54 protein-coding genes, 1 tRNA gene and 1 riboswitch (2 of these 56 only partly in view) are annotated in these 56724 nt (G+C 61.4%); of the genes, 28 read left to right on the top strand and 27 right to left on the bottom strand.

Annotation, left to right across the window (positions count from 1 at the left end; translation table 11 throughout):
- Positions 1-1573 carry the 5' portion of a sensor histidine kinase gene (locus OIU37_RS30830; protein WP_240604405.1) on the bottom strand. It extends 230 nt beyond the left edge of the window, so only the first 1573 of its 1803 coding nucleotides appear in the window; its start codon is at positions 1571-1573; its stop codon lies off the left edge, out of view.
- 184 nt (positions 1574-1757) lie between these two features.
- Between OIU37_RS30830 and OIU37_RS30825 the strand changes: the two genes are divergently transcribed.
- Positions 1758-2420, top strand: a complete 663-nt coding sequence (locus OIU37_RS30825) for a sulfite oxidase-like oxidoreductase (protein WP_264259701.1) — start codon at positions 1758-1760, stop codon at positions 2418-2420.
- Here the strand turns inward: OIU37_RS30825 and OIU37_RS30820 are convergent.
- From OIU37_RS30820 to OIU37_RS30810, 3 genes are read right to left on the bottom strand one after another with little or no spacing between them, the layout of a single operon-like run.
- Positions 2405-3037: a hypothetical protein gene (locus OIU37_RS30820; RefSeq protein WP_240604407.1), complete on the bottom strand. Its 633-nt coding sequence runs from the start codon at positions 3035-3037 to the stop codon at positions 2405-2407. The two genes, OIU37_RS30825 and OIU37_RS30820, sit on opposite strands and share 16 nt — an antisense overlap.
- A gap of 50 nt (positions 3038-3087) precedes the next feature.
- Complete coding sequence (locus OIU37_RS30815) at positions 3088-3834, bottom strand: CbtA family protein (RefSeq protein WP_171605650.1); 747 nt, start codon at positions 3832-3834, stop codon at positions 3088-3090.
- Between the two features lie 28 nt (positions 3835-3862).
- A complete protein-coding gene (locus tag OIU37_RS30810; protein ID WP_003542661.1) occupies positions 3863-4072 on the bottom strand; it encodes a CbtB domain-containing protein in 210 nt (69 codons plus the stop codon).
- Positions 4073-4100: 28 nt separating this feature from the next.
- A riboswitch (cobalamin riboswitch) is annotated at positions 4101-4221 on the bottom strand.
- Positions 4222-4304: 83 nt separating this feature from the next.
- On the opposite strand from OIU37_RS30810, the gene OIU37_RS30805 reads away from it, so the two are divergent.
- Positions 4305-4859 (top strand): histidine phosphatase family protein, encoded by a 555-nt coding sequence (locus tag OIU37_RS30805; protein ID WP_264259700.1) that lies wholly within the window; start codon positions 4305-4307, stop codon positions 4857-4859.
- A 451-nt stretch (positions 4860-5310) separates the two neighbouring features.
- On the top strand, positions 5311-6882 hold the full coding sequence (locus tag OIU37_RS30800; RefSeq protein ID WP_264259699.1) for a bifunctional diguanylate cyclase/phosphodiesterase: 1572 nt from the start codon (positions 5311-5313) through the stop codon (positions 6880-6882).
- A gap of 9 nt (positions 6883-6891) precedes the next feature.
- Here OIU37_RS30800 and OIU37_RS30795 read toward each other — a convergent pair whose 3' ends face one another.
- Positions 6892-8493, bottom strand: coding sequence for an inorganic phosphate transporter (locus tag OIU37_RS30795; RefSeq protein ID WP_264259698.1), 1602 nt, complete (start codon positions 8491-8493; stop codon positions 6892-6894).
- Positions 8494-8787: 294 nt separating this feature from the next.
- On the opposite strand from OIU37_RS30795, the gene OIU37_RS30790 reads away from it, so the two are divergent.
- From OIU37_RS30790 to OIU37_RS30780, 3 genes are all read left to right on the top strand, one after another.
- Complete coding sequence (locus tag OIU37_RS30790) at positions 8788-9966, top strand: acetate/propionate family kinase (RefSeq protein ID WP_264259697.1); 1179 nt, start codon at positions 8788-8790, stop codon at positions 9964-9966.
- 71 nt (positions 9967-10037) lie between these two features.
- Positions 10038-12422 carry a phosphoketolase gene (locus OIU37_RS30785; protein WP_264259696.1) on the top strand — a complete coding sequence of 795 codons (2385 nt, stop codon included), beginning with the start codon at positions 10038-10040 and terminating at the stop codon, positions 12420-12422.
- A 79-nt stretch (positions 12423-12501) separates the two neighbouring features.
- Complete coding sequence (locus tag OIU37_RS30780) at positions 12502-12780, top strand: hypothetical protein (RefSeq protein ID WP_264259695.1); 279 nt, start codon at positions 12502-12504, stop codon at positions 12778-12780.
- Positions 12781-12812: 32 nt separating this feature from the next.
- Here OIU37_RS30780 and OIU37_RS30775 read toward each other — a convergent pair whose 3' ends face one another.
- Positions 12813-13703 (bottom strand): helix-turn-helix domain-containing protein, encoded by an 891-nt coding sequence (locus OIU37_RS30775; protein WP_264259694.1) that lies wholly within the window; start codon positions 13701-13703, stop codon positions 12813-12815.
- Positions 13704-13820: 117 nt separating this feature from the next.
- Between OIU37_RS30775 and pobA the strand changes: the two genes are divergently transcribed.
- From pobA to OIU37_RS30740, 7 genes are all read left to right on the top strand, one after another.
- Complete coding sequence (gene pobA, locus OIU37_RS30770; RefSeq protein ID WP_264259693.1) at positions 13821-14993, top strand: 4-hydroxybenzoate 3-monooxygenase; 1173 nt, start codon at positions 13821-13823, stop codon at positions 14991-14993.
- Positions 14994-15202: 209 nt separating this feature from the next.
- On the top strand, positions 15203-16375 hold the full coding sequence (locus OIU37_RS30765) for an ABC transporter substrate-binding protein (RefSeq protein ID WP_264259692.1): 1173 nt from the start codon (positions 15203-15205) through the stop codon (positions 16373-16375).
- A 75-nt stretch (positions 16376-16450) separates the two neighbouring features.
- Entirely contained in the window at positions 16451-17314 is an 864-nt protein-coding gene (locus OIU37_RS30760) for a branched-chain amino acid ABC transporter permease (protein WP_264259691.1), read from the top strand.
- Position 17315: 1 nt separating this feature from the next.
- Positions 17316-18320: a branched-chain amino acid ABC transporter permease gene (locus OIU37_RS30755; protein ID WP_180696370.1), complete on the top strand. Its 1005-nt coding sequence runs from the start codon at positions 17316-17318 to the stop codon at positions 18318-18320.
- Positions 18317-19081 carry an ABC transporter ATP-binding protein gene (locus OIU37_RS30750; RefSeq protein ID WP_171605662.1) on the top strand — a complete coding sequence of 255 codons (765 nt, stop codon included), beginning with the start codon at positions 18317-18319 and terminating at the stop codon, positions 19079-19081. The genes OIU37_RS30755 and OIU37_RS30750 overlap by 4 nt, the downstream gene beginning before the upstream one ends.
- Positions 19062-19778, top strand: coding sequence for an ABC transporter ATP-binding protein (locus OIU37_RS30745; protein WP_180696369.1), 717 nt, complete (start codon positions 19062-19064; stop codon positions 19776-19778). The genes OIU37_RS30750 and OIU37_RS30745 overlap by 20 nt, the downstream gene beginning before the upstream one ends.
- Positions 19779-20185: 407 nt before the next feature.
- Positions 20186-21019, top strand: coding sequence for a VCBS domain-containing protein (locus OIU37_RS30740; protein WP_372353395.1), 834 nt, complete (start codon positions 20186-20188; stop codon positions 21017-21019).
- Between the two features lie 435 nt (positions 21020-21454).
- Here the strand turns inward: OIU37_RS30740 and OIU37_RS30735 are convergent.
- From OIU37_RS30735 to OIU37_RS30725, 3 genes are all read right to left on the bottom strand, one after another.
- Positions 21455-21531, bottom strand: a tRNA-Met gene (locus OIU37_RS30735).
- A 135-nt stretch (positions 21532-21666) separates the two neighbouring features.
- Entirely contained in the window at positions 21667-22866 is a 1200-nt protein-coding gene (gene mnmA, locus OIU37_RS30730) for a tRNA 2-thiouridine(34) synthase MnmA (protein WP_264259688.1), read from the bottom strand.
- A gap of 449 nt (positions 22867-23315) precedes the next feature.
- Positions 23316-25400, bottom strand: coding sequence for a bifunctional diguanylate cyclase/phosphodiesterase (locus OIU37_RS30725; RefSeq protein WP_264259686.1), 2085 nt, complete (start codon positions 25398-25400; stop codon positions 23316-23318).
- A 220-nt stretch (positions 25401-25620) separates the two neighbouring features.
- On the opposite strand from OIU37_RS30725, the gene OIU37_RS30720 reads away from it, so the two are divergent.
- On the top strand, positions 25621-25884 hold the full coding sequence (locus OIU37_RS30720) for a hypothetical protein (RefSeq protein WP_171605619.1): 264 nt from the start codon (positions 25621-25623) through the stop codon (positions 25882-25884).
- Between the two features lie 126 nt (positions 25885-26010).
- Here OIU37_RS30720 and serA read toward each other — a convergent pair whose 3' ends face one another.
- The 15 genes from serA to ybgC form a co-directional block, all read right to left on the bottom strand.
- Positions 26011-27606, bottom strand: coding sequence for a phosphoglycerate dehydrogenase (gene serA / locus OIU37_RS30715; RefSeq protein WP_264259683.1), 1596 nt, complete (start codon positions 27604-27606; stop codon positions 26011-26013).
- 82 nt (positions 27607-27688) lie between these two features.
- Positions 27689-28867, bottom strand: a complete 1179-nt coding sequence (locus OIU37_RS30710) for a phosphoserine transaminase (protein ID WP_077979585.1) — start codon at positions 28865-28867, stop codon at positions 27689-27691.
- Between the two features lie 188 nt (positions 28868-29055).
- On the bottom strand, positions 29056-29892 hold the full coding sequence (locus tag OIU37_RS30705; protein ID WP_171605616.1) for an outer membrane protein: 837 nt from the start codon (positions 29890-29892) through the stop codon (positions 29056-29058).
- Between the two features lie 229 nt (positions 29893-30121).
- Positions 30122-30361 (bottom strand): hypothetical protein, encoded by a 240-nt coding sequence (locus tag OIU37_RS30700; protein ID WP_182209312.1) that lies wholly within the window; start codon positions 30359-30361, stop codon positions 30122-30124.
- 269 nt (positions 30362-30630) lie between these two features.
- Entirely contained in the window at positions 30631-31983 is a 1353-nt protein-coding gene (gene glmM / locus OIU37_RS30695; RefSeq protein WP_168308464.1) for a phosphoglucosamine mutase, read from the bottom strand.
- Between the two features lie 241 nt (positions 31984-32224).
- Entirely contained in the window at positions 32225-34156 is a 1932-nt protein-coding gene (gene ftsH, locus OIU37_RS30690; protein WP_017989342.1) for an ATP-dependent zinc metalloprotease FtsH, read from the bottom strand.
- 96 nt (positions 34157-34252) lie between these two features.
- On the bottom strand, positions 34253-35746 hold the full coding sequence (gene tilS, locus OIU37_RS30685) for a tRNA lysidine(34) synthetase TilS (protein WP_264259679.1): 1494 nt from the start codon (positions 35744-35746) through the stop codon (positions 34253-34255).
- Positions 35747-35757: 11 nt separating this feature from the next.
- Positions 35758-36747 (bottom strand): tol-pal system protein YbgF, encoded by a 990-nt coding sequence (ybgF, locus tag OIU37_RS30680; RefSeq protein ID WP_171605613.1) that lies wholly within the window; start codon positions 36745-36747, stop codon positions 35758-35760.
- 163 nt (positions 36748-36910) lie between these two features.
- On the bottom strand, positions 36911-37444 hold the full coding sequence (pal, locus tag OIU37_RS30675) for a peptidoglycan-associated lipoprotein Pal (protein ID WP_168315335.1): 534 nt from the start codon (positions 37442-37444) through the stop codon (positions 36911-36913).
- Between the two features lie 151 nt (positions 37445-37595).
- Positions 37596-38906 (bottom strand): Tol-Pal system beta propeller repeat protein TolB, encoded by a 1311-nt coding sequence (tolB, locus tag OIU37_RS30670; protein WP_264259675.1) that lies wholly within the window; start codon positions 38904-38906, stop codon positions 37596-37598.
- A gap of 22 nt (positions 38907-38928) precedes the next feature.
- Positions 38929-39375 (bottom strand): cell envelope integrity protein TolA, encoded by a 447-nt coding sequence (locus OIU37_RS30665; protein WP_264259673.1) that lies wholly within the window; start codon positions 39373-39375, stop codon positions 38929-38931.
- Complete coding sequence (locus tag OIU37_RS30660) at positions 39376-40512, bottom strand: hypothetical protein (RefSeq protein ID WP_171605609.1); 1137 nt, start codon at positions 40510-40512, stop codon at positions 39376-39378. It abuts the gene before it with no gap.
- 8 nt (positions 40513-40520) lie between these two features.
- The gene (gene tolR, locus OIU37_RS30655) at positions 40521-40976 is read right to left on the bottom strand and encodes a protein TolR (protein WP_003542730.1); all 456 of its coding nucleotides are present in this window, start codon (positions 40974-40976) and stop codon (positions 40521-40523) included.
- A gap of 18 nt (positions 40977-40994) precedes the next feature.
- The gene (gene tolQ, locus OIU37_RS30650; protein ID WP_003542733.1) at positions 40995-41714 is read right to left on the bottom strand and encodes a protein TolQ; all 720 of its coding nucleotides are present in this window, start codon (positions 41712-41714) and stop codon (positions 40995-40997) included.
- A 375-nt stretch (positions 41715-42089) separates the two neighbouring features.
- The gene (ybgC, locus tag OIU37_RS30645) at positions 42090-42545 is read right to left on the bottom strand and encodes a tol-pal system-associated acyl-CoA thioesterase (RefSeq protein WP_171605607.1); all 456 of its coding nucleotides are present in this window, start codon (positions 42543-42545) and stop codon (positions 42090-42092) included.
- 141 nt (positions 42546-42686) lie between these two features.
- On the opposite strand from ybgC, the gene OIU37_RS30640 reads away from it, so the two are divergent.
- From OIU37_RS30640 to OIU37_RS30610, 7 genes are all read left to right on the top strand, one after another.
- Positions 42687-43907: an NAD-dependent epimerase/dehydratase family protein gene (locus OIU37_RS30640; RefSeq protein ID WP_062941471.1), complete on the top strand. Its 1221-nt coding sequence runs from the start codon at positions 42687-42689 to the stop codon at positions 43905-43907.
- A gap of 267 nt (positions 43908-44174) precedes the next feature.
- A complete protein-coding gene (locus OIU37_RS30635; protein WP_264259665.1) occupies positions 44175-44999 on the top strand; it encodes a glycosyltransferase in 825 nt (274 codons plus the stop codon).
- Positions 44996-45913, top strand: coding sequence for an NAD(P)-dependent oxidoreductase (locus OIU37_RS30630; protein WP_264259663.1), 918 nt, complete (start codon positions 44996-44998; stop codon positions 45911-45913). Before OIU37_RS30635 ends, OIU37_RS30630 begins: the two co-directional genes overlap by 4 nt.
- Before the next feature lie 60 nt (positions 45914-45973).
- Entirely contained in the window at positions 45974-46660 is a 687-nt protein-coding gene (locus tag OIU37_RS30625) for a hypothetical protein (protein WP_180696347.1), read from the top strand.
- 117 nt (positions 46661-46777) lie between these two features.
- The gene (locus tag OIU37_RS30620; protein WP_182209275.1) at positions 46778-47365 is read left to right on the top strand and encodes a 5-formyltetrahydrofolate cyclo-ligase; all 588 of its coding nucleotides are present in this window, start codon (positions 46778-46780) and stop codon (positions 47363-47365) included.
- Between the two features lie 3 nt (positions 47366-47368).
- A complete protein-coding gene (locus OIU37_RS30615) occupies positions 47369-48193 on the top strand; it encodes a TIGR00282 family metallophosphoesterase (RefSeq protein WP_180696345.1) in 825 nt (274 codons plus the stop codon).
- Between the two features lie 168 nt (positions 48194-48361).
- On the top strand, positions 48362-49207 hold the full coding sequence (locus OIU37_RS30610) for an MBL fold metallo-hydrolase (protein ID WP_182209274.1): 846 nt from the start codon (positions 48362-48364) through the stop codon (positions 49205-49207).
- A gap of 83 nt (positions 49208-49290) precedes the next feature.
- Here OIU37_RS30610 and OIU37_RS30605 read toward each other — a convergent pair whose 3' ends face one another.
- Positions 49291-49794 carry a pyridoxamine 5'-phosphate oxidase family protein gene (locus tag OIU37_RS30605; protein WP_182209273.1) on the bottom strand — a complete coding sequence of 168 codons (504 nt, stop codon included), beginning with the start codon at positions 49792-49794 and terminating at the stop codon, positions 49291-49293.
- Between the two features lie 141 nt (positions 49795-49935).
- On the opposite strand from OIU37_RS30605, the gene OIU37_RS30600 reads away from it, so the two are divergent.
- Complete coding sequence (locus tag OIU37_RS30600) at positions 49936-50682, top strand: YebC/PmpR family DNA-binding transcriptional regulator (protein ID WP_065281176.1); 747 nt, start codon at positions 49936-49938, stop codon at positions 50680-50682.
- Between the two features lie 95 nt (positions 50683-50777).
- Here the strand turns inward: OIU37_RS30600 and OIU37_RS30595 are convergent, their stop codons facing one another.
- Together OIU37_RS30595 and OIU37_RS30590 are read right to left on the bottom strand one after the other, a co-directional pair.
- Positions 50778-51779 carry an LLM class flavin-dependent oxidoreductase gene (locus tag OIU37_RS30595; protein ID WP_182209271.1) on the bottom strand — a complete coding sequence of 334 codons (1002 nt, stop codon included), beginning with the start codon at positions 51777-51779 and terminating at the stop codon, positions 50778-50780.
- A gap of 125 nt (positions 51780-51904) precedes the next feature.
- Entirely contained in the window at positions 51905-54220 is a 2316-nt protein-coding gene (locus OIU37_RS30590; protein ID WP_182209270.1) for a methyl-accepting chemotaxis protein, read from the bottom strand.
- A gap of 241 nt (positions 54221-54461) precedes the next feature.
- Between OIU37_RS30590 and ruvC the strand changes: the two genes are divergently transcribed.
- From ruvC to OIU37_RS30560, 6 genes are all read left to right on the top strand, one after another.
- Positions 54462-54971 (top strand): crossover junction endodeoxyribonuclease RuvC, encoded by a 510-nt coding sequence (gene ruvC / locus OIU37_RS30585; RefSeq protein WP_129419534.1) that lies wholly within the window; start codon positions 54462-54464, stop codon positions 54969-54971.
- Positions 54972-55028: 57 nt separating this feature from the next.
- On the top strand, positions 55029-55280 hold the full coding sequence (locus tag OIU37_RS30580) for an AbrB/MazE/SpoVT family DNA-binding domain-containing protein (RefSeq protein WP_017961997.1): 252 nt from the start codon (positions 55029-55031) through the stop codon (positions 55278-55280).
- Positions 55280-55693, top strand: a complete 414-nt coding sequence (locus OIU37_RS30575) for a type II toxin-antitoxin system VapC family toxin (protein WP_129419535.1) — start codon at positions 55280-55282, stop codon at positions 55691-55693. Before OIU37_RS30580 ends, OIU37_RS30575 begins: the two co-directional genes overlap by 1 nt.
- Positions 55694-55706: 13 nt before the next feature.
- Positions 55707-56321: a Holliday junction branch migration protein RuvA gene (gene ruvA, locus OIU37_RS30570; protein WP_129419536.1), complete on the top strand. Its 615-nt coding sequence runs from the start codon at positions 55707-55709 to the stop codon at positions 56319-56321.
- 74 nt (positions 56322-56395) lie between these two features.
- Positions 56396-56680, top strand: a complete 285-nt coding sequence (locus tag OIU37_RS30565; RefSeq protein ID WP_064651256.1) for an AbrB/MazE/SpoVT family DNA-binding domain-containing protein — start codon at positions 56396-56398, stop codon at positions 56678-56680.
- Positions 56677-56724, top strand: the start of a protein-coding gene (locus OIU37_RS30560; protein WP_171605597.1) for a PIN domain-containing protein. It continues 357 nt past the right edge of the window; the window shows 48 of its 405 coding nt (coding positions 1-48); the start codon lies at positions 56677-56679; its stop codon lies off the right edge, out of view. The genes OIU37_RS30565 and OIU37_RS30560 overlap by 4 nt, the downstream gene beginning before the upstream one ends.

Genomic DNA, 56724 nt, shown 5'->3' with positions numbered 1-56724 from the left:
CCGTCAGCACCACTTTGCCGGCCTCCTCGAAGGCCGAAACCTCGATACGCCTGTCGTCCAGCCCTTCCACCGCATCGGCCGCATTCGAGATCACGTTCACCAGCACCTGCTGCAGACGCACCGAACCGGCGCGCACGACCGGCGGACGCGGTCCCAGATCGAGCAGGAATTCGGCATCCGCCGCCTTCAGCCGCCAGGCTATGATCTCGAGCGTATCGCGCATCGCCTCGTCGAGGGAAACGGGACCGAGCTTCTCGTTCGGCTTGCGGGCGAAGTTGCGCAGGTGCCGGCTGATCGCGGCCATGCGGTCGATGAGCCCACCGATACGCCGGATATTGTCCCGCGCCTCCTCCGTCCGCCCACGCTCGATGAGAACGGAGGCGCTGTCCGTATAGGTCTTGGCGGCGGCGAGCGGCTGGTTGAACTCGTGCGAAAGGGCAGCCGACATCTGCCCCAGCCCGGCAAGCTTGCCCGCCTGGATCAGATCGGCCTGTGTTTGTCTAAGCTGTTGCTCGGTCAGCCGCCGTTCGGCGATTTCTTCTTCGATGCGGCTGTTGACGCGGGCAAGATCGGCCGTGCGCTCCTCGACGCGCCGCTCCAGCTCGTTGCGGGCTTCGGCTTGCATCTGCATGCGCTCGGCAAGCCGCGCCCGCCTCTGACGCAGAACCGCAACCGCGAGCCCGGCGATGCAGAGAAAGAGAAAGACTGCCGCAAGCGCCGTGCGTGCCTGGGCACGGATGGAACTCGTCTCCATCAGCACGTTCACCGTCCAGTCCTCGGCCGGCATGTAATGCGAAAGCACCAGATATTCGCTCGAACCGCGCTCGCCGGCCAGCGTCATCAGCTCATGCTGCTCGAAGTGGTGACGCGTCACCGGCAGCGCCGCCAGCCTGGCATTGGCATAACGCCGCGACGCCTCGGTGCGGGCGACGCGATCGGCCGTCAGCGGCAGGATCGCGCCATAGAGCCATTCCGGGCTACCGGACATAAAGATGATACCCTCCGGATCGGAGACGAAAATCTTGTATTCGCCGCCGCCCCAGGAGGATTCGATCATGTCGATATCGACCTTGAAGACGATGACGCCGCGAATATCCGTGCCCGTCCGGATCGGTGCGGCAAAATAATAGCCGCGCTTCAGCGAGGTGGTGCCGAGCGCGTAAAATCGTGCCTGCCGGCCTTCGATCGCATCCTGGAAATAGGGCCTGTAGCTGAAATTCTGTCCGACGAAGCTTGCTGGCCCATCGTAATTGCTGGCCGCGATCGTCTCTCCGTCTGGCTTGACCACATAGATATCGGAGGATTTCAGCAGCCCGTTGATCTCCTTGAGATAGAGATTGGCCGCATCGCGCAGCGCCGCATCTTCAGGCGCGCTCACCAGTTCCTTGATGTCGTCATGATCGGCGATCAGCGCCGGCAGCGCCTCGTAGCGGTTGAGATGGCCGCTGAGTGCCGAAACGGCAAGGCGTAGCGCCGTTCCTGCCTGCGCCGAGGCTTCCTCCATATAGGCGCGCGTCGCAATCGCGCTCCCATACGTGAAGAAGGCGAAGATGATCAGCGGCACCACCAGCAACGCAGCTATCGCACGATATTTCGAAGACAGAACCGGCTCCTCCCCTTTTCTGCCTCCACTCCCCAGCGAGGCATACCCAACGCACCGAGTTTAGAGGGGTGGATAGGGATTTCCAAGGGGCCGCCGAAACTTGACACCCGGCAGGGGCAGTGTCCTATTGCTACACCGCAAGGAGGCCCCGCCCATGAGCGACGACCAGACGCCCGCCGACAGCAAACTCACCACATCCAAGCGTCGCTGGGCGGCAGAGGGCAAGTTCCTGACCGGCCGTATCAGCCGTCCCGAAGCCGAGCGCCTGCCGCCCGGCCAGCACCTTGTCAAGAACTGGCCTGTACTCGACCTCGGCCAGCAGCCTGTCATCTCGACCGAGACCTGGCGGCTCGAGGTGCGCGGCCTCGTCGAAACGACGCGCACCCTCACCTGGGCCGACTTCCAGGCGATCGAACAGAGCACGGGGGTGAGCGATATCCACTGCGTCACCACCTGGTCGCGCTACGACAACAAATGGAAGGGCGTTTCGACGCGCGATCTGCTTGACCTCGCCATGCCGAAGCCGGAAGCAGCTTACGTCATGCTGACGAGCTACGACGGCTATACCACGAACCTGCCGCTCTCCGATTTCGCCGCCGAGGATGCAATCCTCGCCACCGCCTGGGAAGGCCTGCCGCTGACGGCGGAGCACGGCGGCCCGATGCGTCTCGTCGTACCGCATCTCTATTTCTGGAAAAGCGCCAAATGGCTGCGCCGCATAGAGCTGATGCCTGCTGACCAGGCGGGCTTCTGGGAAAAGAACGGCTACCACATCTATGGCGATCCGTGGCGCGAGCAACGCTATTCCGACGATTGAGCTTTCGGCCGCGTGAAACGGCGAAGCGCAAACACGCTAAGGCCGAACAAAGAGGCGAGCCCCGTCAGCGATGCCATGCTGGCGGCATGAAACGGGACTCCGCTCCAGCGCGGCTCGACGATATCGGCCGTGTTGAAGGCTGCGCCGCTGAACCGGCAACTGATCAGCGCAAGCCCGCGCCGCGCCATGTCGGCGTCGACCGCGGAAATGATTTCACCCGCCGCAGCGGCCTCCCGCGGCATCTCGCGCATCGAAAGCAAGACCGCCTTGGTCGCGGCGAGATAGGCATGGGCGCATTCGTTGAACGGGCTCTCCTCGTCCGTCACGCTGCCCGGCACCCGGCCCCACAGACAGTAGGCGTACTGGATTTCAGCATAGTTCAACACACGACGGAACGGCTCGTTTGTCTCGACGGCGCGGGATGCAAGATCGATGATCCGACCGCGATAGTCAGACATGACAGCCATCTCGCCATGGGAGATTTGCGGGATATTCAGCCCGGCATAGCTGCCGCCGCCGCCGCGGCTATGGGCAAAAGCGCTTCCGGCGACCACACAAAAAAACGCGGCGGCAGAAAACGCCGCCAGCAGCAATGGTCTGGCTCTGTCGTTTTTCATAATCGCCCGAAAAGTTTAGGGCGCCGGCAAAGCGGTGCCCTTCGATGCGTTCAGTGAAATGCCGTTGCCGGTCGGCCGCGTTGCCCGCCCTTAACGGCAAGCCGCTTTTCCGCCAGCGCCCCGAAGACGAGGCCGAGCGTTGCCCAGAGGATCGCATGCATGCCGAGCGAGGTCGTGCGGAAGCCCCAGAGCACCATCGCCGAAAAGTTCTCCGGCACCTCGTTGATCGGCGGCAGCAGAGAGAGCACGAGACCGATGAAGACGAGATAGGCGATGCCGGCGATGATCGCGCCGTTCCAGGGACCGAAGCGCTCGGAGAGACGACGTGACAGCGCCACCGCGGCGATGAGTGCGGCAAGCGAAACGACGATCATCAGGAAGAATAGTTCGGTCCTGACGCCGATCGTGTCGGGATTGCCGACCGCCGGCGGAGTGGCGGGATATTTGATGCTGGGAACAAGCACGACCGCCACGAAGGCGGCAATGGCGATGGCGGCCGAGGTGCCGCGCGCCGAAAGGCGGCTGAAGCGACCGTGCACGAAGGCGAAAGCGAGCGCGAAGAGCCCGCCGACGGCGACGCTGTAGGCCATGACGCCGGTGAAAAGGCCGAGACCGGCCTGCGTGGCGCGGCTGACAATTTCAGGTTCGGCAGCTTCGCCGGCCGCCTGGGCGCTCGCCTCCTCGAAGGCGATCGCCGCATCGACCAGCGGCTCGCCGAAGGTATGGGCGAAAGCAAAAACGAGGATGCCGGCAATCAGGCCCGCGAGCATGCCGCGAAGCAGAAGGTTTCCAACCATGTCAGGAACTCCGATCGCGAAGCGCGCTTTAGTGGCAGGGAAAGCCGAGGAGATGGCGGCCGTCATGCACGAATTCGTGCACATACATGCCGTTGAACAGCGCCATCGCGCCTTCCTCGGTACCGACGAAATAGAGGACGATCAGCATCAGCAGGCCGCCGAAGATCGCCCAGGGCAGGATCTCTCCTACTGGGATCGGCGCCGGTACAGCAACGGGCGCGAAAGTGGTGTCAGACATGTATTCCTCCGGGAATGACGCGTTCAGTCGAAAGAGTGCTTATGCAGGTGGGTCTGACTTCCAGCGCGAAGAGTTTCGACACGCTGGTCACAGTGGCGCGACCGCGCCGGACTTACACCGGCTTCCAAACCCGCAACAGCACGGTTATATCTGCACGCCGAAGAGACTGTCAACGAAACTTCACAAGCCGGCGAAGGACGCTGTCGCTGCATTCCGGGAGACAAGAACGACCGTGAACACGCGCCTCACCTGGATCTGCCATGGCGCGACGGCAGCAAGCCGCAAGGCCCTGTTCCCGCTCGACGAACCGCTGGAGGACAAGGCAGTGGAGGAAGCCGGCAGGATGATCGCCCCGCCCCGCGCCGACCGTATTGCCACGAGCCCCGCCTTGCGCGCCCGCCAGACTGCTGACGCGCTCCGCCTCGAAGCCCAAATAGATCAGGCGCTTTGCGACTGCGACCATGGCCGCTGGGCCGGCAGGTCGATCGCGGCGATCGGAACCGAAGAGCCGGAGAACCTCATGGGCTGGATGAGCGATCCGGAAGCGGCTCCGCATGGCGGCGAGAGCCTTCTTGATCTGCGCAAGCGCATCGCCGGCTGGATGGATGGCCAGACCGTCCTCGGCGGCCACATCATTGCAATCAGCCATGCGGCCGTCATCCGGGCAGCGATCGTCCATGTGCTGCAGGCGCCGCTCTCCTCCTTCTGGCTGAGCGACGTCGAGCCGCTTTCCGTCATCAGCATGACCAGCAACGGACAGCGCTGGTCTCTGCGCTTCCAGCATTAGAGACTGCTGATCTTATCCAGCTTTGCACAAGCAAATCGCGTCATCTCTGTTGAACCCGGCTTTGCGGGGACTACTTCCTTGTCCCAAGGAGATGGAAGAATGACATATGATTGGAGTGGCGAGCGCACACGGCGCCTACGTTTGATGCGTGTCGCCACAGTCACGGTTCTGGTCGGTCTCATCGTCAGCGTCCCGCTGCTGATCGTCACCGCCTGAAGCACGAGAAAGGGCGAGCGATGCAATAGCACGCTCGCCTTCGTTTTTTCCCGCATCAGCCGGTCTCCCAACCAAGAATCGCGCTGCCAACGACGCCCTGGTTCCCCACAAGCCCTGTCGGGTCTCTCTGCGGCACAGCAACAGGCTGCCGCCTCCGATAATTCGCCTTCTGGTTTCAACAAACATTTCAGACTTTCGTGATAATTCGGCGAAGGGTGGAGATGGAGAAGGCATAATGCCGGTGTTTTTCCAAAGCAGGGCCGGACGGCAATGCGTGTCGATTGTCGGATTTGGGGTAACCCTCTGGCTCCTCGGCACGCTGTTACAGCTCGACGACAGCCTGGTCTCCTTCATGACCGGCTTCGGCGAATACGGCGCCGACAAGCTCGTTTTGGCGCTCGGCATCGCCGGCGCCATGAGCTTCGTCTATTCAGTGCTGCGCATCGCCGACCTGCGCAAGGAAATGGACCTGCGCGCCGCCGCCCAGGCCAAGGCCGATTGGACCGCAACCCACGACCATCTGACCAAGCTACCGAACCGCTACGCCTTCGAGCGCAAGATCCTCTCACGGCCGATCAAGGACGATGAGGCCGAGATCGAGGAGTGGGACCGCAACGTCACCATCTTCTCCGTCGACCTCGACGGCTTCAAGAAGGTCAACGATCTCGTCGGCCACAAGGGCGGCGATGTCCTGCTGATCGAGGTTGCCAGACGCATCTGCGCGCTCGGCAATGCCGATTGCGTCTATCGCTTCGGCGGCGACGAATTCATCATCGTCGCCTTCGCCCTGACCGCGCAGCGCGAGGAGCGTTTTGCCAAGCTGCTGATCCAGGCCGTCACCCGGCCGATCCATATCGATGGCTTTGCCGTCGAAGTCGGCGCCAGCGTCGGCTATGACCGCTGGGCCGAGGGGGCCGAGCCGCTGGAAGATGCCGCCCACCGTGCCGACCTCGCCATGTACGAGGCGAAATCACGCGGGCCCAACCACTATTTCGTCTTCGAAGCTTCGATGCAGGACAAGGTAACGGAGCGTGCCGCGCTGGAAACCAGGCTGCGCGTCGCAATCTCCAACAAGGCGATCAAGCCCTTCTATCAGCCGCTGATCGACCTGAAGACCGGCCAGCTCTGCGGCTTCGAGGCCTTAGCGCGTTGGATCGGTGACGACGGCGTCAATATTCCGCCGCCGGTCTTCATCGATATCGCCGAGGAAACCGGCATGATCACCGCATTGTTCGAGGACCTTCTCACCCAGGCCTGTAGCGACGCCCTCACCTGGCCGGAGCATGTGATGTTGTCCTTCAACGTCTCGCCGGTGCAGATGGAAGACAGATTATTGACGTCGCGCATTCTCAAGGTCCTTTCGGCAAGCCGGCTGCCGCCGCAGCGCCTGGAAGTGGAGATCACCGAAAACGCGCTGATCCAGGATCCCACCATTGCCGCGCTTATTCTCGATGAGCTGCATGCCGCCGGCATCCAGATCGCCCTCGACGATTTCGGCACGGGCTATTCGAGCCTCGCACAGCTCGCCCGCTACCGTTTCGACAAGATCAAGATCGACAAAAGCTTCATCGCCACCTATCGCGACGACGAGCGTCAGGAGAAGATCGTCCGCGCCATGCTCGGCCTCGGCAGGAGCCTCAACATCAAGACGACGGCCGAAGGTATCGAGGAGCACGGCCAGCTTGCCTTCCTGCTGCAGCTTGGCTGCGACATCGGCCAGGGCTATCTCTTCGGCAAGGCCATGCCCGCCGCCGAGGCGGACATCTTCATCAGCGATCGCAATGCCAGCCTGGCCTCCACGGCCTGACGGGACGCCTTAAAAAACCTGACGCATGATCACGAAGAGCACGAAGGCGATCGCGATCGAGGCCGGCAGCGTCAGCACCCAGGCCATCAGCATGTTGCGCACGGTCGACCATTGCAGGCCGGAACCGTTCGCCGCCATGGTGCCGGCAACGCCGGATGACAGCACGTGCGTGGTCGAGACCGGCAGGCCGAGATGGTCGGCCGAGGCGATGGTGACCATCGCCACGACTTCGGCTGCCGCGCCCTGACCATAGGTCAGATGCGTCTTGCCGATCTTTTCGCCGACGGTGACGACGATGCGCTTCCAGCCCACCATCGTGCCGAGGCCGAGCGCGATCGCGACCGCCACTTTCACCCAGAGCGGGATGAACTTCGTCGCGTTGTCGACCGCCTTGTGGTAGTTCGTCACCGCGCTGAGGTCGCCGGCATCCATCGGCAGCAGCTTCTGCTTGTCGATCAACTTCAGCGCCTCGCCGATCAGGTAGATGTCGTTGCGGACGTTGCCGACGAGATTGGTCGGCACTGCTTCGAGCGTCGGGAAGCCGGCGACTTCAGCACTGGTCTGGTGGATATATTGCTGCAGGGCCGGCGTCGTCGCATCCGTCCAGGTCTTGTTCTTGACGGCGTTGCTGACCTCGGCCTTGTAGTCCGCAACCGTCACGCCAGGCTTCACATATTTGCCGAGCGCGGTTTCCACCTGGGCCGATGCCGACTTGTAGGCTTCGAGATAGTTGACATCGGGCGTGCGGTTCAGCGCGAAAGCCGTCGGCACCAGGCCGATCAGGATGAGCATGATGAGACCCATGCCCTTCTGGCCGTCGTTGGAGCCGTGGGCGAAGCTGACGCCGGTGCAGGTGAAGATCAGGATGGCGCGGATCCAGAGAGGCGGCGGCTGGTTGCCCTTCGGCTCTGCATAGAGCGCCTTGTTGCGCACCAGAAGCTTCATGACCAGCAGAAGAACAGCGGACAGGCCGAAGCCGATCAGCGGAGAGATCAAAAGCGACAGGCCGATATTGGTCGCCTGCGACCAGTCGACGCCGCTGGTCGCAGTGCCCGCCGGTGCCAGGAACTGATTGGCGAGGCCGACGCCGATGATCGAGCCGACCAGCGTGTGCGAACTCGACGACGGCAGGCCGAGATACCAGGTGCCGAGGTTCCAGACGATCGCGGCAATCAGCAGCGCGAAGACCATGGCAAGGCCGGAGCCGGAACCGACCTGCAGGATCAGTTCCACCGGCAGCAGCGCCAGAATACCGAAGGCGACGGCGCCGCTCGAGGTCAGCACGCCAAGGAAGTTGAAGAAGCCGGACCAGATGACGGCGAATTCCGCCGGCATGGAACGGGTGTAGATCACGGTGGCGACGGCATTGGCCGTATCATGAAAACCGTTGACGAACTCGAAGCCGAGCGCGATGAGCAGCGCAAGGCCTAGGAGAATCCAGGGAACGGCAACTGCGGTTGTCAGGTCGCGGGCGAGTGCATAGGCGACATATCCAAGGCCGCAAACCAGAACGAGCGCGAACAGCGGCAAGAACCACTTGCTGGCCGAATTCGAACTGTGGAGCGGGTGGGACTCGTCGCTATGAACCTGGCTGGGGGCAATATCGGCCATGTCATAGTTCCTTGTTCCGTTTTGCAAATTTGCCTTTTGTTAATAATTCTGCAGCGTGAACCTCTCATGACGCCTTACCCGGCCCACCCGTAAGGTACTGACATCGGCCAATATTCACTGTCACATGCCTCCATCCCGGCACATTCATGCAGGATGCCGCGGCACGATCCCGCCGGCACAAGAGGATAGGCCGGGCAGCGACAAAAATGCGGGAATGGCGATGAGATACCTTTCCGTCCAGGGCCCCGGCACTAAGTTCGGCCATCGTCACCTCCACACGGAGTCTGAGAGGACATGTCATCGACCGACCTCCTGCTGACCTTCAACGCCGGCTCCTCCACGATCAAGATCGGCATCTTCGCGATAGATGGCGCCGAGACGCGGTACATCGGCAAGGGCGTCATCGATTTCCACGCCGAACCGCTCTCGCTCGGCCTGACAAAAGGGCAGCAGATAGTCGAGATCCAGTTGAAAGCCGAGGTGACGGAAGACCTGCACGGCGTCATCGATGAGACTTTTGCGCGTCTCGCCGATCACTTCGACATGACAGCCACGCGTGCTGCCGGCCACCGTGTCGTCCATGGCGGCGACCGCTTCACCAGGCCGATCGCCCTCGACACCGCCGCAATCGATGCCGTCGATGCGCTGACCCCGCTTGCGCCCCTGCACCAGCCGCAGGCGCTGCGTTTCATCCGCGCCCTCCGGCATCTGAAACCGGATCTTGCCCAGACGGCCTCCTTCGACACGGCTTTTCACGCCACGCAGGACGATCTCGTTCGCCGCTTCGCCATTCCCCGCGCGCTGCATGACGAGGGCATCAAGCGCTATGGCTTCCACGGCCTTTCCTATAAATTCATCGCCGGAGAGCTTCGCCGCAAGGCGCCACGTGCGGCAAAGGTGGTTGTCGCCCATCTCGGCAGCGGCGCCAGCCTCTGTGCGCTGGATGACGGCGTCAGCCGCGATTGCAGCATGGGCTTTTCGACGCTCGACGGCATCCCGATGGCGACGCGCCCGGGCTCGCTCGATCCCGGCGTCATCCTGCACCTGGCCGGTCAGAGGAAACAATCCTTCGAGGAGATAGAGGACCTGCTCTATCACCGCTCAGGCCTGCTCGGCGTCTCCGGCATCAGCGCCGATACGCGCGACCTGGTGAAGGACGGACGGCCGGAGGCGCGCCAGGCAATCGACCTCTTCACGCTGCGCATTGCCGGCGAAATCGGCCGCATGGCGGCAACGCTGAACGGCCTTGACGCCATCGTCTTCACCGCCGGCATCGGCGAGCATCGGCCGGAGATCCGCGCAGGCGTGGCCAAGCGGCTGTCCTGGCTTGGTCTTGCGATCGACGAAAAGACCAATGCCGCCAATGATTTCACCATCAGCACCAGGGAAAGCCGCATCGCCGCCCATGTCATCGCCACCGATGAGGAGCAGATCATCGCCGAGGAGGCACTGTCCGTTCTTCGCGGTGGCTGATCCAGATCAACAGCTTGCCGGCATCAGCCGGTAGAATTGACGTTGAAGACGTTTTCGAACGGGAGAAACCCATGGAAAAGCATGTCTCGACCGCCGCCCTGACCGACACCGAACTCACGCTCATCGACCGCTACTGGCGCGCCGCCAACTATCTCTCGGTCGGCCAGATCTATCTGCTTTCCAATCCGCTGCTGCGTGAGCCGCTGAAAGCCGAGCACATCAAGCCCCGCCTGCTCGGCCATTGGGGCACGACGCCCGGCCTCAACTTCATCTATGCGCATCTGAACCGCCTGATCCGCGCCCGCGACCTCGACATCATCTATATATGCGGCCCCGGCCATGGCGGACCGGGCATGGTCGCCAACACCTACCTCGAAGGCATCTACAGCGAGATCTATCCCGATATCTCCGAGGATACGGAGGGCATGCGCAAGCTCTTTCGGCAATTCTCCTTCCCCGGCGGCATTCCGAGCCACGCAGCACCCGAGACACCGGGCTCGATCCACGAGGGCGGCGAACTCGGTTACGCCCTCGTCCATGCCTATGGCGCCGCCTTCGACAATCCCAATCTGATCGTTGCCTGCGTCGTCGGCGACGGCGAGGCCGAAACCGGGCCGCTGGCTGCGAGCTGGCATTCCAACAAGTTTCTGAACCCTGCCCGCGATGGCGCCGTGCTGCCGATCCTGCATCTGAACGGCTACAAGATCGCCAATCCGACCATTCTTGGCCGCGCCAGTCACGAGGATTTGCAGAGCCTCTTTGAAGGCTACGGCTATGAGCCCTTCTTCGTCCAGGGTCACGAGCCGCGCGACATGCACCAGCAGATGGCCGCAACCTTCGACAAGGTCTTCGACCGCATTCGCGAAATCCAGGAGGAAGCCCGCAATGGCAAGGCGCCCGATACCTGCCCGCGCTGGCCGATGATCGTGCTGCGCAGCCCGAAGGGCTGGACGGGACCTAAGGAAGTCGACGGCAAGAAGGTCGAAGGCTTCTGGCGCGCCCACCAGGTGCCGGTCTCCAATTGCCGCGAGAATGAAGGGCATCGCAAGATCCTCGAGGACTGGATGCGGGGCTATGATCCCGAGGACCTGTTCAGTGCCGACGGCCGGCTGAAACCCGAGTTGCGCGCACTCGCCCCTGTCGGCGAACGCCGCATGGGCGCCAATCCGCATGCCAATGGCGGCTTGCTGCGCAAGGAGCTCGACGTTCCCGATATTCGCGACTATGCGGTCGATATCGGCAAGCGCGGCAGCGCCATGGTGCAGTCGACCGAGATCCTCGGCCATTATCTGCGCGACACGATGAAGCGCAACGCGGAGGCCGCCAATTTCCGTATCTTCGGTCCCGACGAGACTGAATCGAACCGTCTCGGCAGCGTCTTCGAAGTCACCGACCGTGTCTGGATGGAGGGTATCGAACCCTACGACGTCCACTTGTCCCGGGATGGACGTGTCATGGAGGTGCTGAGCGAACATCTCTGCCAGGGCTGGCTGGAAGGTTATTTGCTGACCGGCCGGCACGGCCTGTTCTCCTGCTACGAAGCCTTCATCCACATCATCGATTCCATGTTCAACCAGCACGCCAAATGGCTGAAGGTGACGCGCGAACTCGAGTGGAGAAAGCCGATCTCGTCGCTGAATTACCTGCTGACCTCGCATGTCTGGCGTCAGGACCACAACGGCTTCAGCCACCAGGACCCCGGTTTCGTCGACCTCGTCGCCAATAAGAAGGCCGATATCGTCCGCATCTACCTGCCGCCGGACGCCAACACCCTGCTTTGGGTCGGCGACCATTGCCTGCGCACCTATGACCGCATCAATGTCATCGTCGCCGGCAAGCAACCGGAGCCGCAATGGCTATCGATGGACGAGGCGGTGAAACATTGCGAGGCCGGCATCGGCATCTGGCACTGGGCGAGCAACGAGGACGACACCATCCTGCCTGATCTCGTCATGGCCTGCGCCGGCGACGTGCCGACCATGGAGACGCTTGCAGCGGTCGATCTTCTGCGTAAAGCCATTCCCGAGCTGAAGATCCGCACCCTCAACGTCGTCGATCTCCTGGCACTGCAATCCAGGGATCAGCATCCGCACGGCCTGACCGACGAGGCATTCGATGCGATCTTCACCGCCGATAAGCCTGTCATTTTCGCCTATCACGGCTATCCCTATCTCATTCACCGCCTGACCTATAAACGCACCAACCACCGCAACATCCACGTCCGCGGTTTCATTGAGGAAGGCACGATGACGACCCCCTTCGACATGACCGTCCTCAACGAACTCGACCGCTTCCACCTCGCCATCGAAGCGATCGAGCGTGTGCCGGGCCTGAAGGAAAAAGCAGGCAAAGCGCTCGCCGCCTTCCACGGCAAGCTTGCGGAGCATCACGACTATGTCCGTGAATATGGCGAGGACATGCCGGAGGTGCGAAACTGGACGTGGCCGGAGGCGTGAAGCGCAAACCAAACGGAATCGCACGGAACTGGTCGGCGGAGATCATCCGGCGGAAACAATCATCAAGCAAAGTCTAAAGTTGGTGAAAACCATCGGCGCACTGTTCCTGGAAGACCGCATCGTAGGCTATGTGTCTCGGGCAAGCTTCAAGGCCGTCGACCGAGGAAACGACATGAAAAGTTTCGCTGCCACTCTTACCGCCGCCCGGCTGGAAAAAGCGCTCGCCTTCTACATGACGCCCGAAGGCCAGCGCGATGGCTCAGACGATACCGTCAAGTCAGCTGATCAACGAGACGCATACGAGACGCGCACCGGCGAACGCGCCCGCAACACGGAAGAGGGTGTCGAAGCCTGGTAAGGCCGTTGCACCGGGCAACCCCTGCGCCCGGCCTATAAACCTTCAAGTCGAACCTTCTCCTTCATGCGCCAGACCCGCGGCGTTTCTCCGGTGTACTTGACGAAGAAGCGCGAAAAATAGGCGGGGTCGGCAAAGCCGAGCCGAAATCCGATCTCCTGAACGCTGCCCAGTGTAAAAACCAGCTGGCGTTTCGCCTCTTCGACGAGTTTGCCGGCGATCAATTCATGCGGCGTGTTGCCGGTCATCGACCGGACGATGCGGGTGAGATGCGTCGGCGAAAGCCCAAGCTCCCTGGCATAGAAGGACGCGGGCTTGTGTGATCGGAAATGTTGCTGGATAAGCTCGCTCAGCATTTCCATCCGCCGCTCGTTCTCGTTTGCCGGAAGCTCGTGCGCATTCCCCTCATCGGAAATCCTCGCCGTCAGCCGCAGCGCCAGGGCGACATAGGCGGCCAACGCCTCGTTGCGGCCGCTGCGGCGGTTTTCGAATTCGTCGCCCAGCCGCTTCAACGTCTGCATGACATAGGCTGCCTCGGCATGATCGGGATCGAGCGACGTCAGATGCGCCGCCGCCAGCCATTCGCCGAGCTGGCTTCGGTCGCCGGGCGGATGGCTGAGATGGGATTTCAACAGGGTGATCACCAAGCCATCGATATCGCGTGAAAAACGAAAGCCGTGATTGAGGCCAGGCGGCACGGTGATGATGGCCGGCGGACGGATGGCATGGCTCCTTTCGCCGAAGATCGCATCGCCCGAACCGCCTTCGATGTACAATATCTGAAAGAAACTCTCGTGACGGTGCGGGCGAATCTCCCATTGATGCAAGCTGCTGCGGGAGCGAATTGTTTCGCAATGCAACCAAAAATCGGGCTTTCGCCCGGTATTTTCGCCGTAGAGTTCGTAGGTAGGAACGTGTCTGCTCATGGGGATCGTCCGACACCAATGTTCGATTAGTGCAATTTTTCGGCGGGAATGTCCATTGCTGCAGCAGGGACAACACGGCAGAATCTGGCAAAACGCAAAATTGCAGGGAGGCAGCCGTTGCGAACGCAGGTCGCTATCATCGGTTCTGGACCATCCGGCCTGCTGCTCGGCCAGCTCCTGACCGAAGCTGGTATCGACAATGTCATTCTCGATCGTGTGAACAAGGATTACATCCTCGGCCGGGTTCGCGCCGGCGTTCTGGAGGAAGGCACCGTCGAGCTGCTGGATCAGGCAAAAGCCGGGACGCGGCTGCACGCCGAAGGCCTGCCGCATGACGGTTTCTCATTGGCCTTCGACGGACGCGACCATCGCATCGACCTCCACGACTTGACCGGCGGCAGACGCGTGACGGTTTATGGACAGACCGAGGTGACGCGCGACCTCATGGAGCGGCGTGAAGCGAGCGGCTCCCTGTCGATCTACGATGCCGTCGATGTCGCGCCGCATGATTTCGACGGCCATTCTCCCTTCGTCACCTATGCGAAAGACGGTGTTGCCAAGCGCATCGATTGCGATTTCATCGCCGGCTGCGACGGGTTTCACGGCGCCAGCCGCAAGGCCGTCCCTGAACGGGCGATCAGGAGTTTCGAGAAGGTCTATCCCTTTGGCTGGCTGGGGGTCCTTGCCGACTTGGCGCCTGTCAGCCATGAGCTGATCTACGCCAACCATCCAAGGGGCTTTGCGCTCTGTTCGATGCGCTCAGCCACCCGCAGCCGCTACTACATCCAATGCGCGCTCGACGAGAAGATCGAAGACTGGAGCGACGATCGCTTCTGGGACGAGTTGAGACGGCGGCTGCCGGCGCATCATGCCGAGGCATTGGCGACCGCGCCGTCCTTCGAGAAATCGATCGCGCCGTTGCGCTCCTTCGTCACTGAACCGATGCGTTTCGGCCGGCTTTTCCTGGTCGGCGACGCCGCCCATATCGTCCCGCCGACCGGCGCCAAGGGACTGAACCTTGCCGCCAGCGACGTTCATTATCTTTTCTCCGGGCTGATCGAGCATTACCGCGAGGGATCGGATGGCGGCATCGACGCCTATTCGCAAAAGGCGCTCGCCCGCGTGTGGAAAGCCGTGCGGTTTTCCTGGTGGATGACGACGATGATGCATCGTTTTCCGGATACCGGGGATTTTGACCAGAAGATCCAGGAGGCGGAGCTCGACTATCTCACCCACTCCCGCGCCGCCTCGACGGCGCTTGCGGAGAACTATGTGGGACTGCCATTCTGATAGGGTTGTCTGAGGTGGGCCATAGACCAGAATTCGACCGTAGAATCGGCCGCCGATAGTTCCGCTCTTCGACACACAATCATAATTGTACAGTTATGGATTGCAGTACTTATTTCATTTTACATCACCATTTCGCATGACAGGTTAGCGCTAAATTTCTAGCGGCTAGCGAATACGGCGCTGGAGTGCGCCAAAAAGGGAGAGAGAGAATGAAGAAACTATTTCTGGCCGCCATTGCGGCAGTCGCCATGGGCACGAGCGCCTATGCCGACACCATCAAAGTCGGGGTCATCGGGCCGTTCTCCGGTCCGTTCGCGCTCCAAGGCAAGAACTTCAAGGCCGGCATCGATGCCTATATGGCAGTCAACGGCAACAAGGTCGGCAACGATACGGTCGAGATCGTCTATCGCGATGTGCCGCAGGCAGATCCCGCCCAATCCAAGGCGCTTGCGCAGGAACTCATTGTCAAGGAGAAGGTCCAGTATCTCGCCGGCTTTTATTTCACGCCCGATGCCATGGCTGTGACGCCGATCCTGAAACAGGGCAATGTGCCGATGGTCATCATGAACGCCGCCACCTCGGCGATCGTCACCAAGAGCCCGCTTGTCGTCCGCACCTCGTTTACCACCTGGCAGACCTCGACGCCGATCGCCAAGGTGGCCTTCGACGCCGGCGTCAAGAAGGTGATTTCCGTCGTCAGCGATTACGGCCCCGGCATCGACGCCGAGAACGCCTTCAAGGCCGGCTTCGAAAAGGCCGGCGGCCAGGTGGTCGAGGCGATCCGCATGCCGCTTGCGACCAACGACTTCAGCCCGATCATGCAGCGCATCAAGGATTCCGGCGCTGAGGGCGTGTTCGCCTTCCTGCCGTCCGGTCCGACGACGCTCGGCTTCGTCAAGGCTTACAACGACAATGGCCTGAAGGCTGCCGGCATCAAGTTCTTCGCGCCGGGTGATCTGACGCAGGAATCCGATCTGCCGGCGCTCGGCGATGCTGCCCTCGGCATCCAGACGACCTTCCACTATGCCGTGTCGCACGATTCTCCCGAGAACAAGGCTTTTGTCGAGGCGGCAACCAAGGCGATCGGCAACAAGGCCGAACTCTCCTTCCCCTCAGTCAGCGCCTATGACGGCATGTATGTCATCTACAAGATGATCGAGGCGACGGGCGGCAAGCAGGATGCTGAAAAGGCCGTCGATGCGGTCAAGGGCCTTGCCTGGACGAGCCCGCGCGGCCCGGTTTCGATCGATCCGGAAAGCCGTCACATCACGCAGAACATCTATCTGCGCGAAGTCACCAAGGCCGATGACGGGACCTACATCAACAAGGAGGTCCAGACTTTCGAGAAGCAGGGCGATCCGGGCCTGGCGGCCGTCAAGTAACATCGAGCGTCAAGACAGGTGACGGGCTTGGCCTGCGATCAGGCCGAGCCCGTCGCTTGGAAGCAAGGTATTTCCATGCAGACAGTCTTCAGCATAGCCGTCGACGCCCTTGCCTATGGCATGGTGCTGTTCGTGATCTCGATCGGCCTTTCGGTGACCATGGGGCTGATGCGTGTCGTCAACCTCGCCCATGGCGCCTTCGCAATGATCGGCGGCTATATCGCCTCCTATGTCGCACGTGATCTTGGCCTCGGTTATGCCGCGGCGGTCGTTGCCGCCGTTGCCATCACGATCATCGTCGCCATTCCGATCGAGCGTTTTCTCTACCGCCGGATCTATGGCGCGCCGGAACTGACCCAGGTGCTGATGACCATCGGCATCACCTTCTGCGTCATCGGCATCGCCAATTATGTCATGGGGCCGACGCTGAAGACCATTCCGCTTGCCGATGCGCTGCAGGGGTCAGCCGATCTCGGCTTCCGCACCATTCCCATTCACCGGCTTTTCGTCATCCTCTGCGGCCTCGCCGTGGCGCTCGCCCTCTGGTTTGCGATCGACAGGACAAGCTTCGGCGTCAAGCTGCGCGCCTCCGTCGATGATGCGGCAATGGCCGCGGCACTCGGTGTGCGCACCGAGATCATCTATGCCGTGAGCTTTGCCGTTGCCGTCGGGCTCGCCGCCTTCGGCGGCGTGGTCGGGGCCGAACTCCTGCCCGTCGAACCCTATTACGCGCTACGCTACATGGTGACCTTCCTGGTCGTCGTCTCCGTCGGCGGCGCGGGCTCCATTCCGGGTGCGCTGATCGCCTGCCTGCTGCTAGGCGCGATCGATACGACAGGGCGGTATCTGATGCCGGAATTCGGCGAATTCTTCTTCTATCTCGCCGTGATCGCAATCATCTGCGTCTTCCCGCGCGGCCTTGCCGGAAGGGCGAAATAAGATGGCGCTTGTGATGAACAACGAAAACGAAGGTCTACAGCATCGTCGCGGATCTATCGGCCGCGATCTTATCGGAATAGCGGTCATCATAGTCATTGGCGCGGTTGGCTATTTCGCCTTCCCCGATAATCTCGCCCTTCTGACCCGGATGATCACGATCGCCCTGCTCGTCCTGTCTCTCGATCTCGTGACCGGTTATTGCGGCGTCGCAACGCTCGGCCATGCCGCACTTTTCGGCTCCGGCGCCTATGCCGCCGGGATCCTGTCGGCGCATTACGGCATCAATGATCCGCTGCTGATGATGCTGGCCGGCATTGTCGGCGGCGCGCTTGCCGGGCTGCTCTGCGGCGCCATCATCCTGCGTGCGCATGGGCTGCCGCAGCTGGTGCTGTCGATTGCGCTGATCAACCTCTTCCATGAATTCGCTAACAAGGCCTCGTCCTGGACAGGCGGCAGCGACGGACTTTCCGGCATTGCGCCGGATCCGGTCTTCGGCCTCTTCGAGTTCGATCTCTACGGTCACACCGCCTTCTTCTTCGGAATGGCGCTGCTGCTGATCGTCTTCGTGCTGCTGAGGGTTCTGGTTCGCTCACCCTTCGGCATGCTGTGCCGCGCCATCAAGCAGGACCCGCTGCGCATCCGCGCCATGGGCGCTTCGCCGAAGGCAGCTCTGATCAGGATGTACGCGATCTCCGGCGCCGTTGCCGGTGTCGGCGGCGCCTTGAACGCGATTTCGACGCAGGTCGTCGGCCTCGACAGCCTGTCTTTCACGCAGTCGGCCGAAGCGCTTGTGATGCTGGTGCTCGGCGGCACCGGTTCTCTCTTCGGGGCACTTTCCGGCACCGTCATCTTCATGCTCTTCGAGGACTATGTCTCCGCCGCCAATCCCTTCCATTGGCTGACCATGGTCGGCGCGCTGCTGATTGCCGTCGTGCTCTTTGCGCCGAAAGGTCTCTACGGCACGGCCGCAGCCTTCGTTAGCCGCCGCAGGGAGCAGCGCTCATGAGCCCGGTCTTCGAAGTCGCCAATCTCAAGAAAGCCTTCGGCGGCCTTGCCGTGACCAATAATGTCTCGCTCACGATGTCGCCTGGCGATCGTATCGCGCTGATCGGCCCGAACGGCGCCGGCAAGACCACCTTCGTCAACCTCGTGACCGGTAATCTCTCTCCCGATTCCGGCGAGGTTCGCCTCGGCGGCGAGGTGGTGACGAAGGTCGATGCGATCGGCAGGGTCAGACGCGGCCTTGTCCGCTCCTTTCAGGTAACCCGGCTCTTCCAGGACATGACGCCGGCCGAACATGTGGGACTTGCCGTCCTCCAGCGCGACGGAAAGACCGGGCACATGTTCGGCAATTTCCTGCGTATGCCCGGCGTCATGGCGGAGGTCGATGATCTCCTCGGCAAGCTCGGGCTGGCTTTCCTGATGCATCGCAAGGTCAGCGAAATCGCCTATGGCCAGCAGCGGCTTCTCGAGATCGCCGTGGCGCTGGCATTGAAGCCGAAAGTCCTGCTGCTCGACGAGCCGGCAGCCGGCGTGCCGCAGAGCGATACCGGCCGCATCGAGCAGGCGCTGGCCGATCTGCCCGCCGATCTCGCCGTGCTGATGATCGAACACGACATGGACCTCGTCTTCCGTTTTGCGAAACGCGTCATCGTGCTGGCATCAGGCGCGATCATCTTCGACGGCCTGCCTGAAGACGTCACCAAGGACGCGCGCGTGCGCGAGGCCTATCTCGGGAGCTATGCCAATGCCAGCCATATCACTTGAGGTCGAGAATCTGTCGGCCGGATATGGGCCGACAAAAGTGCTCGAAGGCATTTCCTTCGCCGTGCCGGCAGGTGCACGGCTTGCCGTGCTCGGCCGCAACGGCATGGGCAAGACCACGCTGCTCGCGACGCTTGCCGGGCAGACCAGGCGATACGAGGGCAGCATCCGCCTCGGCGATTCGGATGTCACGTCGGCACCGAGTGCTGCACGCGCGCACAAGGGCCTCGGATATGTGCCGCAGGCACGCTGCGTCTTCCCGACGCTGACGGTCGAAGAGAACCTCTTCGTCGGCTTGAAGGCGCGACCGAAAACGGCGCTGGAGGAAGCCTATGCGATGTTCCCGCGCCTGAAGGAGCGCCGCCGCAACCTCGGCAGCCAGCTTTCCGGCGGCGAGCAGCAGATGCTCTCCACGGCCCGCACCATCCTCGGCCGCCCGTCCGTCCTGCTGCTCGACGAACCGCTGGAGGGCTTGGCACCCGTTATCTGCGAGGAACTGATGGCGGCCTTCGCCGACCTTGCCAAGACGGGAGACATGACCATCGTGCTGGTCGAGCAGCGCATCCAGAGCGCGCTCGATTTCGCCGATCAGGTCGTCATTCTCGAACGCGGCAGACTGGCCTGGACCGGAACGCCGGAGAACCTCACCAGGGATCACGAGGCTGTCGAGAGCCTGCTCGGGGTCGGCGGCCTGCATTGATGGGATGGTCGGCAGAAGCTCCGGCTCTGCTGATTGCTCCCCTTTCGCCTTCAAGATTGCTCTTGGCGCGCCGAGCAATTCATGCAGTATATCGTCATGACGACGTCATGATTGATCCGCCATTATTATCCTGCCTGAAAGTTTTCCGCTGGCCGAATTGATGGATCGCCTGAAAAGGCGAGCAACACCATGATCGATGAAGCGGCAGCAACGTAAGACAAGACGTAAATCCTGGTTCATAAACAGGATCGACGTTTATGCCGCTCCCTTTACCTGAACAGTTGAGCTGTAATCGACCGGAATGTGTGGCGTTGACGGGCGGAATTGCTTTGACGCTCCCTCAATTTCGGTTGCCAGATACCCTATAGGGTTGCATAGTCGAACAGAAAATCACATGGGAGGTAGAAATGGCAAATCACAAGCCGGTCGCAGGTGATGTATACCAGCCTATTTTCAACATCGACAACCCGATCGACGGCAACATCCTGGACAATACCAGTTCGGTGGATGCCGACGGAGATCAGGTGCGTCTCAACTTCGTCAATGGACAGCGAATTCCGCAACCAGCCGATCCGAACGGGCCTGCCACGACCACCACAGTCGAGGGAAAGTACGGCACTCTGACCGTCTATTCCAACGGCAACTACACCTATGAGCGCGATCCCACCAACCCGGTGGTATCAGCGCTCGGCCCGGGAGACCAACTCGTCGACCAGTTCAATTTTAAGATCTCGGATGGCAAAGGCGCCACCGACTTCGGCTTGCTCAACATCGCGGTCGACCTGCCGGAACGCGGCGACGTCTTCGTGAATTTCGAAGATGTCGGCAACCACGACTTCCCGACGGGCTACAAAGGCTTCGATTGGGGCGCTTGGTACGATGGTGACGACGCGACTGTGCGGGAGGAAGCGGATGGCAACCACTATCTGGGAGGAGGCGTGTTCTGGACACCCATCCAAGCCGCCGATGGCGGCAACTTTCAGATCGAGCAATTCAGTGTCGCAAACGGCACATCGGACTATGACAACGTTCTGACGATCGAAGGTAAGCTGGACGGCGATACCGTATTCTTGGTCACGGTCAACGTCACCGCCGACAGCATTCACGACCCGCAAGTGATCGATCTCAGCGCCTACGGCGAAATCGACTCTCTCGTGCTCGACACCGAACCCGTCATCAACGAAACGAGCGGCCCGGATTATTACGGCGCGCAATACGACAACTTTCATTTCATCGTTTGACGGAGGGCGAAAGGGCGCCGCATCACCGAAATCTGTGCACCTTCACCGACTGCGCTCTGCGGCGCCTATCTGGGTACCAATTTCTTGCGATAGCTGACGGGCCTGCATCTTGCTAGCATTGGATCGTTCGAGGGGGGAACGATTATGCTGGGATGGAGGAAGTGATGCAGCCAGTCGGGATCAGGTTAGCGGCGGTCATGTTCTCGCTTGCCGTATGGGCTATTATTATCGCTGTCGCATCCCACTTTTGGGCGACGAAGATGCCTCTGTTGCTTTTGACGCTTTACAGATAGGCCCGTCCCGCGAAAATCCTGCATCAGGGCCGGACTGGTTTTCCCCTCGCCGCCACGTTTGGCGATGCGACCAATGAGTTGCCAAGGCCGCCACCCGGCTCAAAATCGAGCCGCAAAAATCGCTAATTCTGCAATGAGAAGATGGTAGCGGAGGAGGGATTTGAACCCCCGACACAAGGATTATGATTCCTCTGCTCTGACCTACTGAGCTACTCCGCCACTGGTCAACGATACCTGCTCGCGAAGCGATGCCGGTTCGTGGGATGAGCGGCTTATAAGGTGCGCTTCGGCTTTGTGTCAAGCGCATGATCGAGAAAAACGGTGAGCTTTGCCGGCCGTCGTTTCCCACGGGTTTCAGGCGGCGACGGGGCTGGCCAAAAGGGCCTTCAGGCAGGCTTCCGCCGAAGGTTCACGCTCGGAGCGTTCGATGAAACCGCCGCCGAAGACGCGGGCGTTGTCGCTGGGCGCGGAATAAAGCGCGCAGGCCTGGCCGGGCGCGATACCCGCCTCGCCGACCGTCAGGTCGACATAAGTGCCGGTTGCATCGACATGCAATACCGCGGGCGCGGGCGCCCGCGTCGAGCGGACCTTGGCGTAGCAGGCAAAGCCCTTGCCGGCGGCGGCTTCCGCAAGCGTCTCGTCGCCCAGCCAGTTGACGTCGCGCAGGTAGACGCGGTGCGTTTCCAGCGCCTCCTTCGGCCCGACGATGACGCGGCGCGAACGGGCGTCGAGAAAGACGACGTAGAGCGGCTCGCCGGTGGCGATGCCGATGCCGCGGCGCTGGCCGATCGTGAAGTGCAGGATGCCCTCATGGGTGCCGAGCACGCGACCGTCGAGATGGACGATCTCGCCGGCAAGCGCCGCATTCGGCTTCAGCTTGGTGATGACGTCGGAATATTTGCCCTGCGGCACGAAGCAGATGTCCTGGCTGTCGGCCTTCTTGGCAACGACGAGGCCCATCTCTTCGGCGAGCCTGCGGGTCTCGGCCTTCGGCAGGCCGCCCAGGGGAAAGCGCAGATAATCGATCTGTTCCTGCGTCGTGGCGAAGAGGAAATAGCTCTGGTCGCGGTCGGCATCGGCCGGCCGGAAAAGCGCGCGGCGGCCGGGATTGTCCGGCGAAGGGTTCGGGCCTGAGCGGATGTAGTGGCCGGTCGCCAGCGCATCGGCGCCGAGCTCTTTGGCGGTCGCCAGCAGATCGGCGAATTTGACGGTCTGGTTGCAGGAAACGCAAGGGATCGGCGTTTCGCCCGCTACATAACTTTCGGCAAAGGGGTTGATCACCGTCTCGCGGAAGCGCTTTTCGTAATCCAGCACGTAATGCGGAATGCCGAGCGTTTCGCAGACGCGGCGCGCATCGTCGATATCCTGGCCGGCGCAGCAGGAGCCGGCGCGGTGAACGGCGGCGCCATGATCGTAAAGCTGCAGCGTGATGCCGAGCACATCGTAACCCTGCTGTTTGAGAAGGCCGGCGACGACGGATGAATCGACGCCGCCCGACATGGCGACGACGACACGGGTCTCTTCCGGCTTCTTATCAAAATCCAGTGTGTTCAACGATGATGCCAATTCTGCTTGGGTCACGATCCGCCCTTGCGCTGCAGTTGCGGCGGATTGCTGACCTCCGGCGGGATCGGCCGCCGTCTCTCGATGAGGCACCGATATAGAAAGGATTGTCCTTGGGCGCAAGGGGCAGCCTTCTGGCGCCGATATTTCGCATTCCCGCCTGAAGAGAAGGCGCAGCCGAAGCCGCGCCTTGGAGCGGGGGGTGCGGCTCAAGTGCCGATCAGCTTGTTGCAGGCGAATGCGATGCCCGGATTGGCGATGATGGCGGTTACGAGCGCCAGTCCGATCATCGAGAATGAATAGCGTTTCATAGACATCCTCCTTTCCAGCCCGCGACGATTATGCCGCTTCTGCCACCGTTCTCAAAATGACGAATGCTTGATGGCATCGGGCTGCACGCCTCTGCCGGACGGCTGATCCCAGCTGCCGCGCAAGCGCTTCTATCTGCGAGACGAAGCAGCCTTCAGCGCGCGGCCGTGGATCAGCGCCTCCGCCTCGTGCTGTGGCATCGGCCGGCCGAGCAGATACCCCTGCACTTCGCTGAAGCCTTCTGCGCGCAGCTTCTGCAACTGCTCTTCCGTCTCGATCCCTTCGGCCAGCGTCGTCGCGTTGAAGCCGGAGCCGATGCCGACGACGGCGCGCACGATGGCGAGATTGCCGGCATCCGTCTCGATGCCCGAAACGAAGCTGCGGTCGAGCTTGATCTTGTCGAAGGGGAAGGACCTGAGATAGCTTAGCGACGAATAACCGGTGCCGAAATCGTCGATGGCGATGCGGAGGCCGAGCTCCTTCAATGCACGCAGCCGCGGCAGGCTTTGGTCGGCGTCGGTCAGGAATACGGATTCGGTGATTTCGATTTCAAGCCGGTCGGCATTGAGGCCCGTCTCGTCGAGCGCCGCGACCACGGTCGAGAGCAGGCTTGCATGCCGAAACTGGCTGACGGAGAGATTGACGGCGATCCTCAGATGGGCGGGCCAGCCGACGGCCGCGCGGCAGGCTTCCCGGATCACCCAGTCGCCGATCGGCACGATAAGGCCGGTTTCCTCAGCGAGCGGAATGAATTCCATCGGCGCCACCAGCCCGCGCTTGGGATGGCGCCAGCGGATCAGCGCTTCGAAGCCGCCGATGCCGTCATTGTCGAGCTGCACGATCGGCTGGTAATGCAGCTCGAACTGGCGCTTCTCCAGCGCTTCCCACAGCTCGGCGGTCATCACGTGGCGGCGTTCAGCGGCAAGCCGCATCTCCGTCTCGTAGAAGCGATAGGTCGAGCGCCCGTTCTCCTTGGCGGCATAGAGGGCCAGATCCGCGTGCCGCATCAGCACATCCGCGTCACCGGCATGATCCGGCGCCAAGGCGATACCTATGCTGCAGGTGACATGCTCCCGGGCGCCGTCGAGATCGAAAGCACGGCTCAGGGCCTTGAGCAGCCGCTGCGCAAAACGGTCGGCCCGCTCCAGCTCGTCGAGTTCCAGCACGACGGCGAACTCGTCGCCGCCGAGGCGGGCGACGAGATCGCCCTCCTCCGCCAGCTGCAGCAGCCGCTCCGACACTTGGCAAAGCAGCGCGTCGCCGGCGGCATGTCCCTTGCTGTCGTTGATATGCTTGAAATGATCGACGTCGACATAGAGCAGCGCGATCGGGCTGTCGGCGGTCGCCTCGACCGCCCGCTGGCCGATATGTTTGGAAAATGCCGCCCTGTTCGGCAGGCCGGTGAGCGAATCATGCATGGCGAGATGGGCAAGCTTTGCCTCGACGGCGCGCTCCTCCGTGACGTCCTGAGAGATGCCGAGCAGATAACGCGGCGCATGACCCTCGGGCGTCGGCAGGGCGCGCTTGACGGTGCGCAGGAGGCGCCGCGCCCCATCGGCGCGCAGCATCGTCTCCTCGAAGCTGATCGTCGCATTGGCTTCGAAGGCCCGGCGATCCTGCTCGCGGAAGGCGTCTGTCTGGCCGGCTGGAAACAGCGCCCGGTCGGTTTGGCCGACCACGTCCTCCGCCCTCATGCCGACGATGTCGCCGCAGGCCTCGTTGAAGAGAACGTAAAGCCCGTCCGCTTCCATGTCCTTGACGAAGACGCCGACCGGCAGGTTGTCGACGATGCTGTCGAGAAGCGAGCGCGTATCGCTGATCTGGCGTCTGGCGGCATTGACCTCGCTGCGATCCTGCACGATCGCCAGGATGGCGGCCCGGCCCTCGAAACGCACTTCTCGGCCATAGGTCAGCACTTCGAAGGTCTCGCCGCTCGCCTTGAGGTGAACCCAGCGTTCTGCCTTTTCCATGTCAGTACGGCCGCTGACGGCGTCGATCATCCGCTCCCGCTCATGCTCGGGACGGATATCCAGAACGGTCATGCGCCGATATTCGTCCGCGCCATAGCCGTAAAGTGCTACCGCCGCCTCGTTGACGATGAGAAAATGCAGCGATACTGGGTCATAGACCCACATCGGCGACGGATGTGTTGCAAACAATGACCGGAAGTCGTCGTTTAATGCTTCGGTCTGCTCGGTCTTCTGCAAGGGGGCCATGGAAATTCGCGTGCGGTTGATGCCGATGTCAGGGTATACCGAGAAAAGTTAAATAAAATCAGAATCATAATTAAGGTTAAACTTTGGGCTTCCGCCTTCAGAATGTGCAAAGCTGTCACGATCTCGCCCTCGATAAAATAATTTGAGCGTCATGGAACAATCCCGTCGATCGTGCGTTGCGGGTGATCGATGTCGCATTCGAATTGCTGAGGAGGGTTTCATGGGCAGGTTCGGCACGACGACGGATTACAGCAGGATCAGACATTGGATCGAGGCGCGCGGCGGCCATCCCGCCCGCATCAAGAACGCGCCGGACAGCGAAACCGTCCGCGTCGATTTTTCCTCTGAAACGCAGGAAGAGATTTCCTGGGACGAATTCTTCCAGGGTCTCGACGGCAGCAGGCTCGCCTTCCTTCACCGCACGAAGGCGCAGGACGATGCCGCCCGTCTCGGCAGGATTGTCCGCCGACGCCGGCATCACTAAATTCATCGGTTCCTGATACCGGAAAAACCCCGCGCCGTTTCTGAACTACCCCCGAGGTTGGATGTCCAACTTTCGGGGGTCAGTTCATTGCAGCACCGGGTTTTTCGTGTCCTCGGGAGGAAAAACTCAGTCGATATTGAAGGTCAGCGGCTTTGCCTGGCGAACCGCCTGGTGGGCAGTCAACTCAGCAAGCACGGCGTCATCAACCTTGCCGTCGACATAGAGCAGTGCGATGGCGTCGCCGCCCTGTTTGTCACGGCCGAGCTGGAAGTTGGCGATATTGACGCCGGCAGCACCAAGCGTCGTGCCGATGAAGCCGATCATGCCGGGGACGTCGGTATTGGTGATGTAGATCATGTGTGAGCCGACATCGGCATCGAGGTTGATGCCCTTGATCTGGATGAAGCGCGGCTTGCCGTCCGAAAACACCGTGCCGGCGACCGAGCGCGTCATGCTTTCCGTCGTCACCGTCAGCTTGATATAGCCGTCGAAGACGCCTGTCTTGTCGCGCTTGACCTCGGAAAGCACGATGCCCTTTTCCTTGATCATGATCGGCGCCGAAACCATGTTGACGTCGGCAACCTGCGGGCGGATGAGACCGGCGAGCACAGCGCTGGTCAGCGCTCGCGTATTCATGTTGGCGGTGATGCCGTCATAGAGGATTTCGATTTCCTTGATCGGCTCTTCGGTGACCTGGCCGACGAAGGCGCCGAGAACGTCGGCAAGACGGATGAAGGGCTTCAGGATCGGCGCTTCCTCAGCCGTGATCGACGGCATGTTGATGGCGTTGGAGACCGCACCATTGACAAGGTAATCCGCCATCTGTTCGGCGACCTGCAAAGCGACGTTTTCCTGAGCCTCGGTCGTCGAGGCGCCAAGATGCGGCGTGCAGACGACGTTCGGCAAGCCGAAGAGCGGGCTTTCCTTGGCGGGCTCGACCTCGAACACGTCGAAGGCGGCACCCGCGACATGCCCCGTCTTGATGGCCTCGGCAAGCGCTGCCTCATCGACCAGGCCGCCGCGTGCGCAATTGATGATGCGCACGCCGGGCTTGGTCTTTGCCAGTGCTTCCTTGTTGAGGATGCCGCGCGTCTTGTCGGTCATCGGCACATGCAGCGTGATGAAATCGGCGCGGGCGAAAAGCTCTTCCAGCTCGACCTTGGTGACGCCCATCTCTTCGGCGCGCTCCTTGGAGAGGAACGGATCGTAGGCGACGACGTGCATCTTCAGGCCGATGGCCCGGGCGCAGACGATCGAGCCGATATTGCCGGCGCCGATGACGCCGAGCGTCTTGCCGGTGATCTCGACGCCCATGAACTTTGACTTCTCCCACTTGCCGGCCTGCGTCGAGGTATCGGCTGCCGGAAGCTGGCGGGCAACGGCGAACATCAGCGCGATCGCATGTTCGGCCGTCGTGATCGAGTTGCCGAAGGGCGTGTTCATGACGATGATGCCGCGGCGCGAGGCGGCCGGGATATCGACATTGTCGACACCGATACCGGCGCGGCCGACGACCTTGAGGTTCGTCGCCCGCTCGATGATCTTTTCCGTCACCTTGGTGGCGGAGCGGATGGCCAGGCCATCATACTTGCCGATGACTTCGAGCAGACGGTCCTTGTCCTTGCCGAGCTGCGGTTCGAAATCGACTTCGACGCCGCGGTCGCGAAAAATCTGGACGGCGGTTTCCGACAATTCGTCGGATACGAGAACGCGAGGTGCCATTGTGGCCTCCTTCAAAAGTGTTCAGCGATGAATGAATGGAGATGCTAGGCTCCGCCCGATGGCGGAGCCGAATGCGATCAGGTCAGGCTGCCGCCTGAGCGAGCTGCGCCTTCTGGGTTTCGAAAGCCCAGGAAAGCCAAGGCATCAGCTTCTGCATATCGGATGCCTCGATCGTGGCGCCGGCCCAGATACGCAGGCCGGACGGCGCGTCACGGTAGTGGCCGACGTCATAGGCGACGCCTTCCTTTTCCAGGAGGCCGACCAGACCCTTGGCGAAATTGGCCTGGCCGTCGTCGTCAAGGGCTGCGATGTCCTTATCGACGATCTTCAGGCAGACGGAGGTGTTGGAGGCGGTTTCCGCCTTGACGGCGAGATTGGCGATCCAGTCGTTAGCCGCGACGAAATCGTGGATGACCTTGGCATTTGCATCGGCACGCGCGATCAGCCCCTTGAGGCCGCCGAGGCCCTTGGCCCAGACAAGCGCATCGATATAGTCCTCGACGCAGAGCATCGACGGTGTGTTGATCGTCTCGCCCTGGAAGATGCCTTCCGTCAGCTTGCCGCCCGAGGTCATACGGAAGATTTTCGGCAACGGCCAGGCCGGGGTATAGGTGACCAGACGCTCGACGGCACGCGGCGAAAGAATGATGACGCCATGGGCGCCCTCGCCGCCTAGAACCTTCTGCCAGGAGAAGGTGACGACGTCGAGCTTGGCGAAATCGAGTGCCTGCGCGAAAGCGGCCGAGGTGGCGTCGCAGATCGTCAGGCCCTTGCGGTCGGCCGGGATGAAATCGGCGTTCGGCACGCGCACGCCTGAGGTGGTACCGTTCCAGGTGAAGACGACGTCGCGGTCGAAATCGACGGCGGAGAGATCGGGAAGCTCGCCGTAACCGGCTTCGAGCTTGCGCACATCCTTGAGCTTCAGCTGCTTGACGACATCGGTGACCCAGCCGGCGCCGAAGCTTTCCCAGGCGAGCATATCGACGCCGCGTTCGCCGAGCAGCGACCAGAGCGCCATTTCGACGGCACCCGTGTCGGACGCCGGAACGATGCCGATGCGGTAATCCGCCGGGACTTCGAGAATTTCACGGGTAAGGTCGATGGCCTGCTTGAGCTTGGCCTTGCCGACCTTCGCGCGGTGCGAACGGCCAAGGGCCGCGTCGGAAAGGGCTTCGAGCGACCAACCGGGGCGCTTCGAGCAGGGGCCAGAAGAAAAATGGGTATTGTGCGGACGGATGTCCGGCTTTGCGGTCTTCGCCATGATGCTATCCTCTCAGATAGAAAGCCCTTCGTTGGGGAAGGGTGTCCCGCCGCCGTGTGTATGGATCCGGCGCGTCATAGTCAAGATCGAAGTGTCGCGGGCGGAACATATTTTGACGCAGGGCGGTAGGGCCGCAATACGAAAAGCCGCCCGGTTGGGGGCGGCTTTCAGATGTCTGGGAATTGGACTTACTTGTAGACAGGCTGCTGCAGCGGGATTTCCGGCGGCGGTTCATAGCTCGCCTGGGCGCAACCGCCGAAGAGATAACGGGCGCCGACGCGGGCTTCGTGGACGCTGAGGCCCTTGTCGCGGCCCGGGCCGCCATTATCGGCATAACCGAACATGTTGCCGCCGTCGATATGCAGGTAACGGTAACCGACATCGGCCTTGACGTTGCAGGTCACGTCGATCGAGGCTCCGGCCATGAGCGCGTAGGTGAAGCGCCAGTTGCCCTTGCCACCATGGGTGACCTGGTCGTCGCAGAAGCTGCCGTCATCGGCGCAGGCAACGTTGCGCAGGTTCTTCCACTTCACGTAAGAACCACCGATACCGGCGCCGACATAAGGCGTGACGTAGCCGTAGGTGCCGAGATCGACATAGGCGTTGGCGAGCAGCGTATAGGCTGTCAGCGAAGAGCGGTCGCTCGAGGTGCAGTCCACCAGCGGAAAGCCGCACTGCCCAACCGTCGAGCCCTTGAAATCCGCCTGGGTGAGATAGTCGAAGGTCAGATCGGTGCGCAGATAGCTGTTGATCTGATAGCCGACACCGCCGCCGATCGTCCATGCGTCGTCGAGGTCGGCGTCGTCGAAATCGACTTCCGTGGCGTTACTGCCCTGGAAGTAGCGCGCGCCGCGCAAATCGGTGAAGGCATAACCGACGTCGCCGCGCAGATACCACCCGGTCGCTTCGGTGACCGTCACTTCAGGCGGCTGCTCAGGAATAGGCTCGGCAGGAGCGAAGTCCGCGGAATAAGCGTTTGTCGCGATCAACAATGCGGCGAAAACGCCGGACAAGCTTCTTTTCATGGATCCCACTCCAAAATCCCGTTACGTCGGCAGGCTCGATCGCCGCCAATCTGGTACGCTTCGTATGGATAATGAATTGGAAACGTTAAAAGCTGCTTAACTATAAATAGGAAGAAACGTTAAGAGAGAGATTGGCGGCAAATTCCTCGATATGGTCGTGGAGTAGGCTGAGGCTGCCAGCCGCCGGGCAGTCAGATCCATCGGCTGCTTCAATCGGCAAATCCTGCCGTTATTTCCATTGCGTCGCGTTTTCGGCGGCGCAGCCATATGGGGGCAAGGAGCTGCCAAAGGTCGTTTTGAGCTTGGCACAACCCCAGGCATTGATCGGGCCTGGCATGGCATTGTTGAGCGTGATGCCGATTTCATCATAGGGGCTGTCGGTGTTGGTAATGTAGCGGTACCAGCGGAAACCGGTAAAGACGACGAATGCGAGAGCGATCGTCAGCAGCAGGCTCACTAATTTTTTCATGATATTTCCTTTGAATGCAAACGCCGCCGTGTAACATCCGCGTGTGGTGGTTGACAGCGCTGTCACCGAAGGCATCGGCAATTTCCGTGGGAGCCGTGTCGGTGCTCACCGCGCCCGACATGGTGCGGCTGCCGACGCCCTACCGGAAGCCAAGCTGGCAAGTCACTGATATGTGGTCGTCCATCCGGCGTGGATCTTCGAACCGAAGGCGCCAATGACGAAAAAGCCGGCACTTGCGTACCGGCTTTTGACATTTCGTCCCGAAAAAATCAGGCGGCGGTCCGGACGTTCGAGATCGTGCCGATCAGCTCGTTGACGATGCGTTCAATCTGGGCGCGGTCGTCACCCTCGGCCATAACGCGGATCAGCGGCTCGGTGCCTGAGGGGCGGATGACGAGGCGGCCATTCCTGGCAAGCTCGGCTTCGGCATCGGCGATCGCCTTCTGTACCTGCATATCCTCCAGCGGCTTGCCGCCGCTGATGCGGACATTGCGCAGGAGCTGCGGCACCGGCTCGAAGCGGCGGCAGACCTCGCTGACGGTCCGGCCCGTACGCTTGACCGCGGCCAGGATCTGCAAGGCCGCAACGAGACCGTCGCCGGTCGTGCCGTAATCCGAAAGCACGATGTGGCCGGACTGCTCGCCGCCGACATTGTAATTGTGCTGGCGCATATGCTCGACGACATAACGGTCACCAACCTTCGTCCGGGCAAGGCCGAGGCCCTTGTCCTCGAGGAAACGCTCGAGGCCGAGATTGGACATGACGGTCGCAACGATACCATTGCCGCGCAGCTGCTGGCTCTCGGCCCAGCTCTCGGCAATGACGGCCATCAGCTGGTCGCCATCGACGATCGAACCGTTCTCGTCGACGATGATGACGCGGTCCGCGTCGCCGTCGAGCGCGATGCCGATATCGGCGCGTACCTCGTCGACCTTCTTCTGCAGCGCGACGGGGCTGGTGGAGCCGCAATTGAGATTGATGTTGGTGCCGTTCGGCTCATTGCCGATGGTGACGACATCGGCGCCGAGCTCCCAGAGCACGGCGGGCGCCACCTTGTAGGCGGCGCCATTGGCGCAGTCGATCGCGATCCTAAGACCCTGTAGCGTCACATCGCGCGGTAGGGTGCGCTTGGCATGTTCGATATAACGGTCATGCACGCCGTCGACGCGCTTGGCGCGGCCGATATCGTCGGATTTCGCGAGCTGCGCATTCAGGTCCTTTTCGAGCAGATCCTCGATCTCTGCCTCAATGTCGTCTGAAAGCTTGTAACCGTCGGGGCCGAAAAGCTTGATGCCGTTATCCTCGTAAGGATTGTGCGACGCAGAGATCATCACGCCAATATCGGCGCGCAGCGAGCGCGTCAGCATGGCGACAGCAGGTGTCGGGATCGGGCCGAGAATAAATGCGTCGAGGCCCGCGGCCGTGAAGCCCGCGACCATGGCGTTCTCCAGCATATAGCCGGAAAGGCGCGTATCCTTGCCGATGACGACGCGATGGCGGTGATTGCCGCGGCGGAAGATCGTGCCGGCGGCAATGCCGACCCGCATGGCGAGATCCGGCGTCATCGGGAAGACGTTGGATTGGCCGCGAATGCCGTCCGTACCGAAATAGCGTCTTTTCATCTGCACTCCTACGCTTTCCGCGCGCCATTCAAGGCAGCGCACCGTTCCAAGCGAATCCGGCTTCGGTGGATTGTCGTCAATCCAGGAGCGTGATTCATGCTTGCCTCAATTCAGCGGAATGCCACAAAATGCGGCGAACGGCACGTAAATTAGCAAGAAAAATGATTATATCCCGTTACCAATAGAAAAGGCCGAATCTCCCACTTCGGAAATCCGGCCTTGTTCAGGGTAGTGCCGCTGTTCAATGCGGCTGCGGTTCGAGGCCGCCTTCGGGCTCGTCGCCCTTAGTGGCAGGCCGTGCGCCGGCCTTCGGAACGGCCGAGCCGCGGCTCGGCGGCGAATCATCGCCGAGATCGCGGGAAGGCTTTTCGCCGCGGATCAGCGCCTTGATCTCTTCACCGGTCAGCGTCTCGTATTCGAGCAGACCTTCGGCAAGGGCGACGAACTCGTCGTGCTTTTCCGTCAGGATCGTGCGGGCCTGGGTATAGGCTTCGTCGATCAGGCGGCGCACTTCATTGTCGATCTTCTGCGCGGTTGCTTCCGAAACATTCTTCGATTGCGAAACCGAGTGGCCGAGGAAGACTTCCTGCTGGTTCTCGCCATAGGCGACCTGACCAAGCTGATCGGAGAAGCCCCACTGCGTGACCATGGCGCGGGCAAGCTTGGTGGCCTGTTCGATGTCGGAAGAAGCACCCGAAGTGATGTTCTCCTTGCCGAAGGTCAGCTCTTCGGCGACGCGGCCGCCCATCATGATGCAGAGGCGCGAGACCATCCACTTGTAGCTCATCGAGTAGCGGTCGCCCTCGGGAAGCTGCATGACCATGCCGAGCGCACGGCCGCGCGGAATGATCGTCGCCTTGTGCAGCGGATCGGCGACGGCGACATTGAGCGCGGTGATAGCGTGTCCGGCTTCATGGTATGCGGTGAGCTTCTTTTCCGCCTCGGTCATTGCCGAGGAACGGCGCTCGGCGCCCATCATGATCTTGTCTTTGGCGTCCTCGAATTCCTGCATGGTGACGACGCGCTTGTTGCGGCGGGCGGCCATGAGGGCGGCTTCGTTGACGAGGTTCATCAGGTCGGCGCCGGAAAAACCGGGCGTACCGCGGGCGAGGATCTTGAGATCGACATTCGGCGCCAGCGGGACGTTGCGGGCATGCACCTTGAGAATGCGCTCGCGGCCGACGATGTCTGGGTTCGGCACGACGACCTGACGGTCGAAACGGCCGGGACGCAGCAGCGCCGGATCGAGAACGTCGGGACGGTTGGTGGCGGCGATCAGGATCACGCCTTCATTCGCCTCAAAGCCGTCCATTTCGACCAGCAGCTGGTTCAGCGTCTGCTCGCGTTCGTCATTACCGCCGCCGAGACCGGCACCGCGATGACGGCCGACGGCATCGATTTCGTCGATGAAGATGATGCAGGGCGCATTCTTCTTCGCCTGCTCGAACATATCGCGCACACGGCTTGCACCGACGCCGACGAACATTTCGACGAAGTCGGAACCTGAAATGGTGAAGAAGGGCACATTGGCTTCGCCGGCAACCGAGCGGGCGAGCAGCGTCTTGCCGGTGCCCGGAGGGCCGACGAGCAGCACGCCGCGCGGGATCTTGCCGCCGAGACGCTGGAACTTCTGCGGATCACGCAGGAATTCGACGATTTCTTCGAGATCCTGCTTGGCCTCGTCGACACCGGCAACGTCTTCAAACGTCACGCGGCCATGCGCTTCGGTGAGCAGCTTGGCCTTGGACTTGCCGAAGCCCATCGCCCCGCGCGAGCCGCCCTGCATCTGCCGCATGAAGAACAGCCAGACGCCAAGGATCAGAAGCATCGGCAAAAGCGTGCCGAGATAGCTGAGGAAACCCGAAGAGCCGTCCGTTTCAGGACGGGCGGAAACCAGGACATTCTTCGACTGCAGGCGATCGAGCAGACTGTCGTCGATCACAGGCGAATAGGTCTGGAAGGTGGTGCCATTTTCAACATAGCTTCCAGAGAGACGGTTGCCCGTGACCACGACGTCCTTCACACGGCCCGCATCGACCTCACGCAGAAACTGCGAATAAGGGATTTCGCGGGAGCCCGTCTGCGCCGGCGCCGTCTGAAACATACTGAAAAGGGCGATCAGCAGAAGCGCTATGATCGCCCACAAGGCGAAATTGCGTAAGTTAGGGTTCATTGAACTCCCCAGCATGGAACAGCCGCCTCATGGCGACCGTCTTATTCGTTTCTAACATAGGGTTGCGCCGTGCGATTGCCAAGGCGATCCCCCAAGTCAGATGGTTTTTCCGTCAATACTTCTTAAAGGCAGCCTCGCATAGGGCGCCGTCGCGAAAACCGCCGAAAGCCTGTTGGCAAAGATGAAGTCAAATCGTGTCAAAAAGCGGTCGAAGGGTGCGAAATAGGGCATGAGGCGCACATAGCCTTCCGATTTCGCCGTCGGTACGCTCTCTTCGAAGGGTAAGGCGATCGGCGATGCCGCCATCGCGCGTTTCGCCGCCGCCTTGGGAAGGCCCCTGCCCCACCCTCCCTCATTCCCTTCCTCGGGTTTAACCCGAGGGATGTCACAGGAATCCAGCGCGCCCAAGTCCTTGGGCGCGGAAGACTCTTCACGCATTGTTAAGTCATTCACCGCGCCGACGCGCGGTGGCTGGATTCCTGTGACAAGCACAGGAATGAGGGAGGAGCGAGGTTTCGTCCCTACCCCTACCGCCTCGATCCTGACGCCGGACGCGGAGGCGTTTGCAACCTCGAAACGGCCATCCCAAACCCCAGCCTCTCCCGGCGGCAATACCAGCGGCACCATCCCCCGGCTCTCTCGCGTCAGATAAAGCCCGTCACGCCTGAGATCAAAAACCACCCTGCCAGCGGTCATCCGTCCCGGTTCACTGCCGGTGGCAAATGCAAGGATACGCTCCATATGCGCCCTCCCCGGCGCAAACGGTTGCCCCCCGAAAACGGCCGTCAGGCGCCCAAGCGCATAATCGAGGACGGCCCGATCCTGCCTCAAGCCGTCAAGCATCACCTGTCCGAGCAGACCGCCGTGAAGCGTGAAGTAACGATCCAGCCACTCTGCACCCTTGGTTGAAAGAGCCAGCCGCTCTTCCCAGGCTGCGCGGATATTCCCCTCAGCACCGGTATCGGCCGAAAGCTGCCGGCGCGTCCGCACGCGCTCGTAATTGGTATCCTCGTTGCTGGGATCGTCGATCCACGGCACGCCCCGCTCCTTCAGGAACGCGCGGATATCTACCCGGGTGGAAAAAAGAAGCGGCCGTAAAATCCAGAAACGCCGGTCGAAGAGCACCGCATCGGCAATACCGGTCGAAAGCTGCTCCGTTCGCATCCCACGCATGGCAACCGTTTCGCGCTGGTCGTCGAACGTATGGCCGGTGACGATGAGATCGGCCTCGAAACTTTCGGCGGCAGCCGCAAGCAGGCCGTAGCGTGCCTGGCGGGCAGCCGCCATGATGCCGGTTTTCGGCTTGTCGCCCTGCCAAGTCAGAATGGTGTGGGGAATGCCGAGCGATGCGCAGAGGGCGGCGACTTCACGCGCCTCGTCTGCGGAGCCTGGGCGCAACGCATGATTGACGGTTGCGGCGCAAAGGGAAATCTTGAGATGGGGCGCGGCCTTCAGGGCTTCATCGAGCAGAAGAAGCAGGCCGGTGGAATCGCTGCCGCCCGAGATCGCGACGAGAATGCGCGCGGGGCTTTGAAGCGACGTGAGAAACTGGAGGATCGCCAGTTGAGGCGATGCGGCTTCCGGAGACATTCCGGAAGACCTTAGCAGGAGAGGCGCTTCTGTTCGCTCGCAACCTTGCTTATAACGGCACGCGAAGCCTTTGGATAACGCTTCGACACTTCGCGCAGCGTCGCACAGGCAGTCTCGTTATTGTCGAGGGCCGCAAGCGACATGCCGAGCTTCAGCAGCATTTCCGGCGCCTTTTCCGATGTGCCGTATTTCTGATGCGCATTGAGGAAGGTCTTGGCCGCCTCATTGTACTTGCCCTGCGAATAGAGCGCTTCGCCGAGCCAGAAATTGGCGTCCGCCGCCCGCGCGCTGCTCGGGTAGCGGGTGATATACTGCGTGAATTCCTGTTCGGCCGTGCTGTAGTCGCCGGATAGCACGTGGCCATAGGCGGCCTTGTACTGGTCGGCCTCGCTGCCGAGCGAGGCGGTCTGCTGCGGTGTTTTTGGGCTGGCATCGGGAATCGGCCCGGAACCGATCGTGGCATTTTCGTCGACGCTTCCGCCGATCGGATTGCCGTTCTGATCGAAATCGATCGAGCCGAGTTCCTTCGGTGGTTGGCCGAGACCGCTATTCTCCGGCACGCTGGTGGAGGGAGCCGTTTCGGCTCCCTGCGGTGCTTGGATCACCTTGGCAATATCGTCGCCGCCGGAGGCGGCCGGAGCGGCATCGGTCTCGCTCTTCTTGACAGGGGCCTTGGCGCCGCCGCCGCCGGCACCGGTCTTTTCGAGCTGCTGGAAGCGGAATTCATTGTCTTCCTGCTGCTTGCGGATCGTCTCCTGCATCTGCAGAAGCTGAAAGCTCATCTCCTCGATCCGGCCGTTCAGCTGCCGCAACTGCTCTTCGAGCTGCTGCACGCGGACCTCCGCGTCGCCGCTCTGCACCTTGACGACGGGCGGCGGCGCCTGGTTTTCCGCGGTTCGGCCGCCGAGATGTAGCCCGAAGAACGAGGCCGAATAGGCCGCCCGTTCGCTTCCGGTCACAGCCGCGAGGCACAGCATGCCTGCCACGACAAGTTTCTTCATATGTATCGTCCTGTCCCAGTGATTCTTCGCACCTCGATGGCACGAACAGGAGACTTTTCCAATTGCTTTCAAAAAGCAACGGAGTCTGGCCAAAGTGTGGTCAAAAAGAAAAGGCGGCCCCGGATGGGACCGCCTGCCGAAAAAGCGAATTGTTGCTCGGCAATTACATGCCGGCGCCGCCAAGCACGGTAACCGCGCGACGATTCTGCGACCAGCAGGAAATATCGTCGCAGACGGCGACCGGACGTTCCTTGCCGTAGGAGATCGTCTTCAGGCGCTGCGCCGGGACGCCGCGCGAAGCGAGATAGTCCTTGGCGGCAGCAGCACGGCGGGCGCCGAGCGCGAGGTTATATTCGCGCGTGCCACGTTCGTCGGCATGGCCTTCGACGGTGATCTGGTAGTTCGGGTAACGGGCGAGCCACTGCGCCTGACGGTCAAGCGTCTGCGAGGCATCGGCGCGGATCGAGGAGGAGTCGGTATCGAAGAAGATACGGTCGCCGACATTGACCGTGAAGTCCTGGGCAGAGCCCGGCGTTGCCGCGCCAGCACCGGCGCCAAGGCCGAGATCGCCGGCGCTGTTCGGTACGTTCTTCTTGGCGCAGCTCGCGAGGGCGAGACCGGCGATAAGCGCGATCATGACGGGGTTGCGGGCGAAATTCTGCATGCGGCTCATTGCCGGGGTGTGAATTCGGCTCATGGCCGGGTCTCCTTGCGATTTCAGGGTTTCCGGACAGTAACCGCACTCGGTTAACCGCCCCTCAATGACTATGGTTAACAATTTACTGATTTGTCCCGCAGTCGCCCGGTTTTCATGACTTTGGGGCGACATGAAGGCATTGTGGCAACCGCTACTCCAGAAGCGGCGACCAGGCCGGGTCCGAACCGTAGGTCGGTGTCTTCACAAGCTGTTCGTTGTAACCGGTCAGATCGATCGAATAGAGCTGCGGACCGCCCGATCCTGCCGCCTGGCGGAAGAACATCAGGACGCGACCGTTCGGCGCCCAGGTCGGGCCCTCATTGTGGAAGCCCGTCGTCAGAATGCGCTCGCCCGAACCATCCGGCTTCATCACCCCGATCGAGAACTTGCCGCCGGCCTGTTTGGTGAAGGCGATGAGATCGCCGCGCGGCGACCAGACCGGCGTCGAATAGGAACCGTCGCCGAAGGAAATGCGCGTCTGGCCGGAGCCATCAGCATTCATCACGTAGATCTGCGGCTTTCCGCCGCGGTCGCTTTCGAAGCTGACACGCGCACCATCAGGCGAATAGGAGGGCGAGGTATCGATCGCCGCCGTCGAGGTCAACCGCGTCGTCGTGCGCGAGCGCAGGTCCATCGTATAGATGTTGGAATTGCCTTCCTGCTGCAGGCTCATAATCACCTTCTGACCGTCCGGCGAAAAGCGCGGTGAGAAGGTCATGCCGGGGAAGTTGCCGACGACCTCGCGCTGCCCAGTTTCGAGCTGCAGCAGATAGACCCGCGGCTGCTGGTTGGCAAAGGACATGTAAGTGACTTCCTGCCGGCTCGGCGAGAAGCGCGGCGTCAGCACGAGATCACTGCCATCGGTCAGCATCCGCACGTTGAAGCCATCCTGATCCATGATCGCAAGCTGCCGCTTGCGCTGCTGCTTGGTGCCGGATTCGGAGACGAAGACGACGCGGGTGTCGAAATAACCCTCTTCGCCGGTGATCTGCTTGTAGATCGCATCGGCGATGATGTGAGCCACACGGCGCCAGTTCTCCGGCTGCGTATAGAACTGCTGACCGGTCATCTGCTGTCCGGCAAAAGTATCCCATAGGCGGAATTCGGCGCGAAGGCGGCCATCCGCTTCCTTGGTAACCCGGCCGGTGACCAACGCCTGCGCGTTAATAACCTTCCAGTCCTCGAATCGCGGCGAAGCGTCCGGGTTGGAAATCTTCTCGATGAAGGCGGTTTTGTTGATGGGTGCGAAGAGACCGGACCGCTGCAAGTCGGCGGCGATGACTTGCGAGACCTGCGCGCCCATGTCGCCCTGCAGGAAGTCGGTTACCGCAATCGGCAGTGGCTGAACGTTACCTTTGTTGATGTTGATCTCCACGAGCGCGTTCGCAGGCGATGCAACAAGAGCGGCGGCAGCCATGCCGACGGCGACGACGAGCGCGCGGATGAGGGAACACTTGACCATATCAAACAAGCCTTTCAGCATCTTATTGCGTAAGAGCGCTGGTGTCGAAGTTCAAAATAACTTCCTTCCAGGCATCGTATTTATCTTTTGGAAGCATCGTAAAAGGAGCTGCGCGACGAACTGCGCGAACGCCGGCATTGGTAATGCTTTTTCGCGTGCTCTCACTACCACCACTGGCCTCCACGTCAGGAACGCCTACGATCTGGCCATCTCTATCAAGCTTTACGTGAATCGTCATACGCACGCTGCCGATGTCTTTCAGACTGGTATCGATATTGAACTGCCTCTGGATTGCATCTCGCATCGCGACAGCGGTAGCCGAACTGATAGCGGATACTTCCTTACCGCCATTTCCCCGATCAACCGTCTCCGCATTTGCTTCGAGCGGCAACGCCAAGCCAATCGCGATTCCCACCAGCACCGCGCGTATCCCGAAAGACTTCGCGAAATAATACAGGCTCTTCAGCATTTAAATTCCCAGATCGCTTGGATCGAAGTTGACGACGACTTCGCTCCAGGCATCGTATTTGTCTTTTGGAAGCGACGAGAAAGGAGCCGATTTCATGATGGCGCGATAAGCGCCGCCGGCGAGTGCCCGACGAGTAGATTCGTTATCGCCACCAACCGCCTCGACTTCCGGTTCGCCGACGATATTGCCGTCCTGATCGAGATTCATATGCACCTTGATGCGAACATCGCTCACGCCTTCCATGCCGGGAATGACAGACCAATTGCCGGCGATGGCGCTTTTCAGCGCATCCATCTCGCTCATCGAAAGCTTGGAGCCGCCATTGCTCTTCTTCGCTCCGAGCGATGCCTCCTGCGTCGAGCGCTTAGCACCACCTGCTGAAGGATCGGTCTTGTTCAGCAACGCCGCAACCTCATCGGCATTGAAATCGCTCTTCATCGATGAGGCAGATTTCGCAGTCTCCTGCTTCTGATCGGCCTTCTTCTTTTCGGTCGGCTTCTCGGCAGCCTTCGGCTGGTCGGCTGTCTTTTCCGGCGGCTTTTCGGCGGGCTTTTGCGGCTCAGGCGGCTTTACCTGCGGCTTGGCAACCGGCGTCGGCACATTGTCAGGCAGCGCCTCGGCATCCGGCTTCGGCGGCTCCTCCGGCTTGGCCTGCTCTTCCGGCGGCTTTTCCTCAGGCTTCGGCGGCGTCACTTCGACCGGCTTCGGCGGCGGAATTGAAGCGACCTCCTTCGGCTGCTCGACTTCCGTTTCCTCCTTGACGATCTCCTTGACGTCATTCGGCTTAGGATCGATCTTCGGCATCGGCTTATCGCTCGAATTCGCCGCGGCCGCTTCGCTATTGCTGGGTTTGGCGTTCGGGACCGGCGGCGTTTTCAGGTCGACATTGTTGTCGCCGGCATTCTCGGCCGGCTGTGCGATCGGCGGCCGTGTCGTCGGCACGGGCGCCGAAGTCTCCTTCTTCGGAGCCTTCTTGTCGCCTTGCTGCATCTGGGTAATGGATTCCACCGGTACGAGATCAACCGGCATCGCCTCGAAATCCTCCACCTTGAAGGATTCCGGGGCGCCGAGCGACACCATCGCCCAGGTGAGCACCAGGCCGTGCAAAACAGCAGATGTGATGACACTGGCCTTCATTTTGAGCGCTATTGGTCCTTCTTCTGCTGCGTCACCAGGCCGATATTCTTGAAGCCTGCGCCCTGAATACGGGCCATGACATCGGCGATGACGCCGTAGGGCGCTGTCGCGTCACCGCGCACGAAGATACGTTCGTTGTACCCGGTCGTCGCGATCGCCTCGAGCTTGGCGGCGATTTCCGCGGCCGGGATCGGCGTTTCCTGCAGGAACACTTCGCCGTCATTCTTGACGGAGATGGTGATCGGCTGCGTCTCGGAATTGAGCGCCTTGGCCTGCGTTTCCGGCAGGTCGATCGGCACGCCGACAGTCATCATCGGTGCCGCGACCATGAAGATGATCAAAAGCACCAGCATGACGTCGACGAGCGGCGTCACGTTGATTTCGGAAATCACGGCCCTGTTCCGACCGCCGCGACGGCGGCGTCCGCCGCCCCCGCCGCCATTGCCTCCAACAGCCATACCCATGTCAGAATACTCCGTTGGTTACTGAGCGGCAGCGCGCGGCTGCAGTTTCTCGTCGATCTGGCGCGAAAGTATGGCGGAGAATTCATCCGCGAAACCTTCCATGCGGCCCGAGAGCTTGCCGGCATCGGCAGAGAACTTGTTGTAGGCGATAACTGCGGGGATAGCCGCGACGAGACCGATCGCGGTGGCAAGCAGCGCTTCGGCGATACCGGGCGCGACGACCGCAAGGTTGGTCGATTTCGAACCGGCGATCGCCTGGAACGAAGTCATGATGCCGACGACCGTGCCGAAGAGACCGATGAACGGACCGGCCGAGCCGATGGTCGCCAGCGATCCAAGGCGGGCGCCGAGAAATTCTGTTTCACGGGCGAGTGTCACGTCCATCGCGCGGTCGATACGCATCTGCAGGCCGATCGGCGAGCGGGCGCCGCGTTCGAAGGATTTCTTCCACTCGCGCATCGCGGCCACGAAGATTGCCGCCAGCCCGGTATTGTTGCGTTCCGACAGCGAGCGGTAGAGTTCTTCCAGCGACTGGCCCGACCAGAACACCTGTTCGAACTTGTCGAACTGGCGCCGTGCGCGGCCATAGGCCAGGTATTTGTCGATGACGATCGCCCACGTCCACACCGAGGCCGCGATGAGCCCGAGCATGACGAGCTTGACGACGATGCCGGCCTGCATGAAAAGCGACCAGAGGCTGACGTCCGTCGTTGCTGCTGCCAATCCTACTTGTTCCATTGGTCCAAAATCCCCGAATCCAAACGCCCGGTGCTGGACCGGGCGGCACAAACTGATCTCGCAAGAAGTGTCCGGCGGCCGCCGCCCAAAGCCCTGGTCAAACTTCCAAGCTCATCTTCCGCCTTCTTGCCGTCAAATTTGGTCAAAGGAAGGCGTGCACCGCACAAACTCCGACTTTCCCAGTAAGACACTATTATGGTTAATAGATCGTTAGTGCCGGACTGTGACAGTAAGCCTATGTTTGGAAGATTTCGTTCCATGGATTACTTGACCGGAGCAAGGTCCGGCTGCCGAAAGAGCGCTCATCCTGCGGCGCGGGAATTCCTTCACATAAAACTCAAGTTCTGACAAGAGCTGAATTTCAAGCGATTCTGACTACAATGGCTGACTGCCTTCCAGGAATTTCGCCGCCAGCGTTTCCGGCAGCCGCCTCGGCCGCCCCCGAGCGTTGATGACGGCGATGATCACCCTGGCGGCGATCAGCAGCGTCTCGCCCGAACGGATCTGCTGATTGAGCACCATCTTGGCGCCGCCGGCTTTTTCCGTATGCGTCAGGATCGTCAGCACATCGTCCATGCGCGCCGGGCTCTTGAAGTCGATCTCCATGCGGTGGACGACGAAAACCAGCCCCTCCTCGTCGGCACTGACGAGTTCGCGCTGCTCGACGCCGAGGCAGCGCAGATAATCGGTGCGGCCGCGCTCCAGGAAATGCAGGTAGCGGGCGTGATAAACCAGGCCGGAGAAGTCCGTGTCTTCATAATAGACCCGCTGCACGAGGCGGTGTCCGGCCTCCGTCAGCTCTCCCGAAATGGAAAAAGGGCGTTCCGTCATAATTTTCTCCAAACTCAGGTGCCCTGTTTGGCGCAACGCTTCCGGACAGGCAAGCATTGAATGCCCGGCCGGCAGGCATTGAATGATTGTCACAATTCCTAACTATTCCCGATAATGAGCGACCAATCAGGAGACGATGCGATGAAGATTGCGGTTATGGGTGGAGACGGTTTCATTGGTTGGCCAACGTCGCTGCATCTCTCCGATGCCGGGCACGACATCCATATCCTCGACAATCTCTCGCGCCGCTGGATCGACACCGAACTTGGCGTTCAGTCGCTGACCCCAATGGATTCGATCCAGGAGCGCACCCGCATCTGGCACGCCGAAACCGGGCGCCGCATCCACTTCAATCTGATCGATCTCGCCAAAGATTACGAACTCCTGAAGAACTGGCTTTCCGAACACCGCCCGGATGCCGTCATCCACTTCGCCGAGCAGCGGGCCGCGCCCTATTCGATGAAGAGCGACCGCCACAAGAACTACACTGTCAACAACAATGTCAGCGCCACGCACAATCTGCTGAACGCGCTGACGGAACTTAACCTCGATGCCCATCTCATCCATCTCGGCACCATGGGCGTCTACGGCTATTCGACGGTCGGGGCGGCGATCCCAGAAGGTTACCTGCCGGTCGGCATCGAAACCGCCGGCGGCGAGACGGTCAGCCAGGAGATCCTCTATCCCTCCAATCCCGGCTCGATCTATCACATGACCAAGTGCCTGGATCAGCTGCTCTTCCAGTTCTACGCCAGAAATGATGGCCTGAGGATCACCGATCTGCACCAGGGCATCGTCTGGGGCACACACACCGAGCAGACGCGCCGCCACGCGCAGCTGATCAACCGTTTCGACTATGACGGCGATTATGGCACGGTGCTGAACCGCTTCCTCATCCAGGCGGCGATCGGTTATCCGCTGACGGTGCACGGCACCGGCGGCCAGACCCGCGCCTTCATCCACATCCAGGATTCGGTCCGCTGCATCGAACTGGCGCTGAAAAACCCGCCGGCCCGCGGCGCCCGCGTCGAGATCTTCAACCAGATGACCGAAACCCACCGGGTGCGCGACCTTGCCGAGATGATCGCCAGGATGAGCGGCGCCAAAATTGCCTGGCTGCCCAACCCGCGCAAGGAAGCCGCAGAGAACGAGCTGATCGTCCGGAACGAAAAATTCCGCGATCTCGGCCTTGAACCGATCACGCTGGAAGCGGGCCTGCTCGGCGAGATCGTCGACGTCGCGAAGAAATTCGCCTATCGCGTCGACCGCGCGCGCGTGCCGGCCGTCTCCGCCTGGACCAAGGACATCGCCGCGACGATCAATCACGATCCGGAAGGCAAGCGGCTGAAGTCGGTTTCATGAGTGCTGAGAGATGACGAAGGCTAGGAAGGCCGCGGCTTGCTCCCTCTTCTCCCCAGCGGGGAGAAGGTGGCCCGTAGGGTCGGATGAGGGGGCCACACGGCACGCCCTTCATTGCCCTTCGCTCGCGCTCAGCGCACTCGCTCCTATCGTCGCTCGCCCCCTCATCCGCCTGCCGGCACCTTCTCCCCGCTGGGGAGAAGAGACATGTAGCAACGCCTTGCCGTCTCTCCTTCGCCGTAGCCAGATATACCGAGGCAGCGGAATCCGATGAACCGCTCGTCCGTCTTCGCCTACGTCACACTCGTCACCAATGCCGATTACGCCATGGGCGCGACCGCGCTTGCCCGCTCCCTACGCCGAACCGGCACTGGGGCCGACATCGTCATTCTCCATACCGGCGGTGTCGACAAAACCATTCTCGCACCCATCGAAGCGCTCGACTGCCGCCTGATCGAGGTCGAGCACCTGCCACTGTCTGCGGCCTTCACCGAACGCCATGCGCGTGGGCAGCTCCATTCGACAGCCCCTTTCACTAAGGGTCGCAAACCGGATTTCCATTCGCCGCTCGACAATTTCTGCAAGCTCAGGCTCTGGCAGCTCACCGAATACCAGCGCTGCGTCTTCATCGACGCCGACGCCCTCGTGCTGAAGAATGTCGACAGGCTCTTCCTCTATCCGGAATTTTCCGCCGCCCCGAATGTCTACGAAAACCTCGCCGACTTCCGCCGGATGAATTCCGGCGTCTTCGTCGCCACGCCCTCGCATGACACGTTCCGGCACATGCTCGAAAGGCTCGACAGGCCGGACACGTTCTGGCGGCGCACCGATCAGACCTTTCTCGAGACATTCTTCCCGGATTGGCACGGCCTGCCGGTTTATTTCAACATGCTGCAATATGTATGGTTCACCATGCCGGACCTTTGGGACTGGAAGAGCATTTCGATCCTGCATTACCAGTATGAAAAACCGTGGGAAAAGGATCATCCCAAGGCAGCGCGACTACAACCTTTGATCGATCTGTGGCACCGTTTCCACGATGGCGGCGATATGCCTGAGATCACCGCGCTGAACAATCCGGAAGGGGTAGCATGAAGGTACTGGTGTCGGGTGGAACGGGTCTCGTCGGCCGGTATGTCGTCGAGGAACTGCTGGCCGCCGGATATCAGGTGATCGTCGGCGGGCGTCGCGCGCCGCTGCCCCGCCTCTTCTCCCGCCCGGTCGAGTTCGCAGCACTTTCGCTCGATCCCGACAAGGATCAGATCGACGTCTTCGACGACGCCTATTTCTTCGTCCACGCCGCCTTCAGCCATGTTCCGGGCAAATATCGCGGCGGCGAGGGCGACGATCCGAAGACCTTCCACAGGCTGAACCTCGACGGCACCGTCCGGCTTTTCGAAGCCGCCAAACGCGCCGGCACGCGCCGCTGCGTCTTCCTGTCCAGCCGCGCCGCCTACGGCGAACATCCCGGGGCAACCGAACTGACGGAGACGATGCTGGCCAAGCCCGAAACACTCTACGGTCAGGTGAAGCTCGATGCCGAACGCGCGCTTGCCCACCTCTCCACGCCGGGCTTTGCCGGCGTAAGCCTGAGGGCAACCGGCGTCTATGGCGATCTCTCGCCGAACAAATGGGACGGCCTCATCGCCGATTACCTCGCCGGCCGGCCGGTTGCTGCCCGTCTGGGAACGGAAGTTCACGGCCGCGACCTCGGTCGGGCGGTGAGGCTGATGCTGGAGACGGAAAGCACTCGCATCTCCGGTGAGGTCTTCAACGTCTCAGACATGTCAGTCGACACGCGCGATATCCTTTCACCCATCCGCCGCGAGACGGGCTGTCGGCACGCGTTGCCGGCCCCTGCCGATAGCGCAGCACTCAACCCCATGAGCACGGCGAAAATCCGCGCGCTCGGCTGGGCGCCCGGCGGAGCGCCTCTGTTCGAGGAGACGGTGCAGCGGCTGGCCGCTGCACCTCCCGAATCCCCGAGGCACAGGTCCACGCAAGTCTGACGTTGCAGAATGCGCCCAAATTGCAATCGGGGGCCCGAATCAAAAATCGGGGGATAGTCCATGCAGGTCGCAACCACGTCTGCCTCCATCATCTTGCGCGGCGCGTCTTCGACCGCAGCCATTTCAACCGCCGGAAGCGAGACCGATCAAGGTGTGCTGAAGTTGCAGCGCGCCACCCAGGCGCTGCAGCAGATGCGCCAGACCTTGGCGAACTCGGGAGACGAGGCCAAGGCCAAGGCGCAACGCAAGCTCGAAGAGGCAAAGCAGGAGCTGGAGATGCTGCGCAGCTCGAACATGGCTCCTGAGGTGGTCGCCCGGCTGGCCGCCGAACTGGCGCGTAAGGTTGGCACCGCCGCCTCCGAATTCGCATCATCAGTCGCGACCGGCAGCCCGGCAATGGCTGTTCCGGTGGATGCAACCACGGGCGCTGCGGCCGTCGCAACGAGCGGGGCCGCGGCTGCGCCGACGGATACTTCAGGAGAAATTGCGGCCGGCGAGACCGGCTCGCAGGAACCGGATGCCGCCGCCAACGCCCGCAACGCCTATGCGAGCGTCGCCGAAGATGCCCCGAAATTCTCAGGCATTTCGGCCGATGATCGCGAAAAGATGGAAGAGTTCAAGGCGGTCGCGCGTGAACTCAAGCAAGTGCTCGAAAAGGCGATGCGCGAGTTGCGGCAGCAGGCCGGGGCCAATATGGCCGGCTTCTCCATCGCCACGGCGACAATACCGACAAGCATCGTCGTCTGACGACCACTGCCGCAGGCGGGCGAGGCGTGAAACGAGCGTGATGCCGTCGCATCCTGCATTTGCATCCGACATCCAGCCGTCTATGCTCGGGTAAATCTCTCAGAACCGGCAGATCGAATGACCGCGAAAGAATTGAAAGCGCAGTTGCGCAACGAACGGCTGTCCGCGCGAGACGCCATCCCCGCCGAGAAACGCGCTTCCAAAAGCCTCGCAATGGCCGACCATGCCGGCGAGGCCGTCGGTTTTGCGCTGGATACGATCGTCTCCGGCTTTCTGCCGATCCGTTCGGAAGCCGATCTGCGGCCGCTGATGGCGCGCTTTGCCGTGCGTGGTGCGCGGCTCTGCGTGCCGGCGATCCTCGATCGGCAGACCATCGTCTTTCGCGAGCTGGCGGAGGGTGCGCCCCTCGTCGATACCGGTTTCGGCACGGTCGGCCCCAGCGCGGATGCCGCCATTCTTGATCCCGAGATCATGCTGGTGCCGCTTTCGGCCTTCGATGCCCGCGGCCACCGCATCGGCTACGGCGCCGGCCACTACGATCGAGCCATCAGCCGGCTAAGGCAAAAAGGCCTGCATCCGAAGCTGATCGGCATTGCATTCGACTGCCAGGAAGTGGCACATGTGCCCGACGAGCCGCATGACATAAGCCTGGATGCCATCCTGACAGAAAGCGGCCTTCGCTTTTTTGCCTCTTGGATTGGATAGGGAATGCGGCTGCTTTTTCTGGGTGACATGGTCGGCAAGACGGGACGCACGGCGGTGTGGGACCGCCTCCCCGGCCTCGTTTCCGACCTCAAGCTCGATTTCGTCATCGTCAACGGCGAGAATGCCGCCGGCGGCTTCGGCATCACCGAGGACATCTTTCTGGAAACAATCAATGCCGGCGCCGATGTGGTGACGACCGGCAATCACGTCTGGGACCAGAAGGAAGCCGTCGCTTTTGCCGGCCGCCACGATCAATTCCTGCGGCCGGCCAACTATCCGCAAGGCACGCCCGGCCGCGGCTCCGGCCTTTTCTATGCCAGGAACGGCGCGCGCGTGCTCGTCGCCAATGTCATGGGCCGGGTCTTCATGCATCCCGAACTCGACGACCCCTTCAAATCGGCGGAGGTCATCCTCGCCGCCTGCCCGCTGAAGGAGCAGGCCGATGCGATCATCTTCGATTTCCATGCCGAGGCCACCAGCGAGAAGCAGTGCTTCGGCCATTTCGTCGACGGCCGCGCCAGTTTCGTCGTCGGCACCCACACGCATGTGCCGACGGCCGACGCACAGATCCTGAACGGCGGCACCGCTTATATGTCGGATGCCGGCATGTGCGGCGATTACGACTCCTCCCTCGGCATGGACAAGGAGGAGCCGCTCAACCGCTTCATCTCCAAGATGCCGAAGGGCCGCATGGAGGCAGCGAACGGCCCCGCGACGATCTGCGGCGTCGGCGTGGAAATTTCCGATGCAACGGGGTTGGCTGAAAAGATCGCCCCACTCCGGATCGGACCCCGGCTGACCGAGACGGTGCCGGAGTTCTGGCGGTAACAGGCGACGGGCGGCCATCCAACACGCAATTGTGAGCATCCGCCGTCTGGACCCCTGCGGCCTCATGCCGCATCCTCCCGCCACTCGCGCATAACCCCGAAAATCGGAATCGATTTTCGGAAAGGATTATGCGCCGATTGAAGGGTGATAGAGCGCCGGAGGGGTGGCATGAAGCCGCGATATCTTGTCCTCGCTATCGCATACCTTGCGGCCTTCGCCGCGCCTAGTCTTGCCGGAGCACAAGAGCAGCGGCCACCGGTCAGCCAGTGCCAGGCGATCGCACAAACCATCCCCAAGGTGACCTTCGCAAGCTTTTCCGGCGCTCCGCCGCTGATGCCTGCCGTCTCCGAGGGCGAGGACGTCAAGCTCACCTTCCTCGGCCACTCCACCTTCGCGATCGAGACCCCGGGCGGCATCGTCATAGCGACAGACTATAATGGCTGGTACAGGCCTGCGACGATGCCCGACGTCGTGACCATGAACAAGGCCCACTCGACCCACTTCACCTTGGCGCCCGATCCGGCAATCAAGCACGTACTGCACGGGTGGAGCGATGTTCCGGACGAGAAGGCCAATGTCAATCTCGTCGTCGGCGATGCCTATATCCGCAACGTCACGACGGATATCCGCTTCAGCTATGGCCTCGGCGGCTCGCACGAAAACGGCAATTCCATCTTCATCTTCGAGATCGCCGGCCTCTGCATCGGCCATCTCGGCCACCTGCATTACGAGCTGACGGATACCCATTATACCGAGATCGGCCGCCTCGACGTCGTCATGGTCCCCGTCGATGGCGGCCTGACCATGGGCGCCGACAGCATGAGCCGCGTCATCAAGCGGCTGCGCTCGTCGTTGATCCTGCCGATGCACCGGCGCGGCCCGCCGGTCGAAGCCTTCGTTTCGATGTTCGGAAAGGATTTCGACGTCGCCAATGCGCCCGATGATAGTATCACCGTCTCGATGCGTACCCTGCCGAAAAAGCCGCTGATCTATGTCATGAAGGGTGTGCAGTAAAAAAGGCCCGGCGGTTTCCCTTCTACAGCGCCGCGCGTCTCTTCAGACGCGCAAAAGACGCTGTGGCGCTTTGAATTCCTGCATCAGGCGAACTGCAGATGGCGCTTGATGCCGACATCCGGCATCTTGTCGTCGTCAAGATTGGCCTTGGCGATCTCCCAGCCGAATTTCAGCTTGTTGCCTGTGGAGACCCAGATCTCGGCATCGTCGACATGGAGCGACAGCATGGTGAGCTTGGGGTCCTTCTTGCCGCCGTCATACCAGGCCGCGACGATCGAGCTCCAATATTCCTCGATCTTGGAGGGGTCAGGACGCACCTCGATCACACCGGCGAGGCAGGCGTGATAGTCGTGATCCTTGCCGATCACGCAGAAATGCGCGCGGCTACCGGGCTTGATGGCGCGCACGATGTCGGCGTCGGTCTTGGTGTAAAACCAGATGGTGTTGGTGGTGGGATCGGCATGGGGCGCCATCGGCTGCATGTGCATGTCGAGTCCGGAAATTCCGAGCATGCCGGCATAAACGCCGTTGACCTGATCCCAGAGCTGACGTGCTGGATGTTCCTGCGCCTCGCTGAGACTTGCCATGACCGTTCCTTTCCGTTGGATGGAGTTCGGTTGAAACGTCATCCCCTCGCCTTTGTTCCGAACTGCTTTTTCCTTGAACGGGTGCCATTTCGCTCTTATAAGGCGGCCCATTCCGAATAATGAGACGTGAACAGGGGTGCCATGGCTGGCCATTCACAGTTTAAAAACATCATGCACCGCAAGGGCCGTCAGGATGCCGTGCGGTCGAAAATGTTCTCCAAGCTTGCGCGCGAAATCACCGTTGCCGCCAAGGCCGGCCTGCCCGACCCGACGATGAACGCCCGTCTTCGCCTGGCGATCCAAAACGCCAAGGCTCAGTCTATGCCGAAGGACAATATCGACCGCGCCATCAAGAAGGCAGCCGGCGCCGATGGCGAAAACTATGATGAAGTCCGCTATGAAGGTTATGGCCCCGGCGGCACGGCGATCATCGTCGAGGCGCTGACCGACAACCGCAACCGCACCGCCTCCAACGTCCGCTCGAGCTTCACCAAGGCAGGCGGCGCTCTCGGCGAAACCGGCTCCGTCTCCTTCTCCTTCGACCATGTCGGCGAAATCACCTACAAGCTTTCCGTCGGCGATGCCGACAAGGTGATGGAAGCCGCGATCGAAGCCGGCGCCGATGACGTCGAGACCGACGAAGACGGCCACTACATCACCTGCGCCTTCGAAGCCCTCGGCGAAGTGGCAAAAGCGCTGGAATCGAGCCTCGGCGAAGCCGAAACCGTCAAGGCCGTCTGGCGCGCCCAAAACAACGTGCCGGTAGACGAGGAAAAAGCCCAGTCGCTGCTGAAACTCATCGACAGCCTGGAAGACGATGACGACGTGCAGAACGTCTATTCCAACTTCGAAGTCTCCGAAGAAGTGCTGGCGAAGCTCTCGGCCTGATCTCCTCAGGCAGGTGTCAAATAAAAACCCGGCTGCAACGCCGGGTTTTTTCTTGCCGGAAAGATGGCGCCGTCGGAGTGCGCCTTGCGTAGATCCTAAGCGGCGGCTCGCATGAAATTTCCCAGCCCCGCGAATAGTTCCACCGATGTCAGCCGCGCCTCGATGTCGTGGATCGGCATCGAGATGATTACCTCGTCGGCCTGCGTTTCCTGTAGAAACTCCGTCAGTTTCGCCTCCGCCGTCTTCGGCGAGCCGACCACGGCATAACGCAGCGTGTGTTCGACATTCATCTTTTCCATCGGCGACCAGAAGTCCCCCATATCGGCCACCGGACGCGGGAACGGGCCGCGGACATTGCGGCGCAGATTGACGAACTGCTGCTCTGCGGAAGTGAAATGGTAGCGAGCCTCCTCATCGGTCGCCGCCACCGCGCCCATGACGCCGACCATCACATGGGGCTTGTCGAGCGTCGCCGAGGGCTGGAAGCGGTCGCGGTAGATCGCGATCGCATCGAGCAGCATGTCGGGCGCGAAATGCGAGGCGAAGGCATAGGGAAGGCCGAGCATGCCGGCGAGCTGGGCACTGTAGAGGCTGGAGCCGAGCAGCCAGATCGGGATATGTGAGCTATTGCCGGGAACCGCGAGGATCGCCTGGTTCTCGACTGGCGTGCCGAGGAGTTGCTGCAGTTCCACCACGTCGTTGGGGAAGCTGTTTGCGCCGGCCTCGAGATTGCGCCGCAGCGCCTGTGCCGTGCGCATGTCCGTTCCCGGCGCGCGCCCGAGGCCGAGATCGATCCGGCCGGGGAAGAGCGCCTCCAACGTGCCGAACTGCTCGGCGATGACGAGCGGCGAATGATTGGGCAGCATGATGCCGCCGGAGCCGATACGGATGCGCTTTGTCGCGGCCCCGACATGGCCGATGACGACGGCGGTGGCAGCGCTGGCGATCCCCGGCATGCCGTGATGTTCAGCAAGCCAGAAGCGCTTGTAGCCGAATTCCTCGGCCTTCACAGCCATCCGCGCCGAACCGTCGAGGGACTGGCGCACGGTGCTGCCTTCGGCAACGGGGGAAAGGTCGAGTATGGAGAAGGGAACCATGGGAAACCTGCCGGGCGGTTGAACGATGCCGTCTATGTAGGTTCGCGCCCGCACCATTCCAAACCACGCGCGCAAACAAAAAGGCCGCGCGAGCGCGACCCTTCTGCAATGTCAGAAGCGATCGTTTATCGGTGACGGCGCAGCACATGCACCTCAGCGCTCGGCTGGTGGTGGCCGGGCGGCAGCGTGAAATTGCCGAGCTGGCGGTCCATTTCCAGGGCTTCCGTCGCCAGCCGGTGGATCGCCGCCGTCGTCTCCTCGACCATCGAGGCGTTCTGTTGCGTCATCGTGTCGAGTTCGACGACAGCGCTATTGATCTCACGCAGCGTGTTGGCCTCCTCGCGGGTCGCACCCATGATCTCGTTGATCTGGCCGTTGATCGCCTCGACATGGGCGCCGATGCCCGTCAGCGCAACGCCCGCTTTTTCCACAAGCGTAACGCCGCTTTCGACCTCATGCGTCGATTTCTGCAGCAGGCTGGAGATCTCCTTGGCCGCACTTGATGAGCGCTGCGCCAGCTCGCGCACTTCCATGGCGACGACGGCGAAGCCCTTGCCGGATTCACCGGCGCGCGCCGCTTCGACACCGGCATTGAGCGCCAGGAGGTTGGTCTGGAAGGCGATGTCGTCGATGACTGAGATGATCGTGTTGATCTGGCGCGAGGAGGCCTGGATTGCCTCCATCGCCGCGATCGTCTCGCGCATGATCTGGCCGGAGCCTGTCGTCTCCTTCTTGGCGTCGCGGGCGATGCGCTCGGCCTGCTCGGCCCGCTCGATCTGCCGGCGAACCGACTGTGTGATGGCGCTAATCGCATTCGCCGTCTCGGTGATCGAGCCGGCCTGGCGCTCGGTGCGACCGGCAAGTTCGTCGGCGCCGGTGCGCATCTCCTCGGAGCCGGCGCGTACCGCCATCGAGTTGCGGCCGATTGCCGTCATAGTTTCGCTGAGCGTCGCCAGCGCCTCGTTGAAATTGACGCGCAGGCTTTCAAGCTCGTTCGGGAAACGGGTATCGATCTGATAAGCAAGATCGCCGCTCGCCAGATGATGCAGGCCCTCGTCAATCGCCTCGACCACCTGCTGCAGCGTCTTCGCCTCGGCCTCACGCTCGGTCAGGTTCTGCTGGCGGTCCTGCTCGGCCCGCAGGCGCGTCTCTTCACTGGCGGCTTCGAGCTCGCGGCTTTCGATCAGCGACTGCCGGAAGCGGTCGAGCGCGTTGGCCATCGTGCCGATCTCGTCCTTGCGGTTCAGGCTGCCGATCTCGCTGTCGAGCTTGCCGTCGGCGACATCGCGGGTAACGCCGGCAAGCCGCGCAAGCGGCGAAAACAGCAGATTGGTGACGAGCCCGGTCGTGACCGCCATGACGACGAGCACGCCGATGCCGATCATCGTCAGCAGAGTGGCGATCTCGATCGAGCCGGCATTGAGTTCGCTGAGGAGCACACTCTCGACAACAAGGAAGCGGTCGCCGCGATAGTCGATGCCGCGGACATAGCCACGAGCCGCTCCGTCCGCCCGGTCGAAATCGGCAACCGTCATCGCCGAACTGGCAAGCGCGCTCTTGATGAAGGTGAAGGGCGTCGCATCGAGCGTAGCAAGTTTGCCGCTTCCGTCGAGGCCGACGGCGGAGCCATCGCCGGAGACGATCGCCGCCCGCGCCGTGCTGCCCTGAACGATGCCCTTGGCGAGGATGCCGGTGACGATCTCGTCGCGCACCTTGAAGAGGATGATGCCCTTGGCCGCTCCAAGCTTGATAATCGGCACGGCATAGAAGATCGCCGATTTGCCGCTGCCGGCATCGACTCGAAGGCCGGAGAAGCCTGTCGGCGCGGCGTCATCGGTCGCCTTGGCGGTATTGTCGATCGCCTTGGCGAAAGCGATGCCGGCGCCGGTTGTCTTCCAGGCGTCCGACTTCAGGTTCTCAGCGAAATCGTCCTGCTTCTTATAAGAATAGAGGACCGTGCCCTCGAGATCGGCGATCAGCAGGTCGCTGAAGGCGGTATCCTCGAGGTCGCGGGCGACTTCGCCCTGCGTCTTCTCATGGTTCGAATAATAAAAACCGCTCGGCCCTTCCGGCTTCATGAGCTTCTCGCGCTGGTCGGCCGGGTTGGGATTGTTCGATATGAAAACCTTCTTCAGCTCGGCACGAGCGTCGCCCGAGGTTTTCTCGACGGTTTTCCAGCCGCTCTTCAGGCTGGTGATCGACATTTGCAGCGCCTCGATGCGCGCAATCGAGTTGGCCTGGTTTTCAAGCTGCGCCAGCTGGTCCTGCAGCATGTCGCCGCGGAAGATCAGCACGCTTTCCTTGGCCTTCAGCGCCTGCTCGTCGGAGATGCGGCTGCTGGCAAAATAGGCCAGCACGTCGATGACCGCGATCGACAGCACGGTCAGCAGAATGAATGTGACGATGACCTTGAAGGACAGGGATTGAAATCTCTGTGCCATGTACGACGAACCCCTTCTGAACGCGCTTGCCAGCCGGGCATGCAGCGCATGCCTGATCGACCGACCTGTAAACAGAACATCGGAGGCTTAATCTTCGCGAAAAGAAGCCCCTCTCGTATTGACGACTAGAATTCAGGCATCTGTTTTAATTCGCGGTAAATGTCGGGCCCTAAATCCGGGAGTGTTTTTGTTTTGTTCACATATCGATGGCACTTATTTCGCGATCGCTATAGGTTGAACCATGCAAAATACGATTCGCATCGTCGGTATTGATCCTGGACTTCGCCGCACCGGCTGGGGAATCATCGACACGCTGGGCAATTCCCTGCGGTTTGTCGCATCTGGAACAGTGACTTCCGACGGCGACATGGACCTTGCCTCCCGCCTTTGCCAATTGCACGACGGCCTGGCGGAGATCGTCCACAGCTATAAGCCGGATGAGGCCGCCGTCGAACAGACCTTCGTCAACAAGGATGCGGTGGCGACCCTGAAGCTTGGCCAGGCCCGCGGCATTGCCATGCTGGTGCCGGCGCGCGCCGGGCTGCCGGTCTCCGAATATGCCCCGAACGCCGTGAAGAAGGCCGTCATCGGCGTCGGCCACGGCGAAAAGCAGCAGATCCACATGATGTTGAAGATTCTGATGCCGAAGGTCGAATTCAAGGGCAACGACGCCGCCGACGCCCTGGCGATCGCCATCTGCCATGCGCATAATCGCGGCAGCAACCGCATGCGACAGGCGCTGGCCGGATAGCTTGTTCTTGACTTGTTCCATTGGTAAGGATAATTCTTACTCTGAAGGAGCAACAAGATGCGTGTTACGTCCAAAGGGCAGGTCACTATTCCTCGCGATCTCAGGGAACTTGTCGGTATCGAGGCCAATAGCGAGGTCATTTTCTCGATAGAGGGCGGCAAGCTCGTTCTCTCGCCGAAGAACGGCAAGCAGGAGATCGAGGATCGGGGCCGCCTGGATCGTTTCATACAGACGATCCGTCGTCTCGAGGGCACTGGCGATCAGGAGATCGATGCCGAAGACCTTATGTCGATGACCCGTGATCGCTGATGGCCACACTTGTCGACACGAACATACTTGTCGATCTGGCCGTAGTCGGTTCGGACTGGCACGGGTGGTCGCGTCGAAAGATGCTTGACGTCTTCAAAGACGGACCTGTCCTCATAAACCCGATCATCTATTCCGAATTTTCCGTTCGGTACGACGACGTGGACGAAGTCGATCGACTGCTGCCGCAGGATGAATTCCGCCGCGAGAACCTGCCTTGGCCGGCTGCATTCGCCGCTGCTGCGGCCTTCCGGCTTTACCGTCGCGCCGGCGGTGGGCGCGAACGGATATTGCCCGATTTCTTCATCGGCGCGCATGCGGCGATAAGGGGCTACAGAATTTTGACCCGCGATCCCAGCGGATACCGCTCCTATTTCCCCTCCGTTGACCTTATAACCCCCGAAACGCATCCTTGAGAGACCGCGACCCATGATCGGCAAGCTGAAAGGCACCATAGACGAGATCGGCGAAGACTATGTGCTCGTCGATGTGCACGGCGTCTGCTACGTCGCCCATTGCTCGGCCCGCACCCTGTCCAAGCTCGGCTCAGCCGGCGAGGCGTGCGTGCTGTTCATCGAAACCTATGTGCGCGAGGACCAGCTAAGGCTCTTCGGCTTCATGACCGCGCTGGAGCGGGAATGGTTCAACCTGCTCCAGAGCGTTCAGGGCGTCGGCGCCAAGGTGGCGCTCGCCGTGCTCTCGACGCTGACACCAGGCGAACTCGCCAATGCGATTGCCCTGCAGGATCGCGCCGCCGTCTCGCGTGCGCCGGGCGTCGGTCCGAAAGTGGCGATGCGTCTCGTCACCGAGCTCAAGAACCGGGCGCCGGCCTTTGCCGGCGAAGCGATCAATATCGCCCTCAAGCAGGAACTCGGCGAAGGGGTCGCGGCCGCCCCGGTCGCCGACGCGGTATCTGCGCTGACCAACCTCGGCTATTCCCGCGACCAGGCGGCGAACGCGATTGCCACGGCAATGAAGACGGCAGGCGACGGCGCCGACAGTGCCAAGCTGATCAGGCTGGGATTGAAGGAGCTAGCGCGATAGAGTAGGATGAAATGTCATTTTTCTGCCGATTGACAAATTTTCCGACTAACGCACATAGATAGGACTGCTGATCCATGCGGGGAGAATTTACCCTTTCACCGAAAGGCCAGATAACGTTTCCGAAAGAGTTGCGGGACACGCTCGGCCTTCAGCCTGGCGATCAGCTTGTTTTCTCGATGATCGACGGAGAAGTCGTGATTACACCGAAATCGATCAACTTCAATGATCTTGCAGGCCTTCTGGGATCGCCTCCAAATGGTCGTGCTTCCCTGGAAGAGATCGACGCTACCGTCACCGACGCTGCGGGCAGCGATGTCGTCAACGAAGCCACGCGATCGAAATCGGATGTAGCGGCATGATTGCCTATGGCTTGGATACAAACGTCCTGCTGAGGCTCATCGTC

The organism is Rhizobium sp. BT-226, assembly GCF_025847085.2.
Lineage (GTDB): Bacteria > Pseudomonadota > Alphaproteobacteria > Rhizobiales > Rhizobiaceae > Rhizobium > Rhizobium sophorae.
The sequence above is the reverse complement of the archived record's forward strand: the minus strand, read 5'-3'. Positions and strand labels throughout refer to the sequence as shown.

Coding starts and splice junctions, on each gene's coding strand:
- OIU37_RS30825 (WP_264259701.1), top strand. CDS start 1,758: ATGAGCGACGACCAGACGCCCGCCGACAGCAAACTCACCACATCCAAG.
- OIU37_RS30820 (WP_240604407.1), bottom strand. CDS start 3,037: ATGAAAAACGACAGAGCCAGACCATTGCTGCTGGCGGCGTTTTCTGCC.
- OIU37_RS30815 (WP_171605650.1), bottom strand. CDS start 3,834: ATGGTTGGAAACCTTCTGCTTCGCGGCATGCTCGCGGGCCTGATTGCC.
- OIU37_RS30810 (WP_003542661.1), bottom strand. CDS start 4,072: ATGTCTGACACCACTTTCGCGCCCGTTGCTGTACCGGCGCCGATCCCA.
- OIU37_RS30800 (WP_264259699.1), top strand. CDS start 5,311: ATGCCGGTGTTTTTCCAAAGCAGGGCCGGACGGCAATGCGTGTCGATT.
- OIU37_RS30795 (WP_264259698.1), bottom strand. CDS start 8,493: ATGGCCGATATTGCCCCCAGCCAGGTTCATAGCGACGAGTCCCACCCG.
- OIU37_RS30790 (WP_264259697.1), top strand. CDS start 8,788: ATGTCATCGACCGACCTCCTGCTGACCTTCAACGCCGGCTCCTCCACG.
- OIU37_RS30785 (WP_264259696.1), top strand. CDS start 10,038: ATGGAAAAGCATGTCTCGACCGCCGCCCTGACCGACACCGAACTCACG.
- OIU37_RS30775 (WP_264259694.1), bottom strand. CDS start 13,703: ATGAGCAGACACGTTCCTACCTACGAACTCTACGGCGAAAATACCGGG.
- OIU37_RS30765 (WP_264259692.1), top strand. CDS start 15,203: ATGAAGAAACTATTTCTGGCCGCCATTGCGGCAGTCGCCATGGGCACG.
- OIU37_RS30760 (WP_264259691.1), top strand. CDS start 16,451: ATGCAGACAGTCTTCAGCATAGCCGTCGACGCCCTTGCCTATGGCATG.
- OIU37_RS30755 (WP_180696370.1), top strand. CDS start 17,316: ATGGCGCTTGTGATGAACAACGAAAACGAAGGTCTACAGCATCGTCGC.
- OIU37_RS30750 (WP_171605662.1), top strand. CDS start 18,317: ATGAGCCCGGTCTTCGAAGTCGCCAATCTCAAGAAAGCCTTCGGCGGC.
- OIU37_RS30745 (WP_180696369.1), top strand. CDS start 19,062: ATGCCAGCCATATCACTTGAGGTCGAGAATCTGTCGGCCGGATATGGG.
- OIU37_RS30740 (WP_372353395.1), top strand. CDS start 20,186: ATGGCAAATCACAAGCCGGTCGCAGGTGATGTATACCAGCCTATTTTC.
- OIU37_RS30725 (WP_264259686.1), bottom strand. CDS start 25,400: ATGGCCCCCTTGCAGAAGACCGAGCAGACCGAAGCATTAAACGACGAC.
- OIU37_RS30720 (WP_171605619.1), top strand. CDS start 25,621: ATGGGCAGGTTCGGCACGACGACGGATTACAGCAGGATCAGACATTGG.
- serA (WP_264259683.1), bottom strand. CDS start 27,606: ATGGCACCTCGCGTTCTCGTATCCGACGAATTGTCGGAAACCGCCGTC.
- OIU37_RS30710 (WP_077979585.1), bottom strand. CDS start 28,867: ATGGCGAAGACCGCAAAGCCGGACATCCGTCCGCACAATACCCATTTT.
- OIU37_RS30705 (WP_171605616.1), bottom strand. CDS start 29,892: ATGAAAAGAAGCTTGTCCGGCGTTTTCGCCGCATTGTTGATCGCGACA.
- OIU37_RS30700 (WP_182209312.1), bottom strand. CDS start 30,361: ATGAAAAAATTAGTGAGCCTGCTGCTGACGATCGCTCTCGCATTCGTC.
- glmM (WP_168308464.1), bottom strand. CDS start 31,983: ATGAAAAGACGCTATTTCGGTACGGACGGCATTCGCGGCCAATCCAAC.
- ftsH (WP_017989342.1), bottom strand. CDS start 34,156: ATGAACCCTAACTTACGCAATTTCGCCTTGTGGGCGATCATAGCGCTT.
- tilS (WP_264259679.1), bottom strand. CDS start 35,746: ATGTCTCCGGAAGCCGCATCGCCTCAACTGGCGATCCTCCAGTTTCTC.
- ybgF (WP_171605613.1), bottom strand. CDS start 36,747: ATGAAGAAACTTGTCGTGGCAGGCATGCTGTGCCTCGCGGCTGTGACC.
- pal (WP_168315335.1), bottom strand. CDS start 37,444: ATGAGCCGAATTCACACCCCGGCAATGAGCCGCATGCAGAATTTCGCC.
- tolB (WP_264259675.1), bottom strand. CDS start 38,906: ATGGTCAAGTGTTCCCTCATCCGCGCGCTCGTCGTCGCCGTCGGCATG.
- OIU37_RS30665 (WP_264259673.1), bottom strand. CDS start 39,375: ATGCTGAAGAGCCTGTATTATTTCGCGAAGTCTTTCGGGATACGCGCG.
- OIU37_RS30660 (WP_171605609.1), bottom strand. CDS start 40,512: ATGAAGGCCAGTGTCATCACATCTGCTGTTTTGCACGGCCTGGTGCTC.
- tolR (WP_003542730.1), bottom strand. CDS start 40,976: ATGGGTATGGCTGTTGGAGGCAATGGCGGCGGGGGCGGCGGACGCCGC.
- tolQ (WP_003542733.1), bottom strand. CDS start 41,714: ATGGAACAAGTAGGATTGGCAGCAGCAACGACGGACGTCAGCCTCTGG.
- ybgC (WP_171605607.1), bottom strand. CDS start 42,545: ATGACGGAACGCCCTTTTTCCATTTCGGGAGAGCTGACGGAGGCCGGA.
- OIU37_RS30640 (WP_062941471.1), top strand. CDS start 42,687: ATGAAGATTGCGGTTATGGGTGGAGACGGTTTCATTGGTTGGCCAACG.
- OIU37_RS30635 (WP_264259665.1), top strand. CDS start 44,175: ATGAACCGCTCGTCCGTCTTCGCCTACGTCACACTCGTCACCAATGCC.
- OIU37_RS30630 (WP_264259663.1), top strand. CDS start 44,996: ATGAAGGTACTGGTGTCGGGTGGAACGGGTCTCGTCGGCCGGTATGTC.
- OIU37_RS30625 (WP_180696347.1), top strand. CDS start 45,974: ATGCAGGTCGCAACCACGTCTGCCTCCATCATCTTGCGCGGCGCGTCT.
- OIU37_RS30620 (WP_182209275.1), top strand. CDS start 46,778: ATGACCGCGAAAGAATTGAAAGCGCAGTTGCGCAACGAACGGCTGTCC.
- OIU37_RS30615 (WP_180696345.1), top strand. CDS start 47,369: ATGCGGCTGCTTTTTCTGGGTGACATGGTCGGCAAGACGGGACGCACG.
- OIU37_RS30610 (WP_182209274.1), top strand. CDS start 48,362: ATGAAGCCGCGATATCTTGTCCTCGCTATCGCATACCTTGCGGCCTTC.
- OIU37_RS30605 (WP_182209273.1), bottom strand. CDS start 49,794: ATGGCAAGTCTCAGCGAGGCGCAGGAACATCCAGCACGTCAGCTCTGG.
- OIU37_RS30600 (WP_065281176.1), top strand. CDS start 49,936: ATGGCTGGCCATTCACAGTTTAAAAACATCATGCACCGCAAGGGCCGT.
- OIU37_RS30595 (WP_182209271.1), bottom strand. CDS start 51,779: ATGGTTCCCTTCTCCATACTCGACCTTTCCCCCGTTGCCGAAGGCAGC.
- OIU37_RS30590 (WP_182209270.1), bottom strand. CDS start 54,220: ATGGCACAGAGATTTCAATCCCTGTCCTTCAAGGTCATCGTCACATTC.
- ruvC (WP_129419534.1), top strand. CDS start 54,462: ATGCAAAATACGATTCGCATCGTCGGTATTGATCCTGGACTTCGCCGC.
- OIU37_RS30580 (WP_017961997.1), top strand. CDS start 55,029: ATGCGTGTTACGTCCAAAGGGCAGGTCACTATTCCTCGCGATCTCAGG.
- OIU37_RS30575 (WP_129419535.1), top strand. CDS start 55,280: ATGGCCACACTTGTCGACACGAACATACTTGTCGATCTGGCCGTAGTC.
- ruvA (WP_129419536.1), top strand. CDS start 55,707: ATGATCGGCAAGCTGAAAGGCACCATAGACGAGATCGGCGAAGACTAT.
- OIU37_RS30565 (WP_064651256.1), top strand. CDS start 56,396: ATGCGGGGAGAATTTACCCTTTCACCGAAAGGCCAGATAACGTTTCCG.